This is a genomic window from Cereibacter sediminicola, from assembly GCF_007668225.1.
GTDB classification, from domain to species: domain Bacteria; phylum Pseudomonadota; class Alphaproteobacteria; order Rhodobacterales; family Rhodobacteraceae; genus Cereibacter_A; species Cereibacter_A azotoformans.
On the sequence record NZ_VDEK01000011.1, the window covers coordinates 1 to 55,933 of the forward strand.

Below are 55,933 nucleotides of genomic sequence, written 5' to 3' on the forward strand. Positions count from 1 at the left end.
GACCTGAGCCTCCATGGTTATGCCCAAGTGTCCGGTCGAAACGGGGGCCAGTTCAGGCCTTGACCGCGCTTTCCGAGATGCCGAGCGCGTAGGCCATCTGCTTGTAGCGCATCCCCGTCGAGAGCATGCGGAGCACCTCGACCTGGCTCTCGGTCAGGGTCTGGGGCTCATTGACATGCAGCGCGGTCAGAAGCTCGCGCAGGTCGATGATCTCGGCATCGGTGAACTCGCGGTCGGCCCGCGCGAAGATGCCGAAGCTCTTCTTGGGCACAGCGCCCCGTCCGACGAGGCAGATGGTGGCGCCGTAGCGCATTCCATACTGCCTGTAGCGGGCCATGACGCCCAGCGGGTCGGGCAGGTCGATCGCGCTCCAGCGCAGGGCGCCGTGGTTGGTGAAGGTCCAGCGCATCAGCGGATCCTGAAGGGCGAGGCCGCGTGCGGTGTAGAGTTCGACAAATTGATCGGGAAAGGTGTTCAGCTCGTCTTCGGGAGAGTAGAATCCCAATCTGAGTGCGACATAGAATCCCGCTTGTGCGATCTGCAGGAACGCTCCCTTCATATCCGACAGATGCATAAGCTTGTGCTGTTCCATTGTAATCCGACAGACCGTAAAGTAGCAGTCGCGCGGCATGATGCCGTGCCTCTTTCTGATACACAACCTGCAGGCCGATACAAAGCATTGTGAACGTTCTTCGCGTGCGCGAACTTCTGAATGATGTGGCCGCTCACTCCGATTGGCACTTTGCCATCGGGGTCAGGATACGATTTGCGAATCCGACGCTTCTCTACCAGACCTACCCGCGCGAGTGGATCAACCTCTACGCCGACAAGGCCTTGATCTTCGTGGACCCCACCGTGCGGTGGGGGCTCGAGCATCCCGGCATCTGTCGCTGGAGCGATCTGGCTGGCACGGATGAGGCCGGAGTCATGGAGAAAGCTGCCGAATTCGGCCTGCGTTACGGTCTCGTCGTTTCGGTGGGCGAGGCGTCCGCCCGCACGCTCGGCTTCTTCTGCCGCGAGGATCGTGAGCTTGACGAGGACGAGGCGCAGTTCGCGCTGGCCCAGGTCCAGAAGCTGCATGACCTTACGGAAGGTATCACCAGCACGACCGAGGGCCAGTTGGCGGAACTTCGCAACTTGAACGCGAGCCTTCGGCGCTAACGATACCGCACGACGGGTGCGCGGCAATCTGCCGCGCACGGCCGTGGCGCCGTCCGCTTGATTCTCGACCTGAGACGCGGCCGCTGAGCACGCGGTCCGGGACGGGGTGCGCCGTTGGCGCAACGCCTCGCGTGCTTCGGGTGCGGCCGTCGGGAACCGGCGCGCAAGCGGCGACTTGACCCGCCATGACGAGAAGAAGAACACGCGCGGCGCGCGCACGCCTCGGTCGGTTCGGCGCCTGGATCGAGCGGCGAACGGTCACCCTGCTGCTGGCGGTGTTCGCGCTTGGGTGGGCCTTTGCCGAGCTTGCCGAACTTGCCTCGGGCGGAAAGGCTCATGCCTTTGACGAGACGCTCCTCCTGCTCATGCGCAATCCGGCGGATCCGGGCGATCCGCTGGGGCCGGCGTGGTTCGAGGAACTGGCCCGCGACGTGACGGCGCTCGGGGGTGTGGGGATCCTCGGGTTCGTCACCCTTGCCGTTGCGGGCTTCCTGGGTCTGGGCGGGCGGTGGCGGACCATGTGGTTCGTCCTGATCGCCACCGGCAGCGGCCAGCTGCTGAGCTTTGGCGCCAAGCGCCTGTTCGACCGCCCGCGCCCCGACCTCGTGCCGCACGAGACGGTCATCTACACCGCCAGCTTCCCGTCGGGGCACGCGATGATGGCCGCCGTCACCTACCTCACGCTGGCGGCCGTGCTGGCCCGCACGCAGCCGCTCCTCCGGGTCAAGGCCCATATCCTCGGCGTGGCGATCCTCCTCACGGTGATGATCGGCCTGAGTCGGGTCTATCTGGGCGTCCACTGGCCGACGGACGTGCTGGCGGGCTGGACGGGCGGCGCGGCCTGGGCGCTCGGCTGCCTGATGGTGGCGCGCTGGCTCCGGCGGCGGCGGATGATCGAGCCGGGCGAGCCGGGGAACGATCCGCCCCCGACGCACGTTTCCCCGCCCGAGCCGTGATGGCACCGCACGGCAGGGCGTGGCGGGGACGGCGCCGGGGAAGCGGGATGCGTCACGGACACCGGGCGGCGGTCGGTCTTCTGATCCTGTGCGGAGCGGGCGGCTGTCATGGGCCCCAGTCGGTCTTTTCGGCCGGCGGCGCCGACGCAATCGAGCTGAACCGGCTCTTCGCCGTGATGCTGGTGGGCGCCGTGATCCTCTGGCTCTCGCTGAACGGGCTCTTCTTCCATGTCACGCGCCGCCGCACCGGGCGCATGTCGCGCAAGCTGGCCGAGGCGGTCATCATCGGCGGCGGCATCCTGCTGCCGGTGGTGGTGCTGACCGCGCTGCTGGCCTGGGGGCTTTCGATCATGCCCGACCAGCGGGCGCCGGGCGAGGGGCTGCGGGTGCGCATCACCGGCGAGGAATGGTGGTGGCGGGTCGAGTATCTGCCCGACGGCGCGGCGGGGCCGGTGATCTCGGCCAACGAGCTGCGGCTTCCGGCCGGCCGGCGCACCGAGATCGAGCTGCGGGCCGGGCGCGTCATCCATTCCTTCTGGGTGCCGGGTCTCGGTGGCAAGACCGACATGATCCCGGGGCGGACCACGCGCATGTCGCTCGAGCCGGTGACGCCCGGCACCTACCGGGGCCAGTGCGCCGAGTTCTGCGGCGCCTCGCACGCGCTGATGGCGCTGAATGCGGTCGTGCTGGACGAGGGCGACTTCGCCCGCTGGCTCGAGGCCGAGGCGGCGCCGGCCCGGCCGGAGGAGGGCGAAGGCCGCGCCATTTTCTTCCGCGAGGGGTGCGGCGCCTGCCACACGATCCGCGGCACCCCGGCCGCCGGGGCCGTCGGCCCCGATCTCACCCATTTCGGCGGCCGCACCAGCCTCGCCGCGGGCATCCTGCCGATGGAGCGCGCGGCGCTGGTCTCCTGGATCGCCAACGCGGGCGCGATCAAGCCCGAGGCGCAGATGCCGGCCTTCGCACATCTGTCGAAGACAGATCTGGACCGGCTTGCCGGCTGGCTGGAGTCGCTGGAATGACGCGGTCCCACGCCAGCGACGCGCCGCTGCCCGAGGGACCGTTCCCGCCGACCGAGGCGATGCTCTCCGAACCCGTGCCTGCTGCCCTGGCCAAGGCGCAGGCCGATAGGTTGCGCAAGGTCTGGGCCTCGCCGAAGGGCTGGCGCTACCTGTCGGACGTGAACAACAGCGAGGTGGGCGTGTGGTACGCGCTGACCGCGCTGGCCTTCATGCTCTGCGCCGGGGTGCTTGCGCTGCTGATGCGGGTGCAACTCGCGGTGCCGGACAACGACTTCCTCTCGGCCGACCGGTTCAACCAGTTCTTCACCATGCACGGCTCGGCGATGATGTTTCTCTTTGCCGTGCCGATGTTCGAGGCGATCTCGATCATCCTGCTGCCCGCGCTGCTTGGCGCGCGCGACCTGCCGTTCCCGCGGCTCTCGGCCTATGGCTACTGGTGCTTCCTGATCGGCGGCGTCTTCGTGATGGGCTCGATCCTCTTCGACGCGGCGCCGAAGTCGGGCTGGTTCATGTATCCGCCGCTGGCCACGCAGGACGAGGGGCTGGGCTCGGACATCTGGCTGCTGGGGCTGTCCTTCATCGAGGTGGCCTCGATCGCCGCCGCGGTCGAACTGATCGTGGGCGTGCTGAAATGCCGCCCGCCGGGGATGCGGGTCAACCTCATGCCGCTTTATGCCTGGTATGTGCTGGTGGTGGGGGGCATGATCCTCTTTGCCTTCCCGCCGCTGATCGCGGGCGACCTGCTGTTCGAGATGGAGCGCGGCTTCGACTGGCCCTTCTTCGACCCCGAGCGGGGGGGCGATCCGCTGCTCTGGCAGCACCTGTTCTGGATCTTCGGCCACCCCGAGGTCTATATCATCTTCCTGCCCTCGATCGCGCTGGCGGCCATGATCGTGCCGACCGCGGCGCGCCAGCCCATCGTGGGCTACTCCTGGATCGTGCTCTCGGCGGTGGGGACGGGCTTTCTCAGCTTCGGCCTGTGGGTGCATCACATGTTCACCACCGGCCTGCCCGCCCTGTCGCTGGGGTTCTTCTCGGCCGCCTCCGAGGCGGTGGTGATCCCGACCGGGATCCAGCTCTTTGCCTTCGTGGCGACGCTGATGGTGGGCCGGGTGACGATGATCCTGCCGATGCTCTGGATCGCGGGCGGGCTTGCCGTCTTCACGGCCGGCGGGCTCACCGGCGTCATGGTGGCCATCGCCCCCTTCGACTGGCAGGTGCACGACACCTATTTCATCGTGGCCCACCTGCATTACACGCTCTTTGGCGGCATGGTCTTTCCGATCATTGCGGGGGTCTATTACTTCTATCCCGTCATCACCAGGAAGGCCCTGTCCGAGCGGCTGGGGCGCTGGTCCTTCTGGCTGCTGTTCACCGGCTTCAACGTGACCTTCCTGCCCATGCACCTGACCGGGCTGAAGGGGATGCCGCGGCGGGTCTTCACCTACCCGGGACATGTGGGCTGGGACTGGCTGAACCTCATCTCGACGGTGGGCGCCTTCGTGATGGCGGCGGGCCTCCTCGTCTTCGTGGTGGACCTGCTGCGCCTCAAGCGGACGAAGATCGCCGAACGGAATCCCTGGGGGGCTGGGACGCTCGAATGGTCGCATGATCTTGAGAACGAGAGCTGGGGCGTGCGCTCCATCCCTCATGTCGAGACGCGCTACCCGATCTGGCAGCAGCCGAAGCTGGTCGAGCGGATGGATGCGGGCCGCTTCTACCTGCCCGACGCCGAGACGATGCAGCGCGAGACGCTGGTGACGTCGGTGATCGACGGGCGCCCGCTTCAGCTCTTGCGGATCGGCGGGCCGACCTGGAAGACGCTCTGGGCCGCGCTCTTCACCGGCGGCGCCTTCATCTTCCCGACCTTCTCCTGGTACGGCCCCGCGATCGTCAGCGCGGCGCTTGCGGTGGCCATGGTGCTCTGGTGGCTCTGGACCGGGACGGCCGAGATCCCCGAGAAGGAGATGGCCGACGTGGGCCTGGGCCTGAGCCTGCCGATCTATGTCTCGGGCTCCGGGGCGGTCGGCTGGTGGGCGGTCTGGATCACCATGCTGGGCGACAGCACGGCCTTTGCGAGCCTCGTCTTCGGGGTGTTCTTCTACTGGACAGCCAGCGCCGACTATCCACCCGCGGGCGCGGCGCACGCCGACTGGCGGCTGGGGCTGGTCGCGCTGGGGCTTGGCCTTGCCGCCTGGGCCCTGACGCTGGCCGCACGCGAGGCGAACCGCCGCCGTCGCACCGGCCTTGCACGCGCCTGTCTCGTGGCGGCACCTCTCTTCACGTTGGGGACGGGCGCGGCCCTGATCGGCGCGCCGTGGGTGGCCGGGCTCGAGCCGACCTCGCATGTCTATCCGGCCAGCATGTGGGTTCTGGTGGTCTGGACCGCCGCCCATCTGATCGCGGGCCTCCTGTTCCAGCTCTACGGGCTCGCCGGTCTGGTGTTCGGCCGGATCACGCCGCGCCATGACGCGCCTTTGTGGAACTCGGCCCTGTTCTGGCACTTCCTGGGGCTGACGGTGCTTGTCACCGTTGTGATGATCGCGGCCGTTCCGCGACTGCTCGGGTGAGGGACCGGCATGAGCGACGAGCCGAAGATCTCGCAGGAGAAGGAGTTCTCGGAGGAACGCGCCAGCCTCTGGAAGATCACCTTCGCGCCCACCATCTGGGCCGTGCATTTCGTGACCTGCTACGCGGCGGCGGCCGTCTTCTGCGCCAGGTTCCCCGGTGCGGAGGCGCAGGTTCACCTCTTGCGCTGGGGGATTGCCCTGCTGACGCTGGTGGCGCTGGCGGGCATCGTCCTCGTGGGGATCAGCGCCTGGCGGCAGTGGGATTTCCTCGACGACTACGATTACGCCCATGCGGGCGGCAACAGCGAGGACCGGCACGAGTTTCTCGGCCACGCGGCCTTCCTGCTCGCGATCGTCGCATTTGTGGGCACGGTCTATACCGCGCTTCCCGCGCTCTTCTCGGGGACCTGCCGATGATGGCCCGTTGGGTGGAGAGTCTTGCATGAGGCCGCTTCCGCTTCTTGGCGGCCTGGCCGTGCTGGCGGCCCTCGCGGGCTCGGCGGTCGTTTTCCTCGGGCTCTTCGACACGTCGGCCCGCAAGGGGCACTGGCCGGGCATCTCGTGGGTGCTGCACACGACCTTCCGCACTTCGGTCGAGCGGCACGCCCCTCCGCCCGAGGACGTGCCCGACCTCACCGATGCGATGGCGCGCCTTGGTGCGCGCCACTACGATTCCGCCTGTCGCGTCTGCCATGGCGCGCCGGGGGTGCGTCAGGGGGCGACCGTGCGCGCGATGCTGCCCGCGCCGCCGCCCATCGCCCAGGCGGTGCGAGGCTGGCGTCCGAACGAGCTGGGCTGGATCGTCCGCGAGGGGGTGAAGATGTCGGGCATGCCCGGCTGGCCCTCGGCCCGCAACGACGAGGTCTGGGCGGTCGTGGCCTTCCTCACCCGCGTGCGGGGCATGAGGGCCGAGCAATATGCCGCCCTCGTGGGTCCGGCCACGGCCGAGGGCCCACCGGGCTTTGGCTATTGCGCGGGCTGCCACGGCATCGACGGCATCTCGGGCAACGAGCAGATCCCGAGGCTGGATATCCAGACGCCCGATTACCTCGAGATGGCCTTGCTGACCTACCGCGACGGGCGCCGCCAGAGCGGCTACATGCGCCACGCGGCCAGCGCCGTGCCCGCCGAGACGCTGCGCCCGCTGGCGCGACGGTTCGGCCGGTCGTCAGCGCAGCCGGGCGCGACCGAAGGCGATGCGGCGGGGAAGGCCGCCGGCTCGGGCGCGGCAGGGGCGCCGGAAGATCCGGTCGAAGAAGGCCACAGGCTGGCGTTCGCCCTCGACCGCCGACGCGACATTCCGGCCTGCCAGTCCTGCCACGGACCACAGGCCGAGCGGCGGCGCGCCGACACGCCCTCGCTCGCCGGCCAGTATCGCGGCTATCTTGAGACGCAACTCATCCTGTGGCGCGAGGGACTGCGCGGCGGCGGCCCGCGCGCGGAGCTGATGTCCGAGGCGGCGCGCCGGTTGAGCGATGAGCAGATCGCGGCGCTCGCGACCTATTACGCCTCGCTGGCGCCCGAGGTGCCGGCGGCCGGCGGCGCCGACTGAGCGTCAGGAGGGGCGGGGACCGCGCCCCTGTTCCTCGAGATGGCGGCGCAGGAGCGCCATGTTGCGCAGGTTCGACTTGAAGGCCACGTCGAAGATGGTGCCCAGCACCGGGACGCTGCCGCCGACGAAATCGATTCCCGTGTTCGCCGCCATGCGCAGGATGACCGGGGTGGGCACACCCAGTTGCCGGGCGCGCCAGATCAGCCAGGCGCCGGGAACAAGAGTGACCGCGTCGCCCAGACCCGGCACGATGCTCGCGATCCCGTCCCAGCCGAAGCGGATGCCGAAGAGCCGGAACCGCGCGTCAAGAAGCCGCGCGAGCGAATCCAGCCTGCGGATCTCGCGGTCGAAGTCCTGCCGGGTCATGTGGCTCTCCGCAAACGGGTCCAGCCGCTGCGCCCCCGCCAGAATCGCGAGACGCGCTCGGGGTCGAGCATCTCGTTGTCGGCGATCAGGTTGCCCCCGATCGCCCCCAGCTCCGGCGGTTCGAAGGGGCGGAGCGACCGGCCCGGCCCCCGCAGCGATTCGATGGCGGCGATCAGAGAGCCCTTGGCCCTCAGCACCGCCTGAAAGGTCTCGCGCGGAACGCCCAGATGCTCGGCGATCAGATCGTCGCGCAGGGCGGCGATCCGCTCCTGCAGCCCGATCTCTCCGGCCGCCGCCTCCACCGACAGGTCGCATTCCGTGTCAAAACCCATCGACCGGTTGTTGAGGTTCGACGACCCGACCTTGAGCAACCTCTCGTCCATCGCCAGCACCTTGGCATGGACATAGATCGGCTGGCCCTGAACCGTCACCGGGTGGTAGATGCGGAAGCGGTCGTAGCGGTCGGCCTCGGCGATCATGCCCAGCAGCTTGGCGCGCGAGGCGCCCATCACCGTCTCTTCGAGCCAGCCGTTCGCGGTCAGCGGATTGACGATCACGATCTCCGGCCCGTCCTCCTCGCGCAGGCGCGCGGCGATGGCCTCGGCGATGCGGCGTGCGGCGAAATACTGGCTTTCGATGTAAAGCGTGCGCTCGGCGCGGCCGATGATCTCGAGGTAGAGCTTCTCGATCTCGTGCACGCCCGGCCGCTCGCCATAGTCGGGCAGCGTGCGCGAGATGCCGACCTCGGCCCCTTCCAGCAGCGGCTCGAGCCCGTCGAGCCAGCGGGTCTCGCAGGCCGGGGGCGGCTCGAGCCGCTCGCCCGTGGCCTGTTCCCAGCGGTTGCGCGTGATCTCGCCCAGCGCCGCCGCCGCGGGGCCGTTCACCGCCGTCGTCACGTCATGCCAGGGGCCATAGTGGCGCCGCGTGGTGGGCCGGCGGCGGCGCGGCTCCTGGTCGAGATGGTCCCGCGTGTCCCACCGGTCGGCGGTCATGTCGATCCCGCCGCAGAAGGCCAGCACATCGTCGATCACGACGATCTTCTGGTGATGCACCGAGGCAAGCGGGTGGGCGCCGTCGAGCCGGAAATGCATCCGCTTGTCGCTGAGCCAGTTGAGCACGAAGAGGGGCGTCGATCCGCGCCCGAGCGCCTTGACCGTGCCGAGATCCCATTTCAGCACGCGGATCTCCAGCTCGGGCCGGTGGCGGACCACCCAGTTCAGGAACCGGCCCAGCGTGTCGGGCGCCTTGCCGCGCGGTCCCCTCGGGTCGAGCCGGATGCGCGCGTCGAAATCCCAGGCGACCATGATGACCGAGTGCTTCGCCTCTAGGATCGCCTGCTTGACGCGGGCGAAATAGTCGGCCGCGTCGATGATCACGGCCAGACGGTCCGCGCGCTCGATCCGCCAGCAGGTTTCGCCGGGCCGGAGGATGGGGCGGTGCTCGTTCATGGCAAGGGGCTCTCCTGAAGTCCCCTCTCCAATGAGCGGCGCCCGTCCACGGTTCCTGCCGGCCGTCTTTCAGCGCAGTGCCACCCCGATCGGGTCGAGCAGCAGGTCGGGCCGGATCCCCAGGATCAGGATGATGGCCGTGGCGGTGCCAAGAAGCATCCTCTCGGGCCAGCGGAGGGTCGGATCGGCCGGGTCGGGTGCGCGGCGGAAGATCAGGGCCACGAAGCGCAGGTAGTAGTAGGCGCCGAGCGCCGACCCGGCGATGGCGAGCGTCAGAAGGCCCCAGGCCCGGCCCTCGATCAGGGCGGTGATGATCACGTATTTCCCGAAGAAGCCGGCCGAGATCGGCAGGCCCGCCAGCGAGACCAGCGCGGCCGTCATGGCCGCACCCGCCAGCGGACGCCGCCACACGATCCCGCGCAGGTCGGCAATCCGCGTCTCGCGCCCGATCAGCGCGGCCACGCAGAGCGCGGCCAGCAGGGCCGGCGCATAGGTGACGATGTAGAAGAGGGCCGCCGCCGGGGCCGAGGCCGCCCCGGTGGCGAGCGCGGCCGCGATGTAGCCCGCATGGCCCACCGAGGAATAGCCGAGCATCCGCGCCACCCCGTCCTGGCGAAGCGCCGCGAGGTTGCCAAGCAGGATCGAGATGCCCGCGAAGGTGCCGAGCCCCAGCGCCCAGACCTGCGGCAGCCCCACCGCGTCGAGGCGGACAAGGGCCGTGACCACCGCCACCTTGGAGGCTGCACCCGCGAAGGCCGCAGCCGCCCCCGGCGCGCCGGTGAAGGCGTCGGGCGTCCACATGTGGAACGGCGCGAGCGCGAGCTTGAAGGCGAGCCCGGCCAGAAGCAGTGCCGCGGCGAAGGTGAGCAACGCCTCGGGGCGCCCCAGCGCCTCCAGCGCGAGCGACCCGGTCGCGGCATGGCCAAGCGCGAGCCCCATCAGCAGGGTCGCGGCCGCCGCCGCGCCGAGGATGAGGAACTTGTAGCCCGCCTCGAGCGCCGCCCGGTCGAGCGGCAGGACGAAGAGCGCCACGAGCGCGAGCGTGATCAGCTCGAGCCCGAGGAACAGGCTCGCCGCATGGACCGCCCCGGTCAGCACCACGCCTCCGAGCGTGGCGAGAAGGAGCAGGGCGGGCCCTTCCTTCGAGGGCCCTTCGGGGCGCAGGAAGGCGAGGCTGCCGAGGGCCGAGAGACAGACGACAAGCCCCGTCAGCCGGGACATGCGGTCATCGGCCAGCAGCACGGACAGGCCGTCGGGCGCGCCGAGCCGCAGGGCAAGGGCGACACTCGCCGCGACGAGCGCGAGGCCCGCGATCCAGCGCGCCAGCCCCGGCAGGCGCGGCGCGGCGAGCATCGCCGTCACCGCTCCGGCGCCAAGCAGGATCACGGGCAGAAGGGCGGCAAAGCTGGGCATCAGGGGACCGTCACCGGGACAAGGGCCGCCTCGACCGCGCCTTCGAGCGCACCCATCAGGAGTTGCGGCAGCATCCCGAACAGCAGCGTCGCCACCGCCAGCAGCACGATCGGCCCCATCTCGCGCAGCGTCAGATCCTCGAGCGCCTCGGTCCGGCGCGACTTGCCGAACACCACCCGCTTGAACAGCCGCGTCGCATAGACGACCGAGACCACCAGCGAGATCAGCGTGATCGAGGCGAAGATCCAGTTCACCTGGAACATGCCGGTGATGACCAGCGCCTCGCCAAGGAAGTTCGCCGTGCCCGGCATGGCGAGCGCGGCCGAGAAGAAGACCGCGAAGGCCGCGGCAAAGCGGGGCGCGTTCTGCTGCAGCCCGCCCAGCTCGCGCAGGTCGCGCGTGCCGGTCCGGTCATAGAGCGCGCCGATCAGCAGGAACAGCGCCGAGGCCGAGAAGGCATGGGCCACCATCTCGACCCCCGCGCCCATCAGCGAGAAATAGACCCCGCCGCAGATCCCCATCAGCACGATGCTCATGTGCGCGACCGAGGTGTAGGCCACCAGCCGCTTGGCGTCGGTCTGCCCGCAGGCCAGGAGCGCCCCGTAGATCGAGCCGAAGGCGCCGAGCGCAAGCCCGAAGGGGGCGAGCGTGGCGAACCCCTCGGGGAAGAGCATCGGCGGGAAGCGGAACAGCCCGTAGGCCCCGGTCTTGAGCAGAAGACCCGCAAGCAGGATCGAGCCCGCCGTGGGCGCCTGCGTGTGCGCATCCGGCAGCCACGCATGCAACGGCGGCACCGGCAGCTTCACGAGGAAGGCGGCCGCAAAGCCCAGCAGCAGCAGAACCTGCACGCCATGCGGGATCTGACGCTCGGCCACCTCGAAGGCGTCGAAGGTCACCGTCTCGCCGGTGGCCCCCAGATAGAAGACCGCCGCCAGCAGCCCGAGCCCCGCGACCGCGTTGAAGACGAGGAACTTCAGCGCAGCCGCCTCGCGGTCGCCGTGGCCCCAGACCGAGATCAGCAGGAACGAGGGGACCAGCATCAGCTCCCAGAAGAAGGCGAAGACGAGGAGGTCGAACGACAGGAACACGCCGTTGGAGGCCGCCACCGTCCAGAGGAGCGCCGCGTTCAGAAGGCCCGAATATTCGGTGATCTTCCAGGAGACGATGACCGAGACGATCCCCAGGGCCAGCGACACGACCAGCAGCGCGCCCGAGAGCCCGTCCATGGCCAGGATCACCTGCAGTCCCAGAGAGGGTGCCCAGTCGTAGCGCTCGATCGCGATCCAGCGGCCGTCTCCGTCCGAGAAGAAGCTCGAGATCAGGATCAGGAGCGCGAGCCCCAGGGCCGCGATCGCCACCCAGCGCTCGGCGTCCCGTCCCCAGCGCCCGGCGAAGAGCGCGGCGATCCCGCCGAAGAACGGCAGCAGGATGAGCGCGGTCAGTTCCATGTCGTACCCCATGCAATCACGAGAAGGGCGGCCGTCCCGAGGGCCGCGCCGAGCGCATAATCCCGGCTCCGCCCGGTCTGGATGGCGCAGACCAGCACCCAGAGCCGCACCAGCCGGTTGGCCAGACGCATCCAGAACCGGTCGAACCGGTCATGCGCCAGCCGCTCCACCAGCGCCTGCGTGCCCTGAAGCGCGAGGCTGACCGGAAATGTCCCCACCGGGTCCACCGTGCCGCCGCGATGGCCGTTCAGCCACCGGACGATGTTGACGAAGGGCCGCACGAAGAGCGCCTGATAGATCCCGTCCATCCGCGCGCCCCGGCTCAGCCAGCGCACGATCTGGACGTGGCGCAACTCAAGCTCGGCCTCGGCCCGCGCGCCGATGCGGTTGCCCGCGAGGAAGCGGACGAGCCGGACGTAGGGCTCGATCACCCAGCGCTGGAACTTGCGGTCGAGCCGGGTGGGCCGGCGCATGTCGCGCGCGCCTGCCACGGCCGCGGCGAGGGCGGGGACGAAGGTGATGGCAGCGGCCCCGGCCATGCCGACGAAGGGCGCCGCGGCGGCAACAAGCTCGGGCAGATGCGCGGGATGCGGCGCCTCGGCCCCGAGGAAGCGGATGATCGGCCCCACGATGATCCCGCCGAGCAGCGACCCCGCCGCGAGCAGCACGAGCGGCAGCGTGATGAAGCCGCTGCCCCAGCGCGGGCGGTAATGCAGGTCGAGCGCGACCGGATGGCCCCGCCGGGCGTGGCTGATGTGGGCGGGCTCGGGCTGGAGCGCCTCGAAGACCGGGCGGAAGGCGTAGATGGCGGTGCAGGTCGCCGTCAGCAGCGCCAGCACCCAGATCGCGATCCCGAAGGCGCCGCCCTCCCAGGCCGTGGCGAGGATGGCCTCCTTGGACCACCAGCCGGCGGTGACGATGGGCAGGCCCGCCAGCGAGGCCGCGCCCGCTACGTAGGCAAGGAAGCTGATCGGTCGGCGCCGCAGCGCCCCGCGCATCGCCTGCAGGCTGGTGCCGAGGTCGGACCCGTGGGTGATGTCGCCCGCCGCAAGGAACAGGAGCGACTTGAACATCGCATGCACGACGAAATGCGCGATCGCCACCTCGGGCGCGCCCAGTCCGATCGCCAGCACCATGAAGCCGATCTGGCTGATCGAGGAATAGGCCAGAAGCCGCTTCACGTCGGTCTGGAAGATCGCCGACAGCGCACCGAAGGCCGCCGTTCCCGCGCCGAAGATGGCCGCGATGGTCTGCACCGCCGGCTCGGACATGACGATGGGCGAGAAGCGCGCCAGCATGAAGGCGCCCGCGGCCACCATCGTGGCCGAATGCAGCAGCGCCGAGACCGGCGTCGGCCCCGCCATCGCCGAGGGCAGCCATGTGTGGAACGGCACCTGCGCCGACTTGCCGAGCGCGCCCGCAAGCAGCAGGAGCGCGATCACGACATGGCGCTCTTCGGTCATCATCGTCCCGGCCGGGATCAGCACGTCGAGCCGCACCGAATTGGCCTCGAGGAACAGCAGAAGCAGTCCCGCGAGCAGGAAGGCGTCGGCAAAGCGGGTGATGATGAAGGCCTTGCGGCCCGCGGCCACCGCCTGCGGCAGGCTGGTGTTGTAGGCGATGAGGAAGAAGGAGCAGAGCCCCATCAGTTCCCAGCCGAAGAAGAAGGTGATCGTGTCGCCCGCCAGCACCATCGTCAGCATGGCGGCGAGGAACAGGTTCATCAGCGCGAAGAAGCGGCGCAGGTCGGCGATGCGCGCGTCCGACATGTAGTCGATGGCATAGGTAATCACCAGCGCGCCGACCGCCGCGACCGTCAGGCCCACCAGCGTGCTCATTGGATCGAGCAGCAGCGCCAGCGCCACCTCGGACTGGCCGAAGACCAGCGTGAAGATCGGCATGACGCCGTAGCATTCCGTGCCCAGGCACAGGCCCAGCAACGGCAGCATGGCAAAGAAGGGCGCGATGCCCCCCAGCAGCGCCAGCGCCTGCACGGCCTTGCGGCGCAGGAAGAACGGATCGAGGCCGAGGATCAGGAAGACGGCCAGCGGCGGCGCCGGCACGAGCAGCAGGAGAAGATAGGGGCTCAGCATGTCAGTGCTTCAACCCCGTGATCGTGTCGCTGTCCTCGACATCCGCGCCGCGGCGCAGCGCCAGATAGAGCGCAAGCCCCAGCGCCACCTCGGCGGCCGCGAGGATGATGATGAAGACGAACATTGCCTGACCCTGCTGGCTGCCGTGAAAGGCCCCGCCGGCGAGGAAGGCCAGCGCCGGGCCCGCCAGCATCATCTCGAGCGAGATGAGCTGGAACAGGATCGCGCGCCGCGCCATCAGGCCGAAGAAGCCCGTGGCGAAGATGCCGCCTGACAGCGCGAGGAGGATCAGGAAGGTCGCGCCGCTCATGGCTCCTCCCTCCGCCGTCCGAGATGGCGCGCGCCCATCAGCGCCGCGAGCAGGAGGCCCGAGGCGACCTCGACCGCGACCGCCCAGGGACCGAAGAGGATGGCGCCGAGGCTCAGGCCGCTGTCCGGGGCGGCGGCGGGTGAGGTGCCCCCGGCCAGCAGGCCGAGCGCAAGCGGCAGCGCTACAAGCCCGACCGCCGCGGCCGGGCGGCGCCAGCCCTGCGCCAGCCGCGCCCGCTCGCGCGCCAGCGCCTCGGGCGAGGCGTCGGCCGTCATCACGACGAAGACGAAGACCGCGACGATGGCTCCGGCGTAGATCAGGATCTGGACGGCGCCGGCAAAGCCCGCTCCCACCGCGAAGAAGCAGCCCGCCAGCGACAGGAGCGCCGCCACCAGCCAGATCAGCGCATGCACGACCGAGGGCCGCGTCACCGCGAGGATCGCGCAGGCCAGCGCCACCGAGGCGCACCAGATGGCTGCGAGGTTGCTCATGGGCACAGATCCTTCGGATCGACGGGATCGCTGTCCTTGTCTGCGATGGCCTTGCCCGCCACGTCCCAGTAGCGGTAGCCGGGGTGCTTGCCCTCACCGGAAATGAGCAGGTCCTCCTTCTCGTACTGCAGGAAACCGCGCCGGTAATCGGCCAGCTCGACATCCGGCGTGAGCTGGATGGCCGAAGTCGGGCACGCCTCCTCGCAGTAGCCGCAGAAGATGCAGCGGGCGAAGTTGATGCGGAAACTCTCGGGATACCAGCGGCCGTCCGGCGTCTCGGCCTTGACCACGTCGATGCAATCGACCGGGCAGGCGGCGGCGCAGAGGTTGCAGGCCACGCAACGTTCCTGCCCGTCGGGGTCGCGCGTCAGCACGATCCGGCCGCGGGTGCGGGGCGCGAGCGGCAGCTTGACCTCGGGATATTCCACGGTCTTCGTGGGCGCGAAGACCATGCGCCCTACCCGAAGGATGCTGTCGAGGATACCCTTCATGCGCTCCTCCCCACGGCGATCCAGGCCGTCAGCAGAAGGTTCAGCAGCGCCAGCGGCAGCGCGACCTTCCATGCGAAGGCGATGAGCTGGTCGTAGCGCGGGCGCGGCAGGGCGGCGCGCAGCCAGACGAAGATCACCGCGATCGCCGCCACCTTCAGCCCGAACCAGATCGGCCCCGGCAGGATCGGCCCCGCCCAGCCGCCGAGGAAGAGCGTGGTGAAGAGCGCCGCCACCAGCAGGATCGCGATATATTCGCCGAGGAAGAAGAGCGCGAAGCTCATCCCCGAATATTCGGTCATGAAGCCCGCCACGAGGTCCTGCTCGGATTCCTGAAGGTCGAAGGGCAGGCGGTGAGCCGCCGCAAGGCCCGCGATGAAGAAGAGCCCGGCGCCGAGCGGCTGGAGCAGGATGAACCAGAGCCCGCCCTCCTGCGCCGCCACGATGTCGCCCATGCGGAAGCTGCCCGCGAGCAGCACGCAGCCCATGAGCGACAGGCCGAGAAAGCTTTCGTAGGCCAGCATCTGCGCCGCGGCCCTGAGGCCGCCCAGCATCGCATAGCGGTTGCGCGAGCCCCAGGCGCCCAGCACCAGCGCCCAGACGGTCAGGGCCAGCATCCCCATCACGAAGAGCACGCCCACATCGAGATCCGAGATGACAAGGCCGGGGCCGAAGGCCACCACGCCGAAGGCGGCCAGCATCGGCAGGGCCGCAAGGGCGGGGGCGAGCCGGTAGGCCGCGAGGTCGGCCCCGGCGGGCGGCGCGTCCTCCTTCGTGATCAGCTTCACCGTGTCGGCCACCCACTGCAGGAAGCCGAAGGGCCCGACCCGGTCGGGCCCCAGCCGTTCCTGCAGGAACCCCAGAAGGCGCCGCTCGCCCCAGGTGAAGACGCCCGCCGCGCCGAGCAGCCCCATCAGCAGGATGGCCGAGAACAGGAGGAGCAGCAGAACGCTCATGTCCGGTCCTCCGCCGCGAGGGGCTGGTGGCGCGAGGGCGTGCTGTATTGGCCGAGGGTTGCGGTCGGCCCGCGCCCTTGCAACGGATGCGTGGAACGTGCGGTCATGGCGCCATCTCCAGCGTGACGAAGTGGGCATGCCCCCGCGCGCCCGAGAGCGCCACATGCCCCCTCGGCACCGCCGGGTCCAGCGCCAGCGGCGCCGGTGCGGGCAGGCCATCCACCAGCAGGCGCACGCCCTCGGCCGCGCCGAGTGCCGCCGCATCCTCCGGGTGCAGCACAAGCCGCGGACCCGGCGCGCGTTCGGCAAGCGGCGGGCTTGCGCGGTCGGCGGCCGTCGCCGCAAAGGGATCGTGGAGGGGCAGGGTGCGGAAGCCCTCGCCCGGCAGGTCCTCGAGCGGCGTGCCCGGCCCGGTGCTGCCCGGCACGAGCAGCGCCACGCCCGGATCGCCGCCCCGCACCGGCCCGCCCACGCCTTCGGTGCCGACCCAGGCGCTGCTGGCCGAGTGGAGCCCCGGCCGCTCCGCACGGGTGCGCAGCGCCGGAGGGGCATCGAGCCCCTGTGCGCCCTCCATCGACCAGGCGAGCGCGGAGTCCGCATCAATGCGCGGCTGACCTTCCGGCACACGTCCTGCGAGATCGAAGGCGGTGCGCCCCGAGGCGCGCGCGGGCAGGCGCGCGACCGGCGCGGCCTCGGCCCCGGGGGCCGCCTCTCGCACCACGGCAAGGTCCGGGCAATCGTGCGCCAGCGCGGTGAGGATCTCGTCGAGCGTCGTCTCGGTGGCCCCGCACAGCGGCGCGAGGAGCCTCCAGGCCGGCACCAGATCCGACGGACGGCCGGTGAAGAACCGTTGCGCGCGCCCCTCGTGGTTGATGTAGGTGCCCGACGTCTCGGCCGGCGCCGTGACCGGCAGCATGAGGTCCGCCCGCGCCCCGAGCGGACCCTCGAGCCAGTCGAGCAGCATCACCTCGGTCGCGGCCGCCATCAGCCGCTCGACGATCTCGGCCGGGGCGCGGTCAGGCAGCGAGGCGTCGAGCAGGATGACGGGCCGCGGATCGGCTTCAAGCTCGGCCACCGCCCGTTCGAGCCCTGTGCCGCCCAGAAGGGCAAGGCCAAGACTGCCCGCCTCGGGCGGGAAGAGCGCGATCCGGGCGCGGGACCCCAGCGCCGCGGCCACCGCGGCGGCGGCTTCGGCGGGACCGGCGAGGCCGAGACCCGCCCCTGCGATCACCACGGGCGCCTCGGCCGCGGCCAGCGCCTCGGCCACCGCGCGCGCCTCGGGAGTGGCCTCCTCGCCCCGAAGGGCCGCGGCAACGGCCTGCCCGAAGGCGCCCACCTCGGCCGGCGTGCGGCGGAGCGGCCAGAGGGCCACCTCGTCGAGCGCGTCGGGCAGGGGCGTGACCAGCGCCACCGGCGACCGGCGGCCTTCGCCCGCAACCCGCACCGCGGCATCCATCCACTCCGGCACGCCCTTTTCGGCGGCAAGGCGCCGCTCGGCGCCCCGCGCGGCCTGCCGCAGGGCCAGCGCCGCGCGCGGCGCGGTTCCGGTCAGATCCTCGCCCAGAACGAGCACCGCATCGGCGCGCTCGATGTCGCGGATCGAGGCAACTCCCGCCGGCCCCTGCCGCAGGATCGCCGCCATCCGGGCCACCAGCGCCGCCTCGGCCGCGCTGCATCCGGCGAAGAACCGATCCTCGCCCACCAGCCTGCGCAGCGCGAAGTTGGTTTCCAGACAGGCGCGGGGCGAGCCGATCCCGACAGCCCCACGCGCGACGAGGGCGCGGGCGCCCGCGACGGCATCGCTCCAGAGGATCTCGGCGCCCTTCCGCGTCGGATGGGCCGGGCGTGCCGCCTCGGCCGCGAGCGCCCCGAACCGGCCCCGGTCGCAGAGGAACGAGCCGTTGATTGCCCTATGCGTCCGGTTCTGCACCTTGCGCAGCGTGCCGCCGCGCTCGAAGAGGGTGATGTTGCAGCCGATCGAGCAGTTCGCGCAGATCGAAGGCGTCTCGGCCATGTCCCAGGGCCGGGCATAGTGGCGCGACCACCAGCGGTCGTCGAAGACGCCGGTGGGGCAGACCTCGGCGAGATTGCCCGCAAAGGGGCTCTCGAGCGCGCCGGGCTCGGTCCGGCCGAACCAGACGCGGTCATGAGCGCCCAGCACCTCGAAATCGCGCCCGCCCGCATAGTCGCGGTAGAAGCGCAGGCAGCGGTAGCAGCCGATGCAGCGGTTCATTTCCTGCGTGAGGAAGGGCCCGTGATCCTGATTGCGGTGGGTGCGCTTGGGCACGTCGGCCCGGCGGCGGTGATGGCCCGAGGCCACCACCATGTCCTGCAGGTGGCAGGCGCCGCCCTCTTCGCAGACCGCGCAATCGTGGGGATGGTTCACCATCAGCCACTCGATGATCCGGGCGCGGAACCGTTCGGCCTCGGGGTCCATGACCTCGATCCGCTGGCCCTCGCGCACAGGCGTCATGCAGGCCATCTCGATCCGGCCCTCGGCGTCCTCGGGGCCGTCATGGACCCGCACCGCGCAGAGCCGGCAGGCGCCGACCGAGCCCAGATCGCCGTGCCAGCAGAAATGCGGGATCTCGATGCCCGCGGACAGGCAGGTGGTGAGCAGGTCCTTCGTGCCCTCCACCTCGAGCGGACGGCCGTTGACGGTGATCCTCATGCCCGCTCTCCTTCCGCCAGACGCGCCTCGAACTCGGCCGCGAACATCCTGAGCCCCGAGGCGAGCGGCGCCATCGCGCCCCCCATCAGGTCGCAGAAGCTGCGCCCGCGGGGTGCGGCCTCGGCGGCGGTCATCTGCAACAGCTCCAGATCCGCGCGGCGGCCCCGGCCTTCGGCGAAGCGCTCGAGGATCTTCGCCACCAGCGGCAGCCCCTCGCGGCAGGGGGTGCACCAGCCGCAGCTTTCGCGCGCGTAAAAGCGCATGTGCCGGGCGAGGAAGCCCACGGGGCAGGCCGTGCCGTCGAGCACGATCAGCATGCCCGTGCCGAACATCGAGCCCGCCCTGGCCACATGGCCGAAGTCGAGCGGCAGGTCGAGCTGGTCCGGGCCAAAGAAGCCGCTGGCGCCGCCGCCGGGCTGGAAGGCCCGGAGCTGTCCGTCGCCCGAGACGCCGCCCGCGCGCTCGATCAGCTCGCGCGCGGTGGTGCCCATCGGCGCCTCGAAGAGGCCCGGGCGCGTCACCCGGCCCGAGACGCCGTAGAGCTTCGTGCCGCCTTCCTCGGTGCGCGAGAGGGCGCGGAATCGCTGCGGCCCCAGCGACAGGATGTGGGGGACGAGCGAGATCGTCTCGACGTTGTTGACCGTGGTGGGCCGGCCCCAGAGGCCCGACTGCGCCGGAAAGGGCGGACGCTTGCGCGGCACGGCCCGGTGGCCTTCGAGCGCGGTGATCAGCGCGGTTTCCTCGCCCACGATGTAGCGTCCGGCCGAGGGGTGGACGCGGATCGTGAGGTCGCCCAGAAGGCCCGCGGTTCGCGCTTCGTGAATGGCGTGTTCCACCGCGGCGATGCCGGGTCGGTATTCGTCGCGAATCAGCACGATCGCTTCGTCGGCATGGGTGGCGCGGGCCGTGATGATCGCGCCTTCGATCACCTGATGCGGCATGGCCTCGAGCAGGAAGCGGTCCTTGAAGGCGCCGGGCTCCATCTCGTCGCCGTTCACGATCAGGTAGCTTGGGCCTTCACCGGGCGCGGTTCCCCGCTCGGGCATGAAGCGCCACTTGCGCCCCGCCGGAAAGCCTGCACCGCCGCGGCCGTTCAGATGCGCCGCCTCGACCATGTCGATGATCTCGGAGGGGGACATGCCCCGCGCGCGTTCCACGGCCTCATAGCCGCCGTCGGCGCGCCATTCGGCGAGCGTGTGCGGGCGGCGGTCGGGGCGGGCGCGGCCGGTCAGGGGCAGGTCGGTCACAATCCCTCCTCCAGCAGCGCCGCGACGCCCGCGGGCGAGAGCGGGCCCACGAGGCGCCGGTCGCGGCCCACCACGGCGGCGGGCGCTCGGTCGCAGCCGCCAAGGCAGGCCACGTTCAGAAGCGTGTAGCGCCCGTCGCGCGTGGTCTCGCCGAACCCGATGCCGAGGCGGCGCTTGAGTTCCTCGCGGACCTCCTCGGCGCCGTTCAGCCAGCAGGAGGCGCCGTCGCAGAGCAGGATCACCGTCTTCCCGACCGGATGGCGGAAGATCAGCGAGTAAAAGCTTGCCAGCGCTTCCATTTCCGCGCGGTGCACCCCGAGCGCGGACGCCGCTTCGGCCAGATGGCCATCCGAGACCCAGCCGTGTTCGTGCTGGATCAGCTTCAGCGCCTCGAGCATGGCGGCGCGGGGGCCGCCGTGCTCGTCCGAGGCGGCGCGGATGCGGGCGAGGAGATCGGGCGAGAGGCTCATCGGTCAACGTCCGACATGACGAAATCAATGCTGGCGATATGGGCCACGAGGTCGGCCACGGTCATGCCGGGCACGATCTTCGGGATCATCTGGAGATGGGCAAAGGAGGGCGTGCGGATCCGCGTCCGGTAGCTCTGCGTGCCGCCATCCGATACGATGGCATATTGCGTGAGCCCGCGGTGGCCCTCGATCTGGCCGGTGGCCTCGCCCGCGGGCACGACGGTGCCCCAGCTCGACTGCAGGAAGTGGGCGATCAGGGTCTCGATGTCCGTCTGCATTGCGCCGCGCGGGGGGGGCGTGGTCAGCGGATGGTCGGCCTTCACCGAACCTTCCGGCATGTTCTCAAGACATTGGCGGATGATCTTCAACGACTCTCTCATCTCGTCGGCGCGCACCCGCGTCCGGTCGAAGATGTCGCCGCGCTGGCCCAGCGGCACCTCGAAGTCGAACTGCTCATAGCCGCAATAGGGGCGCTGCTTGCGCAGATCCCAGTTGCAGCCGGTGGCGCGGAGGCCGGGGCCGGTGGTGCCCCATGTCAGGGCGGTGTCGGTGTCATAGGCGCCGACGCCCACGGTGCGCGCGCGGAAGAGTTCGGAGCGCAGCACCATCCGTTCATATTCGTCGAGCCGACCCGGCATCCAGTCGAGGAAGTCGCGCACCATCGCGTCCCAGCCCCTGGGCAGGTCCATCGCCACGCCGCCGATGCGGAAGAAGGCCGGATGCATCCGCGCGCCGGTGATGGCGTTCAGGATCTCGTGCCCCTTCTCGCGGTCGGTGAACATGTAGAAGACGGGCGACATGGCGCCCACGTCCTGCGCCATCGTGCCATAGAACAGCAGGTGGTTCATGATGCGGTAGAATTCGCAGAGCATGACCCGGATCATCTGCGCGCGGGGCGGCACCGCGATGCCGCAGAGACGCTCGACCGCCAGCAGATAGGGCAGTTCCGAGATCACGCCGCCAAGGTAGTCCACCCGGTCGCAATAGGGGATGAAGCCGTGCCAGGTCTGGCGCTCGGCCATCTTCTCGACGCCGCGGTGGTGGTAGCCGATGTCCGGCCAGGCCCAGACCACCTCTTCACCGTCCAGCCCGAGCAGAATCCGGAAAACACCATGCGTGGAGGGGTGATGCGGGCCGAAGTTGAGAACCATCAGCTCTTCGCCGTCGCGCAGCCCGGGCAGACCGAGCAGATCGGGATCGGTGATGGTGGCGCGCTCTTCCGCCTCAAAGAGACGGTCGGTCAGCACGAAGGGCGGCTTCTCGGTCGCCCGCGCGTAATGGGTCTTGAGCAGCGGATGCCCCTCCCATGTGGGTGGCATCAGCAGGCGGCGCGTCTCGCGGCCGAAGTCGAGGCCGAACATGTCGTGCGCCTCGCGCTCATACCAGTCGGCGTTGGCATAGACGCCGGCCACCGAGGGCGCGCGCCCGTCGGTCGCGAGCTTGAGACGCAGGTCGGCGTTGCGCTCAAGCGAGACGAGGTGAGAGCAGAGCGTGAGCCGCGAGGCGGGCTGACCCGCGCGGTGCTGCCGCTGGCTCTCATCGATCGCCCAGAGGTCGGCGAGCAACGGGAAGGGCGCGGAGATCTCCTCGCGCAGGAAGCGGTGGGCGGACTCCCAGGCCGGGGCGGCCAGCCACAGGACGGGAAAACCCTCGCCGGTCGCCTGTTCGGACAGGATGTCCGCGCCGAAGCGCGATCGCAGCGCCTGAAGCGCGTCCGCAATAACCTGATCGAAGCTCATGTCGACTCCGGATCGGCCAGACGGGTGACGGACATGCGCGCGTCGCGCAGCGCGTCGCGGCGCGGGACGGGATCGAAGGGCCGGGCGGGGCCGGTCTCGCCCATGCGGATCTGAAGGGGGCGCGCCTCGGTCGCGATCTTCGACTGCAGCAGCACCAGCGCCTCCATCAGCGCCTCGGGGCGCGGCGGGCAGCCGGGCACATAGACATCGACCGGCAGGAAGCTGTCCACGCCCTGCACCACGGAATAGATGTCATACATCCCGCCGGAATTGGCACAGGCGCCCATCGAGATCACCCAGCGCGGCTCTCGCATCTGCTGGTAGAGACGGTAGAGCGGCACGGCCATCTTGCGGAAGACGGTGCCCGACACGATCAGCAGGTCGGCCTGCCGCGGGGTCGAGCGGATGACCTCGGCCCCGAAGCGGGCCTGGTCATAGACCGGGGTCAGCGCCGTCGCCATCTCGACATAGCAGCAGGAGAGGCCGAAGTTGAAGGGCCAGAGGCTGTGCTTGCGCGACCAGGCCACGAGATCGTCGAGGCGCGTGAACAGGTGCGATGCAGCCATGCGGTCTTCCGGCGCCTCGGCGCCGGGCCGCCCGATCGTCCAGCTCATGCGCGGTCCTTCCGCGGCGCGGTCTCGAGCGCGCCCTCCATCCAGAGCCAGGCGAGGGCGGCAAGAAGCACGAGAATGAAGATGGTCGCCGCGATCAGCCCGGAGGTGCCGAGTTCGAGGGCCGAGACAGCCCAGGCGAAGAGGACGGCCACCTCCACGTCGAAGATCATGAAGAAGACGGCGATCAGGAAATATTGCGTGGCGACACGCCCGCGCAGCGGCCGGCCCGAGGGCGCCCCGCTTTCATAGGTTCCGAATCCGTCACGCGACGGCTCGCGCAGCGCGCCCGCCACCAGAAGGATCGCGGCCACCGTCACCGCAACGACCGCAAGGTGCAGCGCAAGGGCGGCCCGCGGGTCGAGGCTGTTCATCAGTTCGAGCATGTCGCTGCGTCCTTCCAAGCGGAAAGAAACCGGCAGGAGAACGTCTCCTGCGCTGTCTTGTCCGTCTGTATCATCCGCTGATTAACCATTCGTGTGAGGGTGGCGCCTTGATCTGCATCAGAATTTCTCAGATAGGTCCATGGACCGCGCCCGAAAGATGCGCGGCCTGCGCCAAGACGCCGCGCCCCGAATCGTCGGCGGCCCTGGCAGGTGTCCGCGCTGCCCAAGCCGTGGGCGCGGCTGACGGGCGGCGCGGTCCTGCGGCTTTCCGCAGGTCGGAAAGCCCGGCTGCGGGCGGTCCGCGCATTGACGCTTGAAGGTGCTTCGACATAGGTAGCCGCGGGAGCCGGCACTTTTCCACATTGACCGGGAGAGGGAGGAACATGGGAGGGCTACTCGGCCTGTCGCGGTTTATCGACCGCATGAACGAACTCATCGGTCGCGGGGTCTCGTGGCTGATCCTGATCGCGATCTTCATCAGCGCGGGGAACGCCACCGTCCGCAAGGTCCTGAACACCTCGTCCAACGCCTGGCTCGAGCTTCAATGGTATCTGTTCGGCGCGGCCTTCCTGTTTGCGGCGGCCTACACGCTGAAGCAGAACGAGCACATCCGCATCGACATCGTCTACGGGCTCTTCTCGCGGAAGGTGCAGCACTGGATCGACCTGTTCGGCCATCTGTTCTTCCTGATGCCCTTCGTGGTCCTGATGCTGATCTACCTCGGCCCCTACGTCGAGCGGTCCTGGAGGATCGGGGAAGTCTCGACCAACTCGGGCGGCCTGATCATCTGGCCGGCGAAGACGCTGCTTCTGATCGGCTTCTTCCTTCTCGCGCTTCAGGGCGTGTCGGAGATCATCAAGAAGATCGCGGTGATGCGGGGCATCATCCCGGATCCGACCCCCTTCGTCTCGGCCCATGAGGCGGCCGAGCGCGAGGGCGAACTGCTGGCCGGCGACGTGAAGCTGGGCGAGGTGAAGAAATGATGGAATTCATCGCGGTGAACATGGCGCCGATCATGTTCGCCTCGCTCGTCATGTTCCTGCTGCTGGGCTATCCGGTGGCCTTTGCGCTGGCGGCGAACGGGCTTCTGTTCTTCTTCATCGGGGTCGAGCTTGCGCCGCTGTCGGAAGGGACGATCACGCTGGGCTGGAACCTCCTTGGCACCATGCCGGACCGGTTCTGGGGGGTGCTGTCGAACGAGACGCTGCTGGCCATTCCCTTCTTCACCTTCATGGGGATCGTGCTCGAGCGATCGGGCATGGCCGAGGATCTGCTCGACACGATCGGGCAGCTCTTCGGGCCGATCCGGGGCGGGCTCGCCTATGCCGTGATCATCGTGGGGGCGCTGCTCGCGGCCACCACGGGGGTCGTTGCGGCCAGCGTGATCGCCATGGGTCTGATCTCGCTGCCGATCATGCTGCGCTATGGCTATGACCGGCGCATCGCCTCGGGGGTGATCGCCGCCTCGGGGACGCTGGCGCAGATCATCCCGCCGAGCCTCGTGCTGATCGTGCTGGCCGACCAGCTTGGCCGGTCGGTGGGCGACATGTACAAGGCGGCGCTGATCCCCGGCATGATCCTGACCGGCATCTACATGGGCTATGTGCTGGTCATGTCGATCCTGCGCCCGCAATCCATGCCGGCCCTGCCGCTCGAGGCGCGGACGCTCGGCTCGGGCGTGACCTCGCTGATCGTGGCGCTCGTCGTGGCGGTGGGGGTGGCCGTCGGCGCCCACTACTGGCTGGCCGAGAGCTACGGCGCCAAGAATGCCGACATCCTCGGGGCCGTGGCCGGGATCGTGGTGATCTACATCGCCGCCATCCTCGACCGGGCGGCGGGCGGCAAGCTCATGTCGCGGCTGGCCCAGCAGGTGATCATCGTGCTGATCCCGCCGCTGGCGCTGATCTTCCTCGTGCTTGGCACCATCTTCCTCGGCATCGCCACGCCGACCGAGGGCGGCGCGATGGGCGCGGTGGGCGCGCTTCTGCTCGCGGCGGTGAAAGGCCGGCTGAACCTCGGCGTCGTGACGCAGGCGCTGGCCTCGACCACGCGGCTCTCGTCCTTCGTCATGTTCATCCTGCTCGGCGCACGGATGTTCTCGCTGACCTTCTACGGCGTGAACGGTCATGTCTGGGTCGAGCATCTGCTGACCTCGCTTCCGGGCGGCGAGACCGGCTTCCTGATCGCGGTCTCGGTGCTGGTGTTCCTGCTGGCCTTCTTCCTCGACTTCTTCGAACTGGCCTTCATCATCGTGCCGCTGCTGGCACCGGCGGCCGAGGCGCTGGGGATCGACCTGATCTGGTTCGGGATCATCCTCGGCGTGAACATGCAGACCTCGTTCATGCACCCGCCGTTCGGCTTTGCGCTCTTCTACCTGCGATCGGTGGCGCCCCGGCAGACCTACACCGACCCGGTGACCAAGGCCCGCATGGCGCCGGTGACCACGGGGCAGATCTACTGGGGCGCGGTGCCGTTCGTCTGCATACAGATCGTGATGGTGGCGCTGGTGATCATGTTCCCGCAGATGGTCATGCACTACAAGGGAGCCCCGGTGGACACATCGAACGTGACCATCACGCTGCCGCAGATGCCGGGTCTCGGTGGCGGTCTGGGAGGCGGCCTCGGCGCGCCGGGTGGCCTGCCCGCTCCGGGGGCTGGTGGTCTCGGCACGCCACCGGGCCTTGCGCCGGCACCGGGAGGGCTGGGCGTGCCGCCGGGCCTTGCACCGCCGACCGCTCCGGCGCCCGGAGGGCTGGGGGTGCCGCCGGGCCTCGCGCCCCCGACGCCCACCGCTCCGACCCCGGCACCTGCCGCGCCGGCGCCGGGCGGGCTGGGCGTGCCGCCCGGTCTGGCTCCGCCCGCGACGGGTGGGGTCACGCCACCGGACGCAGGCTCTGGTCTGGCTCCGGGAGGGGTGCCTCCGGGCCTGGCTCCTCCGGCGCAGGACTGAGAACGGCGGGATGACAGAGGCGGCGGCACCGAAGGGTGCCGCCGTTTCCGTTCATGGAAGGGACGTCCGACGCAGCCGCTCCGTCCTGCCGTCGGTGCCCGAAAGGCCCAAGGAAAAGACCCCGGAGCCGAGGCTCCGGGGTCTCTTGTCTTGCGGGAGGTTCGGGATCAGAGCTTGCCCGCGTTCTGCTGCACCATCATGAAGGTGTCGTAGTTGTATTCCGCGATCTGCGCCCAGGTGTAGTTCTCGGAGCGGAAGGCCTTGATCGAATCCCAGATCTTCTTGAAGGCGGGGTTCGAGGCTTCCATCTCGGCGTAGACCGCGTTGGCGGCCTCGAAGCAGGCCTGCAGGATCTCGGGGCTGAAGGGCCGCAGCTGGGTGCCCTGCGCCACGAGCGACTTGATCGCGGTCGGGTTCTTGTAGTCGTACATCTGCAGCATGTTCGCATCCGCCGCCTGGCAGGCGGTGCGCAGCAGCGCCTGGTAGGCGGGGGGCAGGCCCTCGAAGGCTGCCTTGTTGAACATGAAGTGGACGGTCGGGCCACCTTCCCACCAGCCGGGGTAGTAGTAGTAGGGCGCGACCTTGAAGAAGCCGAGCTTCTCGTCGTCATAGGGGCCGACCCACTCGGTCGCGTCGATCGTGCCCTTTTCCAGCGCCGGATAGATGTCGCCTCCGGCGATCTGCTGCGGCACGACGCCCAGACGCTCCATCACCTTGCCGGCGAAGCCGCCGACCCGCATCTTCAGGCCCTGCATGTCGGCCACGGTGTTGATCTCGCGCCGGAACCAGCCGCCCATCTGGACGCCGGTGTTGCCGCCCGGGAAGCCCACGATGTTGTGCTGCGCGAGGAACTCGTTGTAGAGGTCGATCCCGCCGCCGTGGTAATGCCAGGCGTTGATGCCGCGCGCCGAGAGCGAGAAGGGCACCGCCGCGGCCAGCGCGAAGGTCGGGTCCTTGCCCCAATAGTAGTAGCCGACCGTGTGGCAGCATTCGACGGTGCCCGAGGTCACGGCGTCGGCGGCCTGCAGGCCCGGCACCAGCTCACCGGCCGAGAAGACCTGGATCTGGAAGTTGCCGTCCGAGGCTTCGCTGACCATCTTCGACAGCACTTCCGCGCCGCCAAAGATCGTGTCGAGCGATTTCGGGAAGGAAGAGGTGAGCCTCCAGGTGACCTTGGGCGCGGTCTGGGCGATGGCGGGCGCGGCGAGGCTGCCGGCCACGGCGCCCCCCACGGCGGCCCTGGTGATGAATGAGCGACGGTCCATGGTATTCCTCCCTTGTGGACGGGGCGGGCCGGCTTCTGCCTCCGGCTACGCGCTGCGCGCAGATTACACCGGAAGGGGCCGCTGTCCAGAAGCGAGGCGCGCGGCTTTCCGCAAGCACGATCCGCAAGCCGCACGGCCCGCCGCAAGACGTGGCAGAGGGCCGCATCTGCCCGTGCGTCGGGCGGATGCGACCCTGCGACAGTTCGAGGGCGCAAGCGGTCGGGCGCTGGCCCGGCCCGTTCAGTCGGCCAGATAGCGTCGGAGCACGGCTTCGGCGCCATCGCGCCAGACGGCTTCGAGCGCGGCGCCGAACTCATCGACCAGCGCCGGGTGGCGGCCAAGGTCGCCATAGACCTCGGTCATGGCGAGCCATTCGGCCGGATTGGCGCGCGCCCGCGTGGAGCGTTCCTGCAGCGCGGACCAGTTCGGGTCGTTCGGCTCGACCACCTGGCCTGAATCCGTGGTGCCGAAGCAGTAGCGGCACCAGAGCGCCGACAGCAGCACGAGCCCCTTCGGCATCCGGCCCGCGGCGAAATTGTCGCGCAGCGAGGGCACGATGAACTTCGGCTGCCGGTTCGAGCCGTCAAGGCAGAGCCTGCGCGTCGTGTCCGCGATCTCGGGGTTCGAGAAGCGGCTCTCGATCAGCGAGAGATAGGCCGGAATGCTCGTGTCGGGCACCGGCGGCACATGGGGCAGGATCTCCTCCACCTCGATCCTGTGCAGGAAGGCCGCCACCAGAGGGTTCGCCATCGCTTCGTGGACGAACTCGATGTCCATCAGCGCCGAGGGATAGGCGATCACCGCATGTCCGCCGTTCAGGATGCGGATCTTCATCGCCTCGTAGGCATGGACATGCGGGGTGAAGGTCACGCCGACCTTCTCCAGCGCCGGGCGGCCGGCGGGGAAATGGTCCTCGACTACCCATTGCCGGAAGGGCTCGCAGGTGACGGGAACGGGGTCGGTCAGGCCGAAGCCCTGCGCCAGCTCGCGCTCGTGCGGGCCGGTGGCGGGGGTGATGCGATCCACCATGCCGTTCGGGAAGGCGACATGGCTTTTCACCCAGCCGGCCAGTTCGGCGTCGTACAGCTCGGCCAGGCCCACCACGGCGTTGCGCGTCACATGGCCATTGCCGGGAAGGTTGTCGCAGGACATCACGGTGAAGGGCGCCACGCCCGCGGCGCGCCGGGCGCGAAGGGCGGCCAGGATCGCGCCGAAGGCCGTGGCGGGGGCCGAGGGGCGGGCCGCATCGGCCACGATGTCCGGGTGCGTCGGGTCGAAGGCGCCGGAGGCATCGACATAATAGCCGCCCTCGGTCACCGTCAGCGAGACGATGCGGATGCGCGGATCGGACATGGCCTCGATCAGCGCGGCATTGTCGGCCTCGACCGGCAGGAAGCCGATCATGGCGCCCACGCGGCGGGCGCGGTGACCCGCCGGGTCCAGCTCGATCACCGTCGAGAGATTGTCCTGCGCCGCCAGCGCCTCGCGCATCCGCGCATCGGTCGGGCGGACGCCTGCGCCGAGGATGCCCCAGTCGTGCCCTTCGCCGAGCGCGAAGAGATCGTCGAGATAGACGGCCTGATGCGCCCGGTGGAAGTTGCCCACGCCGATATGGACGATGCCGGGGGTGAGGGCCTTGCGGTCATAGGCGGGGAGGGCGACGGTGCGGGTCATGTTCGTTACCTTGTGGATGGTCCGGTTGCGGGCGCGGATGGCTCTGGCGAAAGCGGAGGGCGGGGCTCAGGCCGCCCTTCCGGCCGATCCCGGTGGGCGGGACCGGCAGGCCCCGGCGCGGAGGAAGCGGGCGTGACGCGCCATGTCAGAGGGCCCGGCCGTCCGGGCCGAAGCGGTGGATCTTGTCCGCCTGCGGCGTGAGCCAGACCTTGTCCCCATGATGGACACCGTATTCGCCGCCCGCCCGAACCGTCAGCGTGGGCATGCTTGCCACATGCACATGCAGGAAGGTGTCCGAGCCGAGATGCTCGGACACGCCGACCTCGCCCTGCCAGAGCCCGGTCTCGCGCGAGATGTTGATGTGCTCGGGCCGCACGCCCATGGTGGTGGCCCCGAACTTGGCGGCCTCGGGCCCTTCGATCAGGTTCATCTTGGGGCTGCCGATGAAGCCCGCGACAAAGAGGTTCGCCGGGTTGCGGTAAAGGGCGAGGGGCGAGCCCACCTGCTCGATCCGGCCCGCGTTCAGCACCACGATCTTGTCGGCCATAGTCATCGCCTCGACCTGGTCGTGCGTCACATAGATCATCGTGGTCTGAAGCGACTGGTGCAGCTCGGTGATCTCGAGGCGCATGTTGACGCGCAGCGCCGCGTCGAGGTTCGACAGCGGCTCGTCGAAGAGGAAGGCGGCCGGCTCGCGCACGATGGCGCGGCCGATGGCAACCCGCTGGCGCTGCCCGCCCGAGAGCTGGCCGGGGCGACGGTCGAGGTAGTTGGTCAGGTTCAGGATCTTGGCCGCGTTGGCCACGCGGCGCTCGATCTCGGCCGGGTCCATCTTGGCCATCCTGAGCGGGAAGGCGATGTTCTTCCTAACGGTCATGTGCGGATAGAGCGCATAGCTCTGGAACACCATCGCAAGGCCGCGCCGGGCGGGCGGCATCTCGGTCGCATCGCGCCCGTCAATCAGGATCTGGCCGTCGGAGACATCCTCGAGCCCCGCAATCAGGCGCAAGAGCGTGGACTTGCCGCAGCCCGAGGGGCCGACGAAGACGACGAATTCGCCATCCTCGATGTCGAGGTCGAGCGACGGAATGACGACCGCCTCTCCGAACCGCTTCTGGACGTTGCGCAGGGTTATCTTGCCCATGTGGCCCTCACTTCACCGCGCCAAAGGTCAGGCCGCGGACGAGTTGCTTCTGGCTGAACCAGCCAAGGATCAGGATCGGCGCGATGGCCATGGTCGAGGCCGCCGAGAGTTTCGCGTAAAAGAGGCCCTCGGGGCTGGAATAGCTGGCGATGAACTGCGTCAGCGGCGCCGCGCGCGAGGTGGTCAGCTGCAGCGTCCAGAAGGCCTCGTTCCAGGCGAGGATCACGTTCAGCAGCAGCGTCGAGGCGATGCCCGGCACGGCCATCGGCGTGAGGATGTAGAGGATCTCGGAGCCGAGCGTGGCGCCATCCATCCGTGCCGCCTCGAGGATCTCGCCCGGGATCTCCTTGAAGTAGGTGTAGAGCATCCAGACCACGATCGGCAGGTTGATCAGCGTCAGCACGATCACGAGGCCGATGCGCGTATCGAGAAGCCCCGTGTCGCGGAAGATCAGGTAGATCGGGATCAGCACGCCCACCGCCGGCATCATCTTGGTCGACAGCATCCACATCAGCACGTCCTTGGTGCGCTTGCCCGGCACGAAGGCCATGGCCCAGGCGGCCGGGATCGCGATGGCAAGCGCGAGAAGGGTGGAGCCGAGCGAGATCACCACCGAGTTCATGAAGTGGCGCGCGTAGTTCGAGCGGGTCTGGACCTGCTCATAGCTGATCAGCGTCCAGTCCGAGAACAGCATGGCGAAGGGCGCCTTGATGGCGTCACCTTCCGATTTGAAGCTCATCAGCACCGTCCAGAGGATCGGGAAGAAGATGAGGAAACCCACGGTCCACGCGGCGAGCGTGACGATCAGGGTGCGTCTGGCTGTGATGCGGCGTGACATGTCAGGCGTCCAGGTTCTTGCCGATCATGCGCATCAGGAAGATGGCCACGATGTTGGCGAGGATGACGGCGATGATCCCGCCGGCCGAGCCGCCGCCCACGTCATAGTTCAGGAGCGACTGCGCATAGACGAGATAGGTGATGTTGGTCGAGGCCGTGCCCGGCCCGCCGTTGGTGGTGACAAGGATCTCGGCAAAGACACCCAGCAGGAAGATGGTCTGGATCAGCACGACCACCGTGATCGCCCGCGTCAGGTGCGGCAGAGTGATGTAGAGGAAGCGGTTCAGCGGGCCCGCGCCGTCCATCTCGGCCGCCTCCATCTGCTCGCGGTCGAGCGACTGCAGCGCGGTCAGCAGGATCAGCGTGGCGAAGGGCAGCCATTGCCAGGCCACGATGCCGATGATCGAGGCCAGCGGCGCCTGGGACAGGAAGTCGAAGGGCTGCATCCCCAGCGCGCGGGCGACATGGGCGAACATGCCGTTCACGGGGTTCATGAACATGTTCTTCCAGACCAGCGCCGAGACGGTGGGCATGATGAAGAAGGGCGCGATCACCAGGATGCGCACGATCCCCTGGCCCCACATCGGCTGGTCCAGCAGCAGCGCCAGCAGCGTGCCGCCCACGACGGTGATCAGCAGCACGCCGCCCACCAGCAGGATCGTGTTGGTCAGCGCGGCCGAAAAGGCGGGGTCGGTGAGGAAGTAGTAGTAATTGTCCCAGCCGGTGAAGCTCTCCATCCCCGGCATGAGGAGATTGTAGCGCAGGAAGCTGAAATAGAGCGTCATCGACAGCGGCACGATCATCCACAGGAAAAGGAGGATGACGGCCGGCGAAATCATCAGACGCGCCGCAGTCTTGGAGTGCTGGGTCGCCATGAAGGCCTCGGGGCTGAGGGGGGCGGGAAGGCGCCGGACGCGGGGTCCGGCGCGGCAGGAGCAGCGGGCCGGCCCGGAGGCCGGCCCGGCAGGGCTTACTTGATGTAGCCGGCGCGGGTCATCTCGCGCGTCGTGAAGGCTTGCGCCGCGGTCAGCGCCTGTTCGGCCGACATGGACCCCGCAAGCGCCGCCGAGAACTGCTGGCCCACGGCCGTGCCGATGCCCTGGAACTCGGGGATCGCCACGAACTGGATGCCGACATAAGGCACCGGATCGACGGCCGGGTTGGTCGGATCAGCCGCGTTGATGCTTTCCAGCGTCATCTGCGCGAAGGGCACCTTCTGGTACTCCGGGTTCTCGTAGAGCGAGGCCCGTGTCCCCGGAGGCACGTTGGCCCAGCCCTCCTTCGAGGCGACCAGCTCGGCATAGTCCTTCGAGGTCGCCCAGGCGATGAACTGCTTGGCGGCATCCACCTTCTGCGAGCCCGCCGGGATCGCGAGGTTCCAGGCCCAGAGCCAGTTGGACCGCTTGCCCTTGCCGGTGTCGGGCGCCAGCGCGAAGCCCACCTTGTCGGCCACGGTCGATTCAGCGGGGTTGGTCACGAACGAGGCCGCCACCGTGGCGTCGATCCACATGCCGCACTTGCCCTGCTGGAAGAGCGCCAGGTTCTCGTTGAAGCCGTTGTTCGAGGCGCCCGGGGGCCCGTAGTTCGTCATCAGGTCGAGGTAGTCGGTCAGCGCGGCCTTCCAGGCCTCGCCGTCGAACTGCGGCTTCCATTCTTCGTCGAACCAGCGCGCGCCGTAGCTGTTGGCCATGGCCGAGAGGAACGCCATGTTCTCGCCCCAGCCGGCCTTGCCGCGCAGGCAGATGCCGTAGACCTCGGCCGACTTGTCGGTCATCTTGGCCGCGGCTTCCTTGACGAACTCCCAGGTGGGGGCGTCGGGCATGGTCAGCCCGGCCTGCTCCATCAGGTCCGTGCGGTACATGATCATCGAGCTTTCGCCGTAGAAGGGCGCGGCGTAAAGCTCGCCATCGACCGTCAGGCCGTTGCGGATCGCGGGCAGAAGGTCATCCACGTCATATTCGGGCGGCAGGTCGTTCAGGCTCATGAGCCAGCCCTGCTTGCCCCAGATCGGAACCTCGTAGGTGCCGATGGTCAGCACGTCGAACTGCCCGCCGCGGGTGGCGATGTCGGTCGTGACCTTCTGGCGCAGCACGTTTTCCTCGAGCGTGACCCACTCGACCGTGATGTCGGGGTGCTGCGCGTTGAACTCGGACATGAGCCCCTGCATGCGGATCATGTCGCCATTGTTGACGGTCGCCACGGTGATGGTTTCGGCGCCTGCGGCGGTCGAGAGCGCCGCCACGGCGCACGCGCCCATCAGGGCGCGAAATCTTGCGGTCATCAGTATCCTCCCTGGCCTGCACGGTGAGCATTAGTTCGTGCGGCGAATAATTACTCACCGAGGGGCAGCAGGCTGTCAATCATTTTCTGCCGCCTCCTTCGGCAGGTTCAGGACAGGAGTGCTTGCGCCGTCAGCTCGTCGGTTATCAGGCCGTTGAAAAGTCGGCCCTTCAGCCCGGCCCGCAGCGCAGCAAGCTTGCGCTTGCCTCCGGCGATGGCGACGGCCGTCCGCTCGCCCGAGATCTCGACGCGGACGCCCGCGACGCGCTGGTTGATGCTCGTCTCGAGATAGCGCCCGTCCGAGTCGAAGACCCAGCCCGCCACCTCTCCGGCCGCGCCGAGCTGCTCCATTTCCTCCAGCTCGGCCCGGGTGATGAAGCCGTCCTTGAGCAGCGGCGCATCCTCGCCCATCTGCCCCAGCCCGACAAAGGTCACATCGGCGTTGCGCGCCAGCCTGAGGACCGACTGCACCGGCTTGAGCGCGTGGAACAGCTCGCGCTCGGCGGCGTCCTGCGCGATCACCGGCATCGGCATCGGATAGTGCGGCGCCCGCACCCGGTCGGCGATGCGGAAGATCACGTCGTAGTAGGAGGCCGAGCCATCTGCCGAGATGTTGCCGTTCAGCGAGACGATCTTGTGCTGCTCGCAGACCATCGAGGTCATCTCTTCCACCGTCGCGCGCAGCGACCGTCCGGTGCCGAAGGCCACCACCATCGGCCGCTCCGAGCGCAGGACGCGCTCGACCTCGGCGGCGGCGGTGGGGGCGATCGAGGGCAGGGGATCGACATCCGCTCCGATGCTCGGTGCGACACGGGCAAGCTTCAGCCCGAAGCGCCGGGTCAGGGCGGCTTCGAGATGCAGGCAACCCGAGACGCGATGCTCTAGTCGGACATGGATCAGCCGTTCCGAAATCGCGCGGCTCACCAGCCGCTGCGCGCGCTGGCGCGAGGTGCCCAGCTCGCGCGCGATCTGGTCCTGCGTCAGGCCCGCGACGTAATAGAGCCAGCCGGCGCGGGCGGCATCATCCAGCGGCGTCGGCTCGCTCTCGGGCCGGTCGATCATGTCAGGGTCTCGCAACTGGCCCGGCGCAGTCCGGGCAGGGTCTCGTAAAAGCGCAGGAGGCTGTCGAAGCGGCGGTGCGGGCGGGCGTCGGGCGGATCCTCGATCCGGCGGCCGGCCAGATGGCTGCCCCCGGTGAACCGCCACACCCGCATTCCGGCCGCAAGGGCCGCGCGCACGCCGGGTTCGGTATCCTCGATCACCAGACAGCGGCCGGGCTCGACGCCCATCGCGGCCGCGGCGAAGAGGAAGAGGTCCGGGAAGGGCTTACCGCGCGCGACCTGGCTTGCGGTGAAGCAGCGGCCCTCGAAAAGCGGCGCGAGCCCGGTGATCTCGAGCGAGCGGGCCAGCCGCGCGGGGCTGCTCGAGGTGGCGAGGCAGGAGGGCACGGCCAGCGCCCGCACCACCTCGGCGGCGCCGGGCATGGGGCGAAGCCCGGTTTCAAAGGCCTGAAGCAGCCGGGCCCGCTCGTCCGCCTGGAAGGTCTCGGGCAGGGTCACGCCAAAGTCGCGCAGAACGACCTCCTGCACGGCGGGAAAGCTGCGGCCGAGGAAATGACGGTGCACAAAAGCTTCGTCCACGCACACGCCGGCACGTTCCAGCTCGGCCACGAGGACGGCAACGGCAAGGACTTCCGAATCGACCAGAACCCCGTCGCAGTCGAAGATGACAAGCCCGATATCCATGCGCAGACAGTAGGCGAGCGCGCTTTGCCGAGTAAAGCGGCAAGATGGACAGCCTTCGGCGGCAGGAGGGCGGAACCGGCGCGGCGCTGGAACATTGCCGCGCCCAAGTGGTTCGGGGGAGCGATCCGGGGGCGCAAGGCCCTCGGGAAGTTCGGAAACCACGTGAAGGAGAGACCCTATGGCCCTGTTCTCGAAGGACATCCGATCGATGGACGATCTTTACATGCACATGTTGCAGGACATCTACTACGCTGAGATGCAGATCGAGAAGGCCCTGCCCAAGATGATCGGCAAGGCCGGCGATGCGGGCCTGCGCGAGGGGTTCGAGCATCACCTGGACGAGACGCGCGGCCACGTCCAGCGGCTCGAGCGGGTCTTCTCGCTGCTCGGGCACGAGGCCAAGGGCACGACCTGTCCGGCGATCGACGGCATCATCAAGGAAGCCAATGACGTGGCGGGCGACATTGCCGAGCAGGATGTGCTCGATGCGGCCCTTGCCGCCGCCGCGCAGGCCGTCGAGCATTACGAGATGACGCGCTACGGCACGCTCATCGCCTGGTCGAAGGAACTGGGGCGCACCGAGGTGGCGCAGATCCTCGAGCAGACGCTCGCCGAGGAGAAGGCCGCCGACATGAAGCTCACGAAGCTGGCCGAGGCCCGTTTGAACCGCGCCGCCTGAGGCCGGGCAGACCAATGGCGGGCGCCACGGCGCCCGTCAGGATCGCGCGTCGGCAGGCGCCGCGAGCGCCTCGATCCCCGACCGGACGAGGGCCGCGGCGTAGAAGTGCACCAACGCCCGGTCACCCTTGCGCGCCTCCTGCCAGCGGGCGGCCGAGAAGTGCCCCTCCTCGAGGAACGGTTCGGCGGCCGCCAGAAGGCGCAGGGACGGGTCGTCCGCTTGCTCGCTTCCGCCGAAATAGTCCGTCAACAGGCCCGCGCGGACCTGCATCGCCCCCGTGATGCGCAGCGGGTGGCCCATGAGGTCGAAGCTGCGGACGGGCAGGCCGCCGTCGCCCTGTTCGGCGACACGACGGGCAAAGATGGTCTGAAACAGCGCACAGAGACAGATGAAACCCTTGTCGAGCGCCTCGTCGCGGGTGCGGACGAAGGCCGGAAGCGAGGGGAAGACCGCCTCGGTCTCGGCGCCGTCGATGAGGATGTCCACGATCCAGCCCTTGCCCGCCGGCAGCAGGATCACGGCCCGGACACGCCCTTCGTCAAGTGCCGCGGCCTCGGCCCGGACATAGGCCTCGGGGGGGAACCAGCGGTTGTCCAGCAGGTAGTTGCTGCCCGCCCTGCGGCGCGCCTCGGAGGCGATCTCCGCAAGAAGCTGCTCGCCGGCGTCGATGTCCGCCCTGTCATAGCCCATGGCCCGCTCCCTCCTGTGGTCGGGACCCTGGTGCAAGATGCGGGCCAGCGGCTCAGATGATGCCGAGATTGCGCGCCGTCACCACCGCCTGCGTCCGGTTCGTGGCGCCGAGCTTCTTGCAGATCGACTTGACATGCATCTTGATCGTCGGCTCGGCCAGGTTAAGACCGTGCGCTATCTCCTTGTTCTGGCGACCTTCCGCAAGATAGGACATGACCAGCATCTCCTTCTCGGTCAGCCGGCCGCCCGAGCTGTCGGGGGCCTGCCGACGGTCACGCGCCAGTTCCAGCGGCAGGTAATGCTCGCCCGCGTGCATGAAGCGGATCGCATTGCCGAGGCTGCGCACCGGGGTCGTCTTCAGCACGATGCCCGAGGCGCCCGCGGCAAGGATCTCGTCCACCATGCGCGGCGTCGGGTTCGAGGTGAGGATCGCCACCGGCTTGCCGGCCGAGAGCTTGATCGCCCGCGTGAGACCGGCCACGCCATTCATGCCCGGCATGTTCAGATCGAGCAGCGTCACGTCGAACGGTCCGTGCTCCTTGATCCGCTCGAGCCCCTCATCGAGGCTTTTGGCCGTCCGAACGGTCATTTCGGACGAGGCGGTCAGAAAAAGCGAGAACATCTCGACGACCATCTCGTGATCATCGGCAATGAGGACGCTGAGCTTCTGGGGCATCTGGGTCATTGTACGCTCGCTTCTGTCTTGCACGCATTCCTGCGGATCATGGGTCTTGTCCGGAGGGAGATGCAACGCCCTGAGGAACTGGCATCTCTAGGTTGCACACATCCGAAAAATTTGGGAAGAGACAAGTGGAATGGCAAAGATCCACACTCCCGCGCCAATTTCCTGACAATGGTTGGCGCAGTATATATGCTTAAGTATGTTAACGCATGCTTAAGCGGTGATGTCTCATTTTCAGTTCACTGCTATTGCTCTGACCGAGCACAGGCATGATGGAGTTGTGGAATGACCGTGCGTGCGGGAAGTTTCCTCGCCCTCTGCTGCGCGGCCGCGATCTGCGCGGCTGCTTCGTCCGCGGCGGCGTCGCCGGCGGACCTGCCGGTGCCGACCGGAACGCCCCTGCTGACGGTGGATGGCGCGATCGCCCGCTCGAACGATGCGGGGCGGGCGGTGTTCGATCTTGAGATGCTGCAGGATCTGCCGGCGCAGGCCTTCCGCACCTCGACCGTCTGGACAGAGGGCGTGCGCGAATTCACCGGCGTTCCGCTGAAGGCGCTGCTCGAGCGGCTGGGGGTGGAGGGGCCGGTCTCGGTCTCGGCCACCGCGATCAACGACTATGCGGTGGAGATCCCCGCCGACGCCATCGGGGATCAGGCGCCGATCATCGCCTATCACATCGACGGCGCGACCTTTTCCCGCCGCGAGAAGGGCCCGTTGTGGGTGGTCTTCCCCTATGACGCGGACGAACGCTACCGCACCGAGGTCACCTACGGGCAGAGCATCTGGCAGCTTGACCGGCTGACCGTGCGTCCATGAGCACGGGCCCCCGCACTCCGGACACGGGCGAGCGGGGAGCCGAGGTCAAGGCCATGTTCTCCGAAGTCCGCCCCACGGCTCCCGGCAGCCTCTTCGATCGCTGGACCGGGTTCCTGCTCATTCTGGCAGTGGGCGTGTCGGCGCTGATCGGCGCGATCTTCATCTTCACCGACATCGACCATCAGCTCGAAGCGAACCGGGTCGCCCATCTCGACAATCGGACATGGGTGCTCGCGCAGTTCGAGGTGGATGTGCTGAACTTCGCCTCGTCCGTGCAGATGGCCGCCTACCGGGCCGACGATCCCTCGCGGCTCGAGGCCGTCCGGCAGAAGTTCGACATCCTTTACAGCCGGGTGGACATCGTGCGCGGCTCTGAGCCCGGCACGATCGACGTGCTCGAGGCGGAGGTCCTGCCGATCTTCACCGGGTCCGACGGCTTCTTTGCGCGCTGGATCCCCGTGATCGACGGGCCGAACGCGCAGTTGCGCGATGCGCTGCCGCGACTGATCGCCGAGATGGAGGCGGCAAGCGCCACCGTCCGGTCGGGCGTGGTCAAGACGCTGGCCGATGTCATGCAGACTTCGGACGAGCGTCGTTCGGTCCTGCGCAGTTCGCTCCAGACCTTCGCCATGGCCTCGCTCGGGCTGCTCGCGCTGATGGGGGTGCTGATCGTGATCGTCATCGTGCAGAGCAATGCGCGACGGCGTCGGGGCGTCCTGCTCGAACGGTCGGTCCACAACCTGCGCGCCACGATTGAATCGTCGCTCGATGCGGTGGTGGTGCTCGATCACATGGGGCGGGTCGTCGAATGCAATCGGGCGGCGCTCGACATGTTCCGCTGGTCGGCCGAAGCCGCGCAGGGCGCGAACTTCGTGGAATATATCCGCACCGACGATGCCGACAGCCTGCTGCGTCCGCAGCCGCGCGCCGAGGACGAACCTGACCCCGGCCTTTCGGGGCGCGACGGGCGCATAACCATGATGGCGCAGCGCACCGACGGCACGACCTTTCCGGTCGAGGTCTCGGTGGCCGAGGCCCAGGGCGCCTCGCAGGACCCGTTCTTCATCGCCTTCATCCGCGACATCTCGGAGCGTCTCGAGCGCGAGGAGAGCCTGAAGAAGGCCCGCAACGACGCGCTCAAGGGCGAGGAGGCGAAGTCGCGCTTCCTGGCAGTCATGAGCCACGAGATGCGCACCCCGCTCAACGGCCTCATGGCCGCGTCGGACCTTCTGCAAAGCTCGACCGACCTGACCGAGCGGCAACGCTGGCTCACCGACATCGTGATCGGTTGCGGGTCGGCGGCGCTCGACCAGGTGAACAACGTGCTGGAACTGACGCGCCTCTCCGACCGCGACGGGGCGAGCTACGCGCGCTCGGTCTTCTCGCCGGTCGAGGTCATCGAGGGCCTGATCCGGCAGAACCAGCCGCAGGCGGACAAGCGCGGCAACAAGCTCTGGTTCGCGCCGCCCAAGGGGCAGGTGCCGCGCATCATGGCGCAGCGCCACCTCTTCCTGCGGGTGATGTACAATCTGATCGGCAATGCCATCAAGTTCACCGACAACGGCAAGGTCTCGGTCGAGCTTCTGTGGCATGTCGGTTCGGCGCCGGGGACCATCGACCTCTGCATCCATGTCAACGACACCGGGATCGGCATCGCCGAAGAGCATCTCGACACGATCTTCAAGAATTTCGAGACGCTGGATGCCTCCTACGGCCGGATCCGTGAGGGGACGGGCCTCGGCCTCGGTATCGCGAAGCTGGCAGCCGAGACGATGGGCGGGCGCATCACCGTGCAGAGCAAGCTGGGTCTGGGCTCGGTCTTCACGCTCAGGGTGACGGCGCCGCTGGCCGAAGCGACGGACGTGTCCGACGAGGATCTGGCCGATGAGGCCCTGCCGGCAGGCGACGGGCGCCGCTCGATCCTCGTCGCCGAGGACAATGCGATCAACCGTCAGCTTCTGGCCGAGATCCTGCGGATGGCGGGTCATGAGGTGACACTGGCCGAGGACGGGGCCGAGGCGGTCGAGGCGGCGTCGGTGCGGCGCTTCGACCTGATCCTGATGGATGTGTCGATGCCACGGGTGGATGGTCTCGAGGCGACGCGGATGATCCGGCAGGGCGGCCCGTCCGCCGCGACGCCCATCGTGGGCGCGACGGCCCATGCCGACCCCGACCGGGTGCCGGAGTTTCTGGGCGCCGGAATGAACGACGTTCTGGTGAAGCCGATCACGCGCGGGGCCCTGTTCGGTGCGATCCGGCTGTTCGCCGACAGCAGCCACGCCGTTGAGGAGAAGGAGGCGTCCATGCCAGCAGCCGCGCCCACCGAAGGACTTCCGCTGATCGACAGCGAGCTTCGGGCCGATCTCGAGGGGAACCTCGGGCCCGACTATATCGCCGGCATGATCGACCGGGTCCTGACCGAGGCCGGGGCGGCGCTGCCCGAGATGCGCCGCCTGCATGAGGCGGGCGATCATCACGCCGCGGCCCGGCTTGCGCATCGCACGGCGGGCGCGGCGGCGGCCGTAGGGCTCGTGGCGCTGCACCGGACGCTCGCCGGCTACGAGACGGCGGCCGATGCGGCCGACACCGATGCGGCCGGGCGCGCCCTCGAGAGCCTGCCCGCCACGATCGAGCGCACGGCCGCGGCGCTCCAGCCCGACGCCGCCTGAACCCTCCCTCCCGATCAGGTTTCGGCCTCGGAAGGGGCTTCTTCCGCAGTCTTCTTGCGCGGGCGGCGCGGCGAACGACGGCTGCGCGGTTTCCTGGCGGGCGCTGGCCCGGGGTCTTCCGCAGAGGGCAATGGAGCCTCCACGGGTTCGGACGGGGGCTCTTCGACAGGTTCCGCATCGCCGAAGGCGGCCAGCGCGGCGAAGGCCTGATCCAGATCGGGGACCGGGGCGGCCGTCGCCTCCGGCTGAATGTCTTCGGCCGGGGCCTCCTCCTCCAGCTCTTCGGCAATGCCCGCCATAAGCAGGCGCGCCGCATCCTCGAGCTTGACCGAAAGCGAGGCGCCCTTGGGGAAGCTCGCCGGGCCGCGCGGGCCATCCTCGGTCAGGCGGATGCGCGTCCAGCCTTCCGCAGGCGCGTCCGGTTCGGGGTCGGGCTCCGGTTCGGGCTCTTTCGCCGGGGGCTCCTCCTCGTCTTCCTCGGGCTCGTCGAACAGCGACATCATCGCCGCCAGATCCAGCTGCGGAATGACAACGGGTTTCGGCGGCGGCGGAACGGGCGTTTCCTCGATGACGGGGTCGGGCTCGGGCTCAGGCTCGGGCGGTTCGGGGTCGGCCGGTGGCAGCGCGAAGGCCGGCCCGTCCCGCAAGAGCGCCACCCGTGCGGCCAGCAGCGCACGGCGGGCCGGACCGGCGGGCGTCCGGGCGTGCAGCTCCTCGAGCCGCGCCAGCCCCTGCGCCCGGCCAAGTGGCTCCAGAAGGGCGAGGATCTCCCGCGCGGCGGCGTCGAGCAGCGGGTGGCGGGCAAGGGCAGGCGGAGTGCGCATCGCATTCTCCTCGCGGGGGCGGCATCTGGCATCCTCCTTGCAAGTCCTGGTCCAGATGCCGCGTTGGCGGCGGGCGACGGAGGATCGGATGTCAGTGTCGGGGTTCCGCGATCATATCGGGCTTCATGCCGAGGCGCTGGTGCTGCGTGAGACGCGCAACAACCTGCTGACCTCGAACATCGCGAATGCGGCGACCCCGCACTACAAGGCGCGCGACATCGACTTCACGGCCGAGCTGGCCCGCGCGACCGGAGGCGGCGCGCTGCGCACCACCGAGGCGCGCCACATGGCGGTGGGTGGTCCCGCCGCCAGCGGCAAGGCGCTCTACCGCGAGCCGGTCACGCCCTCGCTGGACGGCAACACGGTCGAGATGGCCGTGGAGCAGATGGAATTTTCCGAAAACACCCTGCGCTATCAGACCAGCCTCGCGCTGCTGAACCGGCGCATTTCTGGCCTGATGACGGCGATCAAGGGGGAATGATGAGCGGCATCAACAACATCTTCGATGTCGGCGCCCGGGCACTCTCGGCCCAGATGGTGCGAATGAACACGGTGGCGAGCAACCTCGCCAACGCGGGCACGGTCTCGGACACGGCCGAGACGGCCTTCCGCCCGCTGCGGCCGGTGTTCGAGACGACCTACGCCGATGCGGTGGGCAAGAGCGGCCTCTCGACCACGGATGTGGCGGCGGTGGTCAGCCTCGACCGCGAGCCGGCCCGGACCTACCGGCCCGACCATCCGCAGGCCGATGCCGAGGGCTATGTCTGGGAGGCCCCGGTCTCGGTCGACGAGGAGATGGTCGAGATGATGGAGGCCAGCCGCCAGTATCAGAACACGCTCGAGGCCGTCTCGACGCTGCGCTCGCTGATGGCCCGCACCGCCAGCATGGGACAGTGACATGACCACCACGACGCCGGTTGACGGCTCTTACGCCGCCGGGCTTGCGATGAAGACGGCGACGCAGGCCAAGGGCAGCTCGAACCTGGGGCAGGAGGATTTCCTCAAGCTCCTCACGACGCAGCTTCAGAACCAGGACCCGTTCCAGCCGATGGAGAACGGCGAGTTCCTCGCCCAGATGGCGCAGTTCTCGACCGTCTCGGGGATCGAGCAGCTGAACGGCACGCTCAGCGGCATCGGCGAGGGGCTCGGTTCGTTCCGCACCGCCACCGCCGCGTCGCTGATCGGGCGCAGCGTGCTGGTCCCCGGCACGCTGGCGCGCGCGGACGAGGCGGGCGGCGTCCATGGCGCGGCCACGCTCACCGATCCGGCCGAAGCGGTTGTCGTCACCTATTCCCACAGCGTCACCGGCCAGCTTCTGCACAGCCAGACCCTCGGGCCGCAGAAGGCGGGGCAGGTGAACTTTGGCTGGGACGAAGTGCCCGCCTCGCTCGTCTCGTCGCGCGTGCCGCTGCGCGTCAGCGTCTCGGCCGCCAATGCCGATGGCTCCGTGCCGCTCGCGCCCTCGGTCTATGCCCGTGTTCTGTCGGTCGGCACCACGACCGACGGCCGGGGCACGCTGCTCGAGGTCGAGGACCAGGGCCGTGTCCCCGCCGAGTCCGTCACGTCCTTCCGCTGATCCCGCCCCCAAAGGAGCCCTTTCCATGTCGATCAACACCGCCCTTTCGGGTCTCTCCGCCGCCCAGCACGATATTGCCGCCACCTCGCACAACATCGCGAACGTGGGCACCATCGGCTTCCGCGGCAGCCGCGCCGAATTTGCCGATGTGTTCAACTCGTCGCCCTACAGCATCGCCCGGACGGCGGTGGGATCGGGCGTGCAGACCCTGCGCACCGCGATGCAGTTCAGCCAGGGCTCGGTCGTGGCCACGGGCAACACGCTCGACCTCGCCATCGAGGGGCAAGGCTTCTTTGCCACCGAGCCCGCCGTGGGCCCGAACTCGGCCAAGCCCGAGCCGATCTACACGCGCGCGGGCGCCTTCGGGCTGAACGACAAGGGTGTGGCGGTCAACGCCTCGGGGCAGAAGCTGCTCGCCTGGCCCGTGAGCGTCGAGGGCGACGCGCTGAGCCAGGTGCCGGGCACCGCCGTCCCGCTGACCATCCCCCTCACGATGGGTTCGCCCGTCGGCACCAAGGCCGTCAGGATGACGGTGGACCTGCCCACGGATGACGCCATGCTGGGCCAGCAGGCGGCGGTGCCTCCGGGCGCGGCCTTCGACGCGGCCGACCCCACCACCTATGCCGCCGTCACGGCCATTCCGGTCTTCGATGCCAAGGGCAACGCGGTCGAGGCCGCGGCCTATTTCATCAAGACCGCGAACCCGTCGGCGGGCAGCCCGGACACGGGCTGGGCGGTGCGGCTGGTCGTGGCCGGCGAGACGCTGACTCCGGCCGAAGATGACCTCAGTTTCGATGCCACGGGTGCGCTGTCGGGCGGAACCGGCAGCCTCAGCTTCACCACCGGCGTCGGCACGCCCTACACGCTGGATCTGACCGGCACCACGCTGGCCAACCGCAGCTTCGAGGTCAACACCGTCAACCAGGACGGCAAGAGCGCGGCCGCGCTGACCAGCCTCGAGGTGGATGCGAGCGGCACGGTCTGGGCGGCCTACGGCGCCGGCAATCCGGTCGCCATGGGGCAGGTGGTGCTGGTGACCTTCGCCAATCCGCAGGCGCTGCGCCAGCTGGGCGCCTCGGGCTTTGCGGCCACCGCCGATTCCGGCCAGCCCGTTGCGGGCACGGCGGGCGACTCGGGCTTCGGGATCATCCGGGCCGGCGCGCTCGAAAATGCCAACGTCGATCTGACCGAGGAACTTGTCCATCTGATCACCGCGCAGCGCAACTACCAGGCCTCGGCCAAGGCGATGGAGACCTCGAACTCGCTGATGCAGACGATCATGAACATCCGCAGCTGAGGCGGATCATGGACCGGCTGATCCACACCGCCCTGAACTCGCTGGCGAACCTGCGCGACACGCGGGTGATCCAGGCGCAGAACCTCGCGAACCAGACCGTGCCGGGCTTCCGGCGCGACCTGACGAACGAGGGCGACCCGCGCTTTCTCAAGGCGATGGAGACGGCCTCGGCCCGTGCCTTCCAGACCGAGCGGGGCCCGCACCTCTTCTCGAGCGCGCCGGGCCTTCTCAACCAGACCGGCGAGCCGATGGATGTGGCCATCGCCGAGGAGGGCTGGTTCTTCGTCCAGCCCGAGGGCGGCGAGCCCGCCCTCTCGCGCCGGGGCGACCTGCGGCTCACGGCCGAGGGGCAACTGGTGAACGGGGCGGGCGAGGCGATGCTCGATCAGGCGATGCAGCCGATCGAGCTGCCGGCCGTCCGCGCGCTGGTGATCGACGAGGTGGGCCGCATCCTCTACGAACCGATGGACGGGGCCCCGGGCGAGCAGGTCGAGGGCCCGCTCATCGCCACGGTGATCCCCGAGGGCGTGGCGCTGCGCAAGGATGCCGACGGGCAGATCCGGGCGGGCGACGAGCCGCTGCCCGCGCCCGACCAGCGCGCCCGCATCCTTCAGGGCGTGCTCGAAGGCTCGAACGTCAACACAATGGAAGAGCTGGTCTCGTCCATCGAACTCCAGCGCACGTTCGAGCTGAACCTTCGCATGATCTCGGCCGCCAAGGAACTGGACGAGAGCGGCGCGCGTCTGTTGCGCCCGCCGGAGTAGGGCGTGGCACGGGGCTTGCAGCAGGCCGGACGTAGCGCCTGAAGGAGCCCTGAATGTCCACGAACGCGATGCATGTCGCCAAGACCGGCCTGAACGCCCAGCAGACCCGGATGCAGGTGATCTCGAACAACCTCGCCAACGTCAACACCACGGGGTTCAAGCGCGACCGCGCCAATTTCGAGAGCCTGCTCTACCAGACCTGGAAGCCGGGCGGTGCCCAGACCTCCGAGGCGACCGCCATGACCTCGCCCTCGGCGGTGGGGACGGGGGTGCGGGTGGTCTCGACCGAAAAGCTCTACACCCAGGGCTCGCTCGCCAACACCGACAACGCGCTCGATCTCGCCATCGACGGGCCGGGCTTCTTCCAGGTCCTGCTGCCCGACGGGCGCATGGGCTACACCCGCAACGGCACCTTCTCGCAGAACGCCGAAGGCACGATCACCACGCCTTCGGGCTATGTCGTCCAGCCCGAGATCCAGATCCCCGAGGGCGCCGTGTCGGTCACCATCTCGGCCGACGGGATCGTGTCCGTCCTGATGCCCGACGAGACCGAGGCGCAGGAGGTCGGGCAGATCACCATCGCCACCTTCACCAACCCCCGCGGCCTTCAGCCGGTGGGCGAGACCTTTGCGGTCGAGACCGCGGCCTCGGGCGAGGCCGCCATCGGCAACCCGGTCGAGCCCGGCTTCGGCAAGCTCGTGCAGGGCGCGCTCGAATCCTCGAACGTCAACGTGGTGCAGGAGCTGGTGGACATGATCGAGACCCAGCGCGCCTACGAGGTCAATTCCAAGTCCATCTCGGCCTCCGACGAGATGATGCAGTTCCTTGCCAACAAGCTCTGAGGCGCCGATGTCCCGCCGCATGTCCCTTCCCGCGCTCGCCCTGCTGCTCGCGCCCGCCGCCTGCTCGACCTATGTCGAGGACCGCGCCTCCGAAGCCTGGGCGCCCGTCTATCCGGTCGAGGAGCCCGCGCGCCTCGACAGCCTGCCCACCGGCGGGATCTACAGCGCCAGCGCCCGCGGCCTCTTTGTCTCGGACCGGCGCGCGGCGCGGGTGGGCGACATCGTGACCATCGACTTCGCCGAGAAGTTCTCGGCCTCCAAGTCGCAGACCGCCACGGGATCGCGCAGCAACGACTATGCGCTCGACCTGCCGGACGCGCTCACGCTCGGGCTGGACGACGGGGCCCTCGACAATTCCACCAGCCAGAGCTTTGCCGGGCGGGGCGCCGCATCCCAGTCCAACTCGCTGCGCGGGCGGATGTCGGTGTCGGTGACGCGCGTGCTGCCGGGCGGCAATCTCGAGATCATGGGCCAGAAGCTGCTCACGCTGAACAACGGCAACGAATATGTCCGGCTGAAGGGCGTGGTCCGCCCCGAGGACATCGGGCCGGACAATGTGGTCAGCTCGGACCGGATCGCGCACGCCGAGATCAAGTATGTCGGCGCGGGCGACACCGCCGACACCGCGAAGCCCGGCTGGTCATCGTGCAGCACATGCCGATGGGCTTCACCGCCCCCTTCGCCCGCAGGCTCGACGCGATCTGCCGGATGCGGGTGCGCGAGGCCACCGACGGCGACCTCGTGCTGCCGGGTCTCGTGCTCATCGCGCCGGGCGGCCTGCGGCACATGGAGCTTGAGCGGGCGGACGAGGGCTACCGGGTGCGGCTGCTTCCCGGCGAGCCGCGCCGGGCCGCCTGCGCGTCGAGGCTGTCGTTGGCATCCTTCATCCGCGCAAGCTCGGCCACGCGGGGACCGGCATCGCGTGGCAGCGCATCGACCGCCCGCGGCCCCGGGGCGCAGGCGGCAAGAACCGGCAGGGCCAGGCCCGCCATGAGGCGGCCGAAGCACAGGCGGGCGGGCATGGGGCAGCCTCCTTGTCTGGAACTCTCGGGCGCCGGGCTGCAAGCAGCGTGCCAGACGCGGCGGCGCCGCCGATGCGGCCATCGCCCCCGGCGGGCACCCGCTGGCACGGCGCTTGCACCGGGAGGGGCGACAACGATCCAGCGAGTGACCTGCCATGTTCCATTCCCGCGCCCCGGAGCCCCGCGCATGAGCACGGTCTCGGCCAGGCAAGGCTGGGGCGCGCAGCTGGGCGGCATGACGCTGCCGCTGGGCATCCTCGCGGTGGTCGCCATGATGGTGCTGCCGCTGCCGGTGGTGCTGCTCGACATCTTCTTCGTCGGCAACATCCTTCTGTCGCTGCTGATCCTGATGGTGGCGCTGCACACCTTCCGGCCGCTCGACTTCTCGAGCTTTCCCAGCATCCTTCTTGTCGCCACTGTCCTGCGCCTGGCGCTCAACGTGGCGTCCACGCGGATCGTGCTCAGCCACGGCCACACCGGCGCGGACGCGGCGGGCAAGGTGATCGAGGCCTTCGGCTCCTTCGTGATCGGCGGCAACTTCGTCGTGGGGGCCTTCGTCTTCGCGATCCTCGTCATCATCAACCTCGTGGTGATCACGAAGGGCGCGGGGCGGGTGTCCGAAGTCTCGGCGCGCTTCACGCTCGACGCGATGCCGGGCAAGCAGATGGCCATCGACGCCGACCTGAACGCGGGTCTGGTGACGCCCGACGAGGCGCGCGAGCGGCGGGCCGACGTGGCGGCCGAGGCGGACTTCTACGGCGCCATGGACGGAGCCTCGAAATTCGTGAAGGGCGACGCGCTGGCGGGCATCCTGATCCTGATCATCAACATCGTGGGCGGCATCGTGATCGGCACGCTGCAGCACGGTCTGGGCGTGGTGCAGGCGGCCGAAACCTATGTGCTGCTCTCGATCGGCGACGGGCTGGTGGCGCAGATCCCCTCGCTGCTGCTGTCCATTGCCACCGCGATCATCGTCACGCGCGTCTCCTCGAGCACCGACATGAGCGTGCTCATCGGCAAGCAGATGGGGATCGGCCGGGCCTGGGTGCCGGTGGCGGCGGTGATGCTGATCCTCGGGCTGATGCCGGGGATGCCGAACCTGCTGTTCCTGATCGGGGCCGCCGCCGCCGCGGCGATGGCCTGGGCCACGCTCTCGCGCGATCGCGCCGGGGCCGAGCCCGCCCCGGCCGCTGCCGGAGGCCAGCCCGCAGCCGACGCCCGCCCCGCGGCCGGCCCCGAGGCGATCACGGCCGAGGAAGTGACCGACTATGCGCCGGTCTCGCTCCAGATCGGCTACGGGCTGATCCCGCTGGCGGGCGACAACGGCGGCGCGCTGGTGGCCCGCATCACCGCGATCCGGCGCGACGTGTCGAAGGCTTTGGGCTTCGTCGTGCCGGGGGTGCGCATCCGGGACGACCTCGCCCTTGCGCCGAACCAGTATCGCATCCGGGTGGGGCAGGCGATCCTGGCCGAGGACACGGTCTATCCCGACCGCAAGCTCGCGCTGCCCGGGGGCGGCTCGCGCAGGAAGCTGAACGGGATCTCGGTCAAGGATCCGAGCTTCGGCCTCGACGCCACCTGGATCCTGCCGCATCAGGTGGCCGAGGCCGAGGCGGACGATCATGTGGTGGTCGAGCCCGAGTCCGTCATCGCAACCCACCTGAGCCAGATCCTCGTCAAGCACGCGGCGCAGCTGATCGGGCAGGACGATGTGCAGGGGCTGGTGGACAATCTCGCCCGCTCGGCGCCGACGCTGGTGCAGTCGGTGGTGCCCAAGCTGGTGCCGCTGCATGTGCTGACGGCGGTGCTCAAGGCGCTTCTGGCCGACCGCATCCCGGTCTCGGACATGCGCCGCATCCTCGAGGGCCTGTCGGAGCTGGCCGGGCGCAACCTCGCCCCGGCCGACATGGCCGAGGCGCTGCGCCCGGCGCTCGTGCCGCTCCTGCTGCAGCAGATGGGGCCGGTCAGCCAGCCGCTGCCGCTCATCACGCTCGAGCCGGATCTCGAGCAGCTTCTCCTGCGCTCGCGCCGGCAGGGCGACGAGATGCTGCTGGTGGACAACGGGCTGGCCCAGTCGCTCCTGACGGCCCTTTCGGAACGTCTCGAGGCGGCGTCGGGGCAGGGCAAGCAGGCGGTGGTGATCGTGGCCCAGCCGCTGCGCCGGGCCTTCGCGGCCTTCGTGCGGCCGCACCTGCCCGATGCGGTGGTCATCGGCATGGGCGAGCTGCCCGAGGCGCGGCGCGTCGAGGTGCTGGGCACCGTGGGCGGCGCCTCGGCGCTGCCGCCGGGGAGGTAATCCATGGGCATCCTCACCGTCCGCGCCCCCGACAGCCAGCAGGCGATGGAGGAGGTCCTCCGCCGCCTCGGGCCCGAGGCCTACATCCTGTCCACCAGCCACCGCGACGGGCTGGTCGAGATCCGCGCCGCCCGCGATCTGCCCGCCGCCCCGCCTCCCGTGCCGCGGCCGGTGCGCAAGGACGATCCCGACGCGGGTGAGGCCGGGGACTTTCGGCGGCTGATCCTGTCGGGGCCGTCTGCGGGTGCCCCGCGCGAGGCGCCGCCGCTGCGGACCGAGCCGCGGGTGCAGACCTTTGCGGAGATGCTCGAGGACCGTCAGCGCCAGCAGGCGCGGCCCGCGCTTGTGGCCGAGCGTGCCTGGGTGCCGCCGCCGCCCGCGACCGACGCGGCCGACGACGGGCTCGAGGCGCTGGCGCGGCAGCTTTTGCCGTCGCGGCCCGCGGCCCTGCCGCCGCGCCTTGCCATCGCGGGGCCGGCGGGGGCCGGCAAGACGATGCTCGCGCTGCGTTTTGCGGCGCTGATGATGGAAGAGCGGCCCGGTGCCGAGCCGGTGATCCTCGCGCCCCGGATCGGCAGCGAACCGGCCGACGCGCGCCTGCGTCACTGGACGCGGCTGCTGGCCCTGCCGCTCGAGCGGCCGCCGCTGGACGGGATCGGGCAGGCGCTGCTGCCCCGGCCGGATCCCTGGCGGCCCGAGATCCTCGATCTCTCCGGCAGTCCCGGAATGACGCCCGAGGCGCTGGCCGAAACCGGCGCGAAGCTGGTGCTGGCCCTGCCGGCGGACCTGTCGCCCCGCGCCCTGCGGCACTGGGCCAGGGCCCCCGCCGGCAGCCTGATCTGCCTCACCCGCACCGATCTGTGGCAGCCGGGTCGGGCCGAGCTTGCGGCGCTGGCGGCCTCGAGCCTCAGGCTCGGCTGGGAGAGCGGTGGGACGGGCGTGGTGGATGCGCTCTGGCGTGTCGATGCGGACCGGCTCGGCCAGTGGGCCGAGGCGGGGGAAGTGCAGGGGGAAGAGCGGTCATGATCCATTCGCGCGGCTACGCCGAGCAGGCCCAGACGCCCGAGCGTCTCGTGCGCGCGCACATGGACCTCGTGCGCCGCATCGCCTGGAACCTTCACGCCCGGATCGGCCGCAAGGTCGAGATCGACGACCTGATCCAGATCGGCTACATGGGCCTCGTGGACGCCAGCCGCCGCTACGAGCCCCGCGACGGCGTGACCTTCGCCGCCTACGCGGCCATCCGCATCCGCGGCTCGATCATGGATTTCCTGCGGTCGAACTCGGCGCTCTGCCGCACGACGATCCTGATGCAGCAGAAGGTCAAGGCCGCGGTGCAGCGTCTCGAGAGCCGTCTGATGCGCGCCCCCGAGACGCCCGAGGTGGCGGCCGAGCTGGGCATGCCGGTGGGCGAATACCAGGACTGGCTGGCCCAGTTCGCCGGCAGCCAGACCGCCTCCCTCGACGAGGTCTATGACGATCAGTCCTCGCTGTTCCAGGGCAGCGAGCCCTCGGCCGAGGACCGGCTTCAGGCGACGCAGATGCGGGGCCTCCTGCGGCAGGCGCTGGGGAAGATGCCCGAGCGCGAGGCGCTGCTGCTGCAGCTGATCTTCGTCGAGGAGATGAACGTCTATGAGGTGGCGGAAATTCTCGGCGTGACCACCGGACGGGTCTCGCAGATCAAGAAGGCGGCGATCGAACGGCTGCGCGGGTTCATCGACGCCCTGCAGGGCGAGGGCTGAAGGCCGGGGCACGGCCGAAGTAGCCTGCCCCTTGACGGCTGCCCGGCCCGGACCACCTTCCAGCCCCCGACGGGCAGGAGGTTCCCCATGAGCGCCATGATCGAGTTCCACGACGGAAGCCGGATCCCGCAGCTTGGCTTCGGCCTCTGGCAGGTGCCCGAGGACCAGACGGCGCGGGTCGCGCGCGAGGCGCTGGAGCTGGGCTACCGCCTGGCGGACGGTGCGGCGATCTATGGCAACGAGGCCGGCCTCGGCGAGGGTCTGAGGGCCTCGGGTCTGCCCCGCGACGAAGTCTTCGTCACCACCAAGGTCTGGAACGACGCGCAGGGTTTCGAGCCCACCCTCCGCGCCGTCGGTCAGAGCCTCGAGCGGATCGGGATCGACCGGCTGGATCTGTGCCTGATCCACTGGCCCGCGCCCCGGCAGGATCTCTATGTCGAGACCTGGCGCGCCCTGATCCGGCTGCGCGACGAGGGCAGGATCACCTCGATCGGCGTCTCGAACTTCGACCTCGCCCAGATCGACCGGCTGACCGCCGAAACGGGCGTCACGCCGGTGCTGAACCAGATCGAGCTGCATCCGATGCTGCAGCAGGCCGACCTGCGCGCCGGTCACGCCGAGCGCGGAATCGTCACCCAGAGCTGGAGCCCGCTCGGCCGGGGAATGGCCTTCGACGCACCGGCCATCCGGCAGATCGCCGAGCGGACGGGCCGCAGCCCGGCGCAGGTCGTGCTGCGCTGGCACATCGAGCTTGGCTGCTCGGTCATCCCGCGCTCGACCCGCCGCGAGGGGTTGGCGGAGAATCTCGATCTCTTCGACTTCGAGCTGACCGAGGCCGATCACGCCGCCATCGCCGCGCTGGATGCGGGCGAGCGCACCGGGCCCGATCCGCAAACCTTCGGGTGAGGCGCGAGGGAACCGGACGCCTGCGACGATGTTGGCTGGCAGACGGCAGGCGGCTCATCCTGTCGTTGCCTGTGCCCCGGAGGCCTCATGCAGCATCTGCTCCGACCCGCAGCCGTCCTGTTCCTTGTCACCTTGCCCGCGGGGGCCTTCGCCCACGACTGGTATCCCTTCACCTGCTGCTCGAACCGCGACTGCCATCCCATCGCCGATACCGAGGTGACCGCCGGACCCACCGGCTGGGTGATCCGGCGCACCGGAGAGGTCATCGGCTACGACGACGAACGGCTGATGCAGACGCCGAAGCGGGCGGGAAACGACTTCCACCTCTGCACGACCGACGGCAAGCCGGACGGCAAGACGATCTGCCTCTTCGTTCCCGAGTTCGGAAGCTGAGCGACCTAACCGAACCGCGAGGGCAGGCAGGGCGTGATGTCGAGTTCCGGGGGCCGTGCATCCAGCAGGTCGGCGATGATCCGGGCCGTGATCGGCGCCAGTGTCAGCCCGATGTGGCCGTGGCCATAGGCGTGCAGGATCTCGCCCCCGGCGCGCGAGGGGCCGATGACCGGCAGGCTGTCCGGCATCGAGGGGCGGAACCCCATCCAACTGCGCGAGGGCTCGGGCAGGTCGGGAAAGATCGCCCGCGCCCCCGCGACGAGCCCCGCGATCCGGTGCGGCGAGGGCGGGGCGGTCAGGCCCCCCAGTTCGACAGTGCCCGCGACGCGCAGCCGTCCGGCCATCGGGCACAGGTAGAAGCCGCGCGCGGTGGGGCAGGTGGGGCGCGTGACCTTCGCCTCAGCCATGTCCCATTCGACATGATAGCCGCGCTCTGTGTCGAGCGGCACGCGGTCGCCCGCACTCAGCGCCAGCGCCCGCGAATGGGCACCCGCCGCGATCACCGCCCGTCGCCCATGCACCTGCAGCGCCGGCCCCGAGACGATCACCCCGTCCACCCGCCGCTCGAGCGCCTGCGCCCGCGCCTTCACGATCCGCACCCCGGCCTTGCGCGCGGCCTCGGCGATCAGCCCGACCATGCGGCCCGGATCCGAGAGGAACACGGCCTTCGGGAAGAAGGCCGCACCGGCCATCGGCGGCAGGGCGGGCTCCATCGCCGCCAGATCGGACGCGGGCAGCAGATCCGCCGTCACCCCCAGCGAGCGGCGGAAGTCCATGTCGGCTGCGGCCGCGCGAAAGGCCTGCGGGCTTTCATAGGCGTAAAGGCAGCCGCGTCGGTTCAAAAGCGTCGCGCCGCCGACCTCGGCCGCCAGATCCTCCCATCCTTGCGTAGCCGAGCCGAGCAGCGCTGCGAGGGCCTGAGCGTTCCGTCGCGCGGGCGCGGGCAGCGACTGGCGCAGGAAGCGGATCAGCCAGGGTGCCAGCGCGGGCAGCGCCGCGTGCCGGATGGCGAGCGGCGAGTTCCGGTCGAACATCAGCGACGGCAAACGCTTCAGCACGTCCGGCGTGCCGACCGGCAGCACGGCATAATCGGCAATGGTGCCCGCATTGCCCCAGGAGGCGCCCGACCCCGGCTCTTCGGGATCGAGCAGGATGACCGAGCGGCGGCGCTGCGCCACGGTGAGCGCGATGGTCAGCCCCACCACGCCCCCGCCGATGACGACCGTATCCGAGGAAAGGTGCTGGATCATCCGCCGCCCGCCTGGTCCTAGAGACAGGCCTCGAACAGCGCGCGGGTGTTCTCGCGCGTCATCTCGACCGGGTTGCCGCCGCAGGACGGATCCTCCAGCGCCATCGCGGTCAGCTCATCGAGCCGGGTGGCCTCCACACCCATCGCGGAAAGGTTTTCCGGAATGGACAGTTCGGCCCGCAAGTCCATGATCTTGCTTCGGAAACCGTCAAAGCCGCCCTCGATGCCCAGATAGGCCGCCGCGCGGACGATTTTTTCTTCGATGGCCGGACGGTTGAAGTCCAGCACCATCGGCATCACCACCGCGTTCGTCGTGCCGTGGTGGGTGTTGTAGACCGCGCCGACCGGGTGGCTCAGCGAATGGATCGCGCCGAGGCCCTTCTGGAACGCCACCGCCCCCATCGCCGCCGCGCTCATCATGTGGGCGCGGGCTTCGAGGTCGCCCGGATTGGCGTAAACCTTGGGCAGGTTCTCGAACACCAGCCGCAGTCCTTCCAGCGCGATGCCCTGGCTCATCGGATGGTAGAAGGGCGAGCAATAGGCCTCGAGACAATGCGCGAGCGCGTCCATCCCCGTTCCGGCCGTGATGAACTTCGGCATCCCGACCGTCAGCTCGGGATCGCAGATCGTGACGGCGGGCAGGAGTTTCGGATGGAAGATGATCTTCTTCTTGTGGGTGGCCGAATTGGTCAGCACCCCCGCGCGCCCCACTTCCGATCCCGTCCCGGCCGTCGTCGGCACCGCCACGATGGGCGCGATCTTCGCCGCATCGGCCCGGGTCCACCAGTCGCCGATATCCTCCAGATCCCAGACACTGACGCTCTGGTCGTGCATCAGCGCGATCATCTTGCCCAGATCGAGCGCCGAGCCGCCGCCGAAGCAGATCACCCCGTCATGGCCGCCGGCCTTGTAGGCGGCAATGCCGGCCTGCATATTCATCTCGTTCGGGTTCGGATCGACCTCCGAGAAACAGGCGCGCCCAAGCCCCGCCGCCTCCAGCTGGTCGAGCGCGGCCAGCGTGATTGGAAGCGACGCCAGCGCCTTGTCGGTGACCAGCAGCGGCTTCTTCAGCCCGACGGCCTTGCACTGCTCGGCCAGTTCCGCGATGCGGCCCGCGCCGAACTTGATGGCGGTGGGATAGGACCAGTTCGCCCGGATCGTCATTTCGTCACCTTCTTGAGATGGTAGGATTTCGGCCGCGTGACCGACATGTAGCCGAGCGCCGAGAGCGCCGCACCCCGCCCGGTGTCCTTGCACCCCGTCCAGCAGAGCGCGGGGTCAAGGTAGTCGCAGCGGTTCATGAAGACGGTGCCGGTCTCGACCCGCGCGCCGATCTCGGCCGCCGCCTCGGCGTCCTGCGTCCAGATCGAGCAGGTCAGGCCATAGGGGCTGTCGTTCATCAGGCCGATGGCTTCCTCGTCGCCCGAAACCTTCATGATGCCGACCACGGGGCCGAAGCTCTCCTCCTTCATCACCCGCATGTCGTGGGTGACGTTCACGAGGATCTGCGGCGCGAGATAGGCGCCGCCGTCATCGGCCGGGAAGTGGGCCGGGTCGATCAGCGGGGTGGCGCCGGCGGCAATCGCCTCGGCCACCTGCTCGCGGACCACGCGCGCGAAGCGCAGGTTCGCCATCGGCCCCAGCGTCGTTTCCGGCTCGAACGGATTGCCCAGTTTCAGGGCCTTGACCCAAGCCACTGCCTTTTCAACGAAGGCGTCATAGAGGCTCTCGTGCACATAGATCCGCTCGATCCCGCAGCAGCACTGGCCCGCGTTGAACATCGCGCCGTCCATCAGGCTGTCCACCGCCGCGTCGAGGTCCGCATCGGCGCGGACATAGCCCGGGTCTTTGCCGCCGAGTTCCAGCCCCAGCGCGGTGAAGGTGCCGGCCGCCGCACGCTCGATGGCGGCGCCGCCCCCGACCGAGCCGGTGAAGTTCACGAAGCCGAAGGCGCGGGCGCCGATCAGCGTCTCGGTCGTGGCGTGGTCGAGGACGACGTTCTGGAACACGTCCTCTGGCACGCCGGCGGCGTGGAAGGCCTCGGCCAGACGCTCGCCCACCAGCAGGGTCTGGCTCGCGTGCTTCAGCACCACCGAGTTGCCCGCGATCAGCGCCGGGACCAGCGTGTTGATCGTCGTGAGATAGGGGTAGTTCCACGGCGCGATGATGAAGACCACGCCCACCGGCTCGCGC

At 69.3% G+C, this 55,933-nt stretch carries 52 protein-coding genes and 2 pseudogenes (1 of these 54 cut by a window edge); 24 read left to right on the plus strand and 30 right to left on the minus strand.

Going from position 1 to position 55,933, the window contains the following annotated elements; translation table 11 throughout:
• Positions 1-52: 52 nt before the first annotated feature.
• The gene (locus FG154_RS09380) at positions 53-505 is read right to left on the minus strand and encodes an autoinducer binding domain-containing protein (RefSeq protein WP_246100195.1); all 453 of its coding nucleotides are present in this window, start codon (positions 503-505) and stop codon (positions 53-55) included.
• 176 nt (positions 506-681) lie between these two features.
• Between FG154_RS09380 and FG154_RS09385 the strand changes: the two genes are divergently transcribed.
• From FG154_RS09385 to FG154_RS09410, 6 genes are all read left to right on the plus strand, one after another.
• Positions 682-1,161, plus strand: coding sequence for an autoinducer binding domain-containing protein (locus FG154_RS09385; RefSeq protein ID WP_246100197.1), 480 nt, complete (start codon positions 682-684; stop codon positions 1,159-1,161).
• A 185-nt stretch (positions 1,162-1,346) separates the two neighbouring features.
• Positions 1,347-2,117 (plus strand): phosphatase PAP2 family protein, encoded by a 771-nt coding sequence (locus FG154_RS09390; protein WP_145106946.1) that lies wholly within the window; start codon positions 1,347-1,349, stop codon positions 2,115-2,117.
• A gap of 47 nt (positions 2,118-2,164) precedes the next feature.
• Entirely contained in the window at positions 2,165-3,139 is a 975-nt protein-coding gene (locus FG154_RS09395) for a cytochrome c oxidase subunit II (protein WP_145106949.1), read from the plus strand.
• The gene (gene ctaD / locus FG154_RS09400) at positions 3,136-5,709 is read left to right on the plus strand and encodes a cytochrome c oxidase subunit I (RefSeq protein WP_145106951.1); all 2,574 of its coding nucleotides are present in this window, start codon (positions 3,136-3,138) and stop codon (positions 5,707-5,709) included. The genes FG154_RS09395 and ctaD overlap by 4 nt, the downstream gene beginning before the upstream one ends.
• A 9-nt stretch (positions 5,710-5,718) precedes the next feature.
• Complete coding sequence (locus tag FG154_RS09405; RefSeq protein ID WP_145106954.1) at positions 5,719-6,126, plus strand: hypothetical protein; 408 nt, start codon at positions 5,719-5,721, stop codon at positions 6,124-6,126.
• Positions 6,127-6,151: 25 nt separating this feature from the next.
• Entirely contained in the window at positions 6,152-7,261 is a 1,110-nt protein-coding gene (locus FG154_RS09410; protein ID WP_145106956.1) for a c-type cytochrome, read from the plus strand.
• A gap of 3 nt (positions 7,262-7,264) precedes the next feature.
• On the opposite strand, the gene FG154_RS09415 is transcribed toward FG154_RS09410, so the two are convergent.
• The 15 genes from FG154_RS09415 to FG154_RS09485 all read right to left on the minus strand — a co-directional run bounded on the left by FG154_RS09415 (position 7,265) and on the right by FG154_RS09485 (position 23,398).
• A complete protein-coding gene (locus FG154_RS09415) occupies positions 7,265-7,627 on the minus strand; it encodes a DUF4112 domain-containing protein (RefSeq protein WP_145106959.1) in 363 nt (120 codons plus the stop codon).
• Entirely contained in the window at positions 7,624-9,075 is a 1,452-nt protein-coding gene (locus tag FG154_RS09420; protein WP_145106962.1) for a phospholipase D-like domain-containing protein, read from the minus strand. The genes FG154_RS09415 and FG154_RS09420 overlap by 4 nt, the downstream gene beginning before the upstream one ends.
• Positions 9,076-9,144: 69 nt before the next feature.
• Positions 9,145-10,488 carry an NADH-quinone oxidoreductase subunit N gene (locus tag FG154_RS09425; RefSeq protein ID WP_145106965.1) on the minus strand — a complete coding sequence of 448 codons (1,344 nt, stop codon included), beginning with the start codon at positions 10,486-10,488 and terminating at the stop codon, positions 9,145-9,147.
• Positions 10,488-11,936, minus strand: coding sequence for a complex I subunit 4 family protein (locus FG154_RS09430; protein ID WP_186312324.1), 1,449 nt, complete (start codon positions 11,934-11,936; stop codon positions 10,488-10,490). Before FG154_RS09430 ends, FG154_RS09425 begins: the two co-directional genes overlap by 1 nt.
• Positions 11,927-14,029, minus strand: coding sequence for an NADH-quinone oxidoreductase subunit 5 family protein (locus tag FG154_RS09435; RefSeq protein WP_145106970.1), 2,103 nt, complete (start codon positions 14,027-14,029; stop codon positions 11,927-11,929). The genes FG154_RS09430 and FG154_RS09435 overlap by 10 nt, the downstream gene beginning before the upstream one ends.
• 1 nt (position 14,030) lies before the next feature.
• Positions 14,031-14,339, minus strand: coding sequence for an NADH-quinone oxidoreductase subunit NuoK (gene nuoK, locus FG154_RS09440; protein WP_145106972.1), 309 nt, complete (start codon positions 14,337-14,339; stop codon positions 14,031-14,033).
• Entirely contained in the window at positions 14,336-14,830 is a 495-nt protein-coding gene (locus tag FG154_RS09445; RefSeq protein WP_145106975.1) for an NADH-quinone oxidoreductase subunit J family protein, read from the minus strand. Before FG154_RS09445 ends, nuoK begins: the two co-directional genes overlap by 4 nt.
• Positions 14,827-15,321, minus strand: coding sequence for an NADH-quinone oxidoreductase subunit NuoI (nuoI, locus tag FG154_RS09450; RefSeq protein WP_145106978.1), 495 nt, complete (start codon positions 15,319-15,321; stop codon positions 14,827-14,829). The genes FG154_RS09445 and nuoI overlap by 4 nt, the downstream gene beginning before the upstream one ends.
• The gene (gene nuoH, locus FG154_RS09455) at positions 15,318-16,274 is read right to left on the minus strand and encodes an NADH-quinone oxidoreductase subunit NuoH (protein ID WP_145106981.1); all 957 of its coding nucleotides are present in this window, start codon (positions 16,272-16,274) and stop codon (positions 15,318-15,320) included. Before nuoH ends, nuoI begins: the two co-directional genes overlap by 4 nt.
• 103 nt (positions 16,275-16,377) lie before the next feature.
• On the minus strand, positions 16,378-18,945 hold the full coding sequence (nuoG, locus tag FG154_RS09460) for an NADH-quinone oxidoreductase subunit NuoG (protein WP_145106983.1): 2,568 nt from the start codon (positions 18,943-18,945) through the stop codon (positions 16,378-16,380).
• Positions 18,942-20,192, minus strand: a complete 1,251-nt coding sequence (locus tag FG154_RS09465) for a complex I 51 kDa subunit family protein (RefSeq protein WP_145106986.1) — start codon at positions 20,190-20,192, stop codon at positions 18,942-18,944. Before FG154_RS09465 ends, nuoG begins: the two co-directional genes overlap by 4 nt.
• Positions 20,189-20,662, minus strand: a complete 474-nt coding sequence (nuoE, locus tag FG154_RS09470) for an NADH-quinone oxidoreductase subunit NuoE (protein WP_011908714.1) — start codon at positions 20,660-20,662, stop codon at positions 20,189-20,191. The genes FG154_RS09465 and nuoE overlap by 4 nt, the downstream gene beginning before the upstream one ends.
• Positions 20,659-22,401 (minus strand): NADH-quinone oxidoreductase subunit C/D, encoded by a 1,743-nt coding sequence (gene nuoC / locus FG154_RS09475; RefSeq protein ID WP_145106989.1) that lies wholly within the window; start codon positions 22,399-22,401, stop codon positions 20,659-20,661. Before nuoC ends, nuoE begins: the two co-directional genes overlap by 4 nt.
• A complete protein-coding gene (locus FG154_RS09480) occupies positions 22,398-23,015 on the minus strand; it encodes an NADH-quinone oxidoreductase subunit B (RefSeq protein ID WP_145106992.1) in 618 nt (205 codons plus the stop codon). Before FG154_RS09480 ends, nuoC begins: the two co-directional genes overlap by 4 nt.
• Positions 23,012-23,398: an NADH-quinone oxidoreductase subunit A gene (locus FG154_RS09485; protein ID WP_011908711.1), complete on the minus strand. Its 387-nt coding sequence runs from the start codon at positions 23,396-23,398 to the stop codon at positions 23,012-23,014. The genes FG154_RS09480 and FG154_RS09485 overlap by 4 nt, the downstream gene beginning before the upstream one ends.
• 383 nt (positions 23,399-23,781) lie before the next feature.
• Between FG154_RS09485 and FG154_RS09490 the strand changes: the two genes are divergently transcribed.
• Together FG154_RS09490 and FG154_RS09495 are read left to right on the plus strand one after the other, a co-directional pair.
• Positions 23,782-24,381 carry a TRAP transporter small permease subunit gene (locus tag FG154_RS09490; protein WP_145106995.1) on the plus strand — a complete coding sequence of 200 codons (600 nt, stop codon included), beginning with the start codon at positions 23,782-23,784 and terminating at the stop codon, positions 24,379-24,381.
• A complete protein-coding gene (locus FG154_RS09495) occupies positions 24,378-26,348 on the plus strand; it encodes a TRAP transporter large permease (RefSeq protein ID WP_145106997.1) in 1,971 nt (656 codons plus the stop codon). The genes FG154_RS09490 and FG154_RS09495 overlap by 4 nt, the downstream gene beginning before the upstream one ends.
• Positions 26,349-26,515: 167 nt before the next feature.
• Here FG154_RS09495 and FG154_RS09500 read toward each other — a convergent pair whose 3' ends face one another.
• The 8 genes from FG154_RS09500 to FG154_RS09535 all read right to left on the minus strand — a co-directional run bounded on the left by FG154_RS09500 (position 26,516) and on the right by FG154_RS09535 (position 35,293).
• Complete coding sequence (locus tag FG154_RS09500; protein ID WP_145107000.1) at positions 26,516-27,613, minus strand: TRAP transporter substrate-binding protein; 1,098 nt, start codon at positions 27,611-27,613, stop codon at positions 26,516-26,518.
• A 240-nt stretch (positions 27,614-27,853) separates the two neighbouring features.
• The gene (locus FG154_RS09505) at positions 27,854-29,287 is read right to left on the minus strand and encodes a mannitol dehydrogenase family protein (RefSeq protein WP_145107003.1); all 1,434 of its coding nucleotides are present in this window, start codon (positions 29,285-29,287) and stop codon (positions 27,854-27,856) included.
• 145 nt (positions 29,288-29,432) lie between these two features.
• Positions 29,433-30,431, minus strand: coding sequence for an ABC transporter ATP-binding protein (locus FG154_RS09510; protein ID WP_145107006.1), 999 nt, complete (start codon positions 30,429-30,431; stop codon positions 29,433-29,435).
• A 7-nt stretch (positions 30,432-30,438) separates the two neighbouring features.
• Positions 30,439-31,269 carry a carbohydrate ABC transporter permease gene (locus FG154_RS09515; RefSeq protein WP_145107008.1) on the minus strand — a complete coding sequence of 277 codons (831 nt, stop codon included), beginning with the start codon at positions 31,267-31,269 and terminating at the stop codon, positions 30,439-30,441.
• Between the two features lies 1 nt (position 31,270).
• Positions 31,271-32,143 (minus strand): carbohydrate ABC transporter permease, encoded by an 873-nt coding sequence (locus tag FG154_RS09520; RefSeq protein WP_145107011.1) that lies wholly within the window; start codon positions 32,141-32,143, stop codon positions 31,271-31,273.
• 95 nt (positions 32,144-32,238) lie between these two features.
• Complete coding sequence (locus FG154_RS09525) at positions 32,239-33,549, minus strand: ABC transporter substrate-binding protein (RefSeq protein ID WP_145107013.1); 1,311 nt, start codon at positions 33,547-33,549, stop codon at positions 32,239-32,241.
• Between the two features lie 107 nt (positions 33,550-33,656).
• Positions 33,657-34,610: a sugar-binding transcriptional regulator gene (locus FG154_RS09530; RefSeq protein ID WP_145107016.1), complete on the minus strand. Its 954-nt coding sequence runs from the start codon at positions 34,608-34,610 to the stop codon at positions 33,657-33,659.
• Positions 34,607-35,293: an HAD family hydrolase gene (locus tag FG154_RS09535; protein ID WP_145107018.1), complete on the minus strand. Its 687-nt coding sequence runs from the start codon at positions 35,291-35,293 to the stop codon at positions 34,607-34,609. The genes FG154_RS09530 and FG154_RS09535 overlap by 4 nt, the downstream gene beginning before the upstream one ends.
• 178 nt (positions 35,294-35,471) lie before the next feature.
• On the opposite strand from FG154_RS09535, the gene FG154_RS09540 reads away from it, so the two are divergent.
• Complete coding sequence (locus FG154_RS09540; RefSeq protein WP_145107020.1) at positions 35,472-35,972, plus strand: YciE/YciF ferroxidase family protein; 501 nt, start codon at positions 35,472-35,474, stop codon at positions 35,970-35,972.
• A gap of 36 nt (positions 35,973-36,008) precedes the next feature.
• On the opposite strand, the gene FG154_RS09545 is transcribed toward FG154_RS09540, so the two are convergent.
• On the minus strand, positions 36,009-36,662 hold the full coding sequence (locus FG154_RS09545; RefSeq protein ID WP_145107023.1) for a hypothetical protein: 654 nt from the start codon (positions 36,660-36,662) through the stop codon (positions 36,009-36,011).
• A 52-nt stretch (positions 36,663-36,714) separates the two neighbouring features.
• Positions 36,715-37,347 (minus strand): response regulator transcription factor, encoded by a 633-nt coding sequence (locus FG154_RS09550; protein ID WP_145107025.1) that lies wholly within the window; start codon positions 37,345-37,347, stop codon positions 36,715-36,717.
• A 282-nt stretch (positions 37,348-37,629) separates the two neighbouring features.
• On the opposite strand from FG154_RS09550, the gene FG154_RS09555 reads away from it, so the two are divergent.
• Both FG154_RS09555 and FG154_RS09560 read left to right on the plus strand, forming a co-directional pair.
• Entirely contained in the window at positions 37,630-38,160 is a 531-nt protein-coding gene (locus FG154_RS09555; protein ID WP_145107027.1) for a putative pterin-binding protein, read from the plus strand.
• 53 nt (positions 38,161-38,213) lie between these two features.
• Positions 38,214-40,829: a response regulator gene (locus FG154_RS09560; RefSeq protein ID WP_145107030.1), complete on the plus strand. Its 2,616-nt coding sequence runs from the start codon at positions 38,214-38,216 to the stop codon at positions 40,827-40,829.
• A gap of 14 nt (positions 40,830-40,843) precedes the next feature.
• On the opposite strand, the gene FG154_RS09565 is transcribed toward FG154_RS09560, so the two are convergent.
• Positions 40,844-41,653 (minus strand): hypothetical protein, encoded by an 810-nt coding sequence (locus FG154_RS09565; RefSeq protein WP_186312325.1) that lies wholly within the window; start codon positions 41,651-41,653, stop codon positions 40,844-40,846.
• Positions 41,654-41,747: 94 nt separating this feature from the next.
• Here FG154_RS09565 and flgB point away from each other — a divergent pair, with 94 nt between their 5' ends.
• The 13 genes and pseudogenes from flgB to FG154_RS09625 all read left to right on the plus strand — a co-directional run bounded on the left by flgB (position 41,748) and on the right by FG154_RS09625 (position 52,491).
• Positions 41,748-42,134 (plus strand): flagellar basal body rod protein FlgB, encoded by a 387-nt coding sequence (flgB, locus tag FG154_RS09570; RefSeq protein ID WP_101341131.1) that lies wholly within the window; start codon positions 41,748-41,750, stop codon positions 42,132-42,134.
• Positions 42,134-42,550 carry a flagellar basal body rod protein FlgC gene (flgC, locus tag FG154_RS09575; protein ID WP_011908693.1) on the plus strand — a complete coding sequence of 139 codons (417 nt, stop codon included), beginning with the start codon at positions 42,134-42,136 and terminating at the stop codon, positions 42,548-42,550. The genes flgB and flgC overlap by 1 nt, the downstream gene beginning before the upstream one ends.
• Before the next feature lies 1 nt (position 42,551).
• Positions 42,552-43,229 (plus strand): flagellar hook assembly protein FlgD, encoded by a 678-nt coding sequence (locus tag FG154_RS09580; protein WP_145107033.1) that lies wholly within the window; start codon positions 42,552-42,554, stop codon positions 43,227-43,229.
• A 25-nt stretch (positions 43,230-43,254) separates the two neighbouring features.
• Entirely contained in the window at positions 43,255-44,526 is a 1,272-nt protein-coding gene (locus FG154_RS09585) for a flagellar hook protein FlgE (protein ID WP_145107034.1), read from the plus strand.
• 8 nt (positions 44,527-44,534) lie between these two features.
• On the plus strand, positions 44,535-45,290 hold the full coding sequence (locus FG154_RS09590; protein ID WP_145107046.1) for a flagellar basal body rod protein FlgF: 756 nt from the start codon (positions 44,535-44,537) through the stop codon (positions 45,288-45,290).
• A gap of 53 nt (positions 45,291-45,343) precedes the next feature.
• Entirely contained in the window at positions 45,344-46,132 is a 789-nt protein-coding gene (flgG, locus tag FG154_RS09595; protein ID WP_145107048.1) for a flagellar basal-body rod protein FlgG, read from the plus strand.
• A gap of 7 nt (positions 46,133-46,139) precedes the next feature.
• Positions 46,140-46,772 (plus strand): annotated as a pseudogene (locus FG154_RS09600) (flagellar basal body L-ring protein FlgH); the annotation flags it as partial.
• Positions 46,773-46,792: 20 nt separating this feature from the next.
• Positions 46,793-46,891 (plus strand): annotated as a pseudogene (locus FG154_RS21875) (chemotaxis protein CheB); the annotation flags it as partial.
• 450 nt (positions 46,892-47,341) lie between these two features.
• Positions 47,342-49,450: a flagellar biosynthesis protein FlhA gene (gene flhA, locus FG154_RS09605; protein WP_246100199.1), complete on the plus strand. Its 2,109-nt coding sequence runs from the start codon at positions 47,342-47,344 to the stop codon at positions 49,448-49,450.
• Positions 49,451-49,453: 3 nt separating this feature from the next.
• Positions 49,454-50,476 (plus strand): hypothetical protein, encoded by a 1,023-nt coding sequence (locus FG154_RS09610; RefSeq protein ID WP_145107053.1) that lies wholly within the window; start codon positions 49,454-49,456, stop codon positions 50,474-50,476.
• A complete protein-coding gene (locus tag FG154_RS09615; protein WP_145107055.1) occupies positions 50,473-51,192 on the plus strand; it encodes a sigma-70 family RNA polymerase sigma factor in 720 nt (239 codons plus the stop codon). Before FG154_RS09610 ends, FG154_RS09615 begins: the two co-directional genes overlap by 4 nt.
• An 87-nt stretch (positions 51,193-51,279) precedes the next feature.
• The gene (locus FG154_RS09620; RefSeq protein WP_145107058.1) at positions 51,280-52,098 is read left to right on the plus strand and encodes an aldo/keto reductase; all 819 of its coding nucleotides are present in this window, start codon (positions 51,280-51,282) and stop codon (positions 52,096-52,098) included.
• An 87-nt stretch (positions 52,099-52,185) separates the two neighbouring features.
• Entirely contained in the window at positions 52,186-52,491 is a 306-nt protein-coding gene (locus FG154_RS09625) for a hypothetical protein (protein WP_145107060.1), read from the plus strand.
• A gap of 5 nt (positions 52,492-52,496) precedes the next feature.
• Here FG154_RS09625 and FG154_RS09630 read toward each other — a convergent pair whose 3' ends face one another.
• The 3 genes in view from FG154_RS09630 to FG154_RS09640 are tightly spaced (at most 17 nt apart) and all read right to left on the minus strand, a layout consistent with a single transcriptional unit that may run on beyond the window.
• The gene (locus FG154_RS09630; protein ID WP_145107063.1) at positions 52,497-53,741 is read right to left on the minus strand and encodes an NAD(P)/FAD-dependent oxidoreductase; all 1,245 of its coding nucleotides are present in this window, start codon (positions 53,739-53,741) and stop codon (positions 52,497-52,499) included.
• A gap of 17 nt (positions 53,742-53,758) precedes the next feature.
• Complete coding sequence (locus FG154_RS09635; protein ID WP_145107065.1) at positions 53,759-54,904, minus strand: iron-containing alcohol dehydrogenase; 1,146 nt, start codon at positions 54,902-54,904, stop codon at positions 53,759-53,761.
• Positions 54,901-55,933, minus strand: partial view of an aldehyde dehydrogenase family protein gene (locus FG154_RS09640; protein WP_145107067.1) — the 3' portion only. Its footprint extends 356 nt past the window's final position; 1,033 of the gene's 1,389 nt are visible here — the last part of the coding sequence; its start codon lies beyond the right edge, outside the window — the gene reads right to left on this strand; the stop codon is at positions 54,901-54,903. Before FG154_RS09640 ends, FG154_RS09635 begins: the two co-directional genes overlap by 4 nt.

Coding starts and splice junctions, on each gene's coding strand:
- FG154_RS09565 (WP_186312325.1), bottom strand. CDS start 41,653: ATGCGCACTCCGCCTGCCCTTGCCCGCCACCCGCTGCTCGACGCCGCC.
- FG154_RS09535 (WP_145107018.1), bottom strand. CDS start 35,293: ATGGATATCGGGCTTGTCATCTTCGACTGCGACGGGGTTCTGGTCGAT.
- FG154_RS09635 (WP_145107065.1), bottom strand. CDS start 54,904: ATGACGATCCGGGCGAACTGGTCCTATCCCACCGCCATCAAGTTCGGC.
- FG154_RS09430 (WP_186312324.1), bottom strand. CDS start 11,936: ATGGAACTGACCGCGCTCATCCTGCTGCCGTTCTTCGGCGGGATCGCC.
- FG154_RS09525 (WP_145107013.1), bottom strand. CDS start 33,549: ATGACCGCAAGATTTCGCGCCCTGATGGGCGCGTGCGCCGTGGCGGCG.
- FG154_RS09555 (WP_145107027.1), top strand. CDS start 37,630: ATGACCGTGCGTGCGGGAAGTTTCCTCGCCCTCTGCTGCGCGGCCGCG.
- nuoI (WP_145106978.1), bottom strand. CDS start 15,321: ATGAAGGGTATCCTCGACAGCATCCTTCGGGTAGGGCGCATGGTCTTC.
- FG154_RS09630 (WP_145107063.1), bottom strand. CDS start 53,741: ATGATCCAGCACCTTTCCTCGGATACGGTCGTCATCGGCGGGGGCGTG.
- flgG (WP_145107048.1), top strand. CDS start 45,344: ATGTCCACGAACGCGATGCATGTCGCCAAGACCGGCCTGAACGCCCAG.
- FG154_RS09420 (WP_145106962.1), bottom strand. CDS start 9,075: ATGAACGAGCACCGCCCCATCCTCCGGCCCGGCGAAACCTGCTGGCGG.
- nuoH (WP_145106981.1), bottom strand. CDS start 16,274: ATGAGCGTTCTGCTGCTCCTCCTGTTCTCGGCCATCCTGCTGATGGGG.
- FG154_RS09515 (WP_145107008.1), bottom strand. CDS start 31,269: ATGTCACGCCGCATCACAGCCAGACGCACCCTGATCGTCACGCTCGCC.
- FG154_RS09415 (WP_145106959.1), bottom strand. CDS start 7,627: ATGACCCGGCAGGACTTCGACCGCGAGATCCGCAGGCTGGATTCGCTC.
- flgC (WP_011908693.1), top strand. CDS start 42,134: ATGAGCGGCATCAACAACATCTTCGATGTCGGCGCCCGGGCACTCTCG.
- FG154_RS09580 (WP_145107033.1), top strand. CDS start 42,552: ATGACCACCACGACGCCGGTTGACGGCTCTTACGCCGCCGGGCTTGCG.
- FG154_RS09550 (WP_145107025.1), bottom strand. CDS start 37,347: ATGACCCAGATGCCCCAGAAGCTCAGCGTCCTCATTGCCGATGATCAC.
- nuoC (WP_145106989.1), bottom strand. CDS start 22,401: ATGAGCTTCGATCAGGTTATTGCGGACGCGCTTCAGGCGCTGCGATCG.
- FG154_RS09485 (WP_011908711.1), bottom strand. CDS start 23,398: ATGCTCGAACTGATGAACAGCCTCGACCCGCGGGCCGCCCTTGCGCTG.
- FG154_RS09505 (WP_145107003.1), bottom strand. CDS start 29,287: ATGACCCGCACCGTCGCCCTCCCCGCCTATGACCGCAAGGCCCTCACC.
- FG154_RS09445 (WP_145106975.1), bottom strand. CDS start 14,830: ATGAGCAACCTCGCAGCCATCTGGTGCGCCTCGGTGGCGCTGGCCTGC.
- FG154_RS09540 (WP_145107020.1), top strand. CDS start 35,472: ATGGCCCTGTTCTCGAAGGACATCCGATCGATGGACGATCTTTACATG.
- FG154_RS09405 (WP_145106954.1), top strand. CDS start 5,719: ATGAGCGACGAGCCGAAGATCTCGCAGGAGAAGGAGTTCTCGGAGGAA.
- nuoG (WP_145106983.1), bottom strand. CDS start 18,945: ATGAGGATCACCGTCAACGGCCGTCCGCTCGAGGTGGAGGGCACGAAG.
- FG154_RS09410 (WP_145106956.1), top strand. CDS start 6,152: ATGAGGCCGCTTCCGCTTCTTGGCGGCCTGGCCGTGCTGGCGGCCCTC.
- FG154_RS09495 (WP_145106997.1), top strand. CDS start 24,378: ATGATGGAATTCATCGCGGTGAACATGGCGCCGATCATGTTCGCCTCG.
- FG154_RS09435 (WP_145106970.1), bottom strand. CDS start 14,029: ATGCTGAGCCCCTATCTTCTCCTGCTGCTCGTGCCGGCGCCGCCGCTG.
- FG154_RS09545 (WP_145107023.1), bottom strand. CDS start 36,662: ATGGGCTATGACAGGGCGGACATCGACGCCGGCGAGCAGCTTCTTGCG.
- FG154_RS09390 (WP_145106946.1), top strand. CDS start 1,347: ATGACGAGAAGAAGAACACGCGCGGCGCGCGCACGCCTCGGTCGGTTC.
- FG154_RS09590 (WP_145107046.1), top strand. CDS start 44,535: ATGGACCGGCTGATCCACACCGCCCTGAACTCGCTGGCGAACCTGCGC.
- FG154_RS09480 (WP_145106992.1), bottom strand. CDS start 23,015: ATGAGCTGGACGATCGGGCGGCCCGGCGCCGAGGCGCCGGAAGACCGC.
- nuoE (WP_011908714.1), bottom strand. CDS start 20,662: ATGAGCCTCTCGCCCGATCTCCTCGCCCGCATCCGCGCCGCCTCGGAC.
- FG154_RS09610 (WP_145107053.1), top strand. CDS start 49,454: ATGGGCATCCTCACCGTCCGCGCCCCCGACAGCCAGCAGGCGATGGAG.
- nuoK (WP_145106972.1), bottom strand. CDS start 14,339: ATGAGCGGCGCGACCTTCCTGATCCTCCTCGCGCTGTCAGGCGGCATC.
- FG154_RS09530 (WP_145107016.1), bottom strand. CDS start 34,610: ATGATCGACCGGCCCGAGAGCGAGCCGACGCCGCTGGATGATGCCGCC.
- FG154_RS09625 (WP_145107060.1), top strand. CDS start 52,186: ATGCAGCATCTGCTCCGACCCGCAGCCGTCCTGTTCCTTGTCACCTTG.
- FG154_RS09520 (WP_145107011.1), bottom strand. CDS start 32,143: ATGGCGACCCAGCACTCCAAGACTGCGGCGCGTCTGATGATTTCGCCG.
- FG154_RS09490 (WP_145106995.1), top strand. CDS start 23,782: ATGGGAGGGCTACTCGGCCTGTCGCGGTTTATCGACCGCATGAACGAA.
- FG154_RS09510 (WP_145107006.1), bottom strand. CDS start 30,431: ATGGGCAAGATAACCCTGCGCAACGTCCAGAAGCGGTTCGGAGAGGCG.
- FG154_RS09425 (WP_145106965.1), bottom strand. CDS start 10,488: ATGCCCAGCTTTGCCGCCCTTCTGCCCGTGATCCTGCTTGGCGCCGGA.
- ctaD (WP_145106951.1), top strand. CDS start 3,136: ATGACGCGGTCCCACGCCAGCGACGCGCCGCTGCCCGAGGGACCGTTC.
- FG154_RS09620 (WP_145107058.1), top strand. CDS start 51,280: ATGAGCGCCATGATCGAGTTCCACGACGGAAGCCGGATCCCGCAGCTT.
- FG154_RS09560 (WP_145107030.1), top strand. CDS start 38,214: ATGTTCTCCGAAGTCCGCCCCACGGCTCCCGGCAGCCTCTTCGATCGC.
- FG154_RS09585 (WP_145107034.1), top strand. CDS start 43,255: ATGTCGATCAACACCGCCCTTTCGGGTCTCTCCGCCGCCCAGCACGAT.
- FG154_RS09500 (WP_145107000.1), bottom strand. CDS start 27,613: ATGGACCGTCGCTCATTCATCACCAGGGCCGCCGTGGGGGGCGCCGTG.
- FG154_RS09615 (WP_145107055.1), top strand. CDS start 50,473: ATGATCCATTCGCGCGGCTACGCCGAGCAGGCCCAGACGCCCGAGCGT.
- flhA (WP_246100199.1), top strand. CDS start 47,342: ATGAGCACGGTCTCGGCCAGGCAAGGCTGGGGCGCGCAGCTGGGCGGC.
- FG154_RS09395 (WP_145106949.1), top strand. CDS start 2,165: ATGCGTCACGGACACCGGGCGGCGGTCGGTCTTCTGATCCTGTGCGGA.